This window comes from Methanobrevibacter smithii ATCC 35061 (assembly GCF_000016525.1).
GTDB lineage: Archaea > Methanobacteriota > Methanobacteria > Methanobacteriales > Methanobacteriaceae > Methanocatella > Methanocatella smithii.
Window position 1 is genome coordinate 1,445,244 of sequence record NC_009515.1, and the last position, 57,671, is coordinate 1,502,914.

A 57,671-nucleotide genomic window follows, 5' to 3' on the forward strand; every position below is an offset into this window, starting at 1 on the left:
ATAAGGATTATTTATATTTTTTAATATATAATCACAATGATTTTTATTTTTCAATGGTTAATTCAATAGCTTTTTTAAAAATTAATGGGAATATGTTCAAGTTTAAATAAATGAGTCTGTAAAATTTTATAGGCTTATTTGTTTTTTAATTTTTTACAGTTGAACTTTCATTTTGATGAAATTTCATTCTAATTTTTCTTTAATTTTAATATAAATGATTTAAAAATAGTAAAATACTTTAATAAGTGAGGACAAATAATATTTTATGACCAAACAAAACAAATCTGCCCTCAATAGTAATATAGACTTCATACAACTTAAACTTTATGATTTTTTTGATGAAAAAATTGATCAAGAAAAAATTATTTCAAAAAGATTGAATAAAACACCTAATTTTGAAAATACTAATCATAAACTATTTTTAGATGAAAATAATACTTTTAAATATGATAATCCCATTTGTCCAGTTTGTGGAAGCCACAAAATAATCAAAAAAGGCACAATAAAGAAAAACAAACAAAATACTAATGGAAAAACAACAGAATTCAAAGAACAGCAATATCAATGCAAAAAATGTGGAAAAAAATTCGGAATATACAATAATCCATTAATTGGTGAAAATAAACAATTTTTACAAGAAATAATGGATAAAATTCCAGGAATAATGAAAATAGGGTACCAATCACTTCGTAAAATAAGTAAATACTTTGAAATATTCCTTGGAATCAGAATATCTCATCAAACAATCAAGAACTGGTCTGACAAAAATCACGAAGAAAGCATCAGCAATGAAAAATTTGAATATTCTGGCTATTATTTATATGATGAGCAATTTTTAAGACTTAATGGAACTAGACACTACAGATTAACTTTATTTGATGCAATACTCAATATTCCAGTCACAGAACGAATAGTACGTCGCAGAATACCAAAAAACACGAAAAAATTTATCTTAGAATCAACAGAAAATAAACCATTCATTTGCCTAACAACCGATTTATTCCCAATGTATCGTAATGTAGCAGATGAAATAGAAGTAAAACATCAATTGTGCATATTTCATCTGTTTCAAACAATAAACCATAAATTAAAAGTATATTGTAGAAGAAACAAGATTAATGGAAAACAAAGAGACCATATTTACGAAAATGCACAAGAATTAAAAAACTGTTTCAGACAAAACTCAAAAAAAGAAGCAATAGAACAATTTAAACAATATTTACAAAAATATACGGCCATACCAGTTGTTTTAAAAGATTTCATAAGAAAACATATCATAAATCACTTCCACAGATACGTAGAATATCTTGATGATGAAAATATAGAAAAAACATCAAATAAAGTCGAAAATTACTACAGACAAACCAATCCTGAAAAAATAAAGAAAATATACAAAACCAAAAATGGAATCCTGACATTTTTAGACTATCAAATGCAAAATTGGACTGAAAAACACATTAAAATCAAATAAGCCTATAAAATTTTACAGACTCATAAATTTAAAGAATTTTTATTTTCTTTTAATGAAGAGATTCCTGATGAATTAAAAAATGACATTACTAAGGACTTGCTTAATTTAACAGATATCTTTGAAGAATATGAAATTAAAGATTATCTTCCTGATTTTTACTTAGATGATTATAATATCTATATAGAACATTTTGGATTAAACCGTAACTGTGAAAATCATTTAATTGGTGGAAAATCATCTGAGGAATATGTTAAAGAAATGGAATGGAAAAGGAAAGTACATAAAAAATATGGAACTACTTTAATTGAAACTTTTTCATATTATCAATCAGAAAACAGATTATTAACACGTTTGGCAGAAAAATTACAAGCTCAGGGTGTTGAATTTAATGAAATTGAATATAGGGAAGTTTATAGAATATTGTTGGAAAATAAAACTATAAAAGAATGGGAAGATTTCATTGTATTGTTAAAAACATTTATTGAGTTATTTAAAGGAAATAATTATGATGAAACTAAATTTAAAGAATTTTATGATTATGTTGGTGGATTAAAAGATAGTTTTTCAAAAGATAGGACAATAGCATTTTTAAAAATTGTTGAAGAGATTTACAATGACTATGAAGCATATTTATTAAAAATTAAAAAAATTGATTTTAATGATATGATTAATAAAGCCAGTGATTGTATTGTGAAAAATGGATTAGATTTGCCTTACAAATATATAATTGTTGATGAATATCAGGACACTTCATTTACCAGATATAACTTGTTAAGAAATATCTGTGATAGTATTGGTGCCAAGATAATGGTTGTAGGTGATGACTGGCAGTCTATTTACAGTTTCAGTGGATGTGATGTAAATATTTTTACCAAATTTGATAATTTCTTTGATGTTTGTGAAACCAGATATATTGAAAAAACATACAGGAATTCTCAACAGTTAATTGATGCTTCAAGTAATTTTGTAATGAAAAATCCCGATCAAACCAGAAAGGAATTAAAATCTTCTAAATCATTGAAATATCCAATTAAACTGGTTAATTTTGATAATGATTTTGATGAAATATTAAAATTTGAATTAATAATAAAAAATATCATAAACCAATCAACATTTAAAAACAAAAAGATTCTGATTTTAGGTAGAAATAATAAGGACATATTTAATTTACTAAAGAATTTCAATGTAGAAAATGAATATGGAAAAAGAAAATTTGAGATTTTAGGAGATGAAGATAAATTAAGAAGAAATAAATTTGTAAAAATTGTTTATAGGGAGAGTCCGGATGTTAACATTGAATATCGTACTGTTCATCAGTCTAAAGGTTTAGAATGTGATAATGTAATTTTAATAAATTTGAAAAATTGGAAGGCGGGTTTTCCAAATAAAATGGTTGATGATCCTGTTTTAAATTTTGTTAAAAGGAATGGAGATTCTTTTAGTTATGCTGAGGAAAGAAGATTGTTTTATGTTGCTTTAACTAGAACAAAAAATAATGTTTATTTATTAGCACCTTATTTTAAAAGTTCGGTGTTCGTTCAGGAGCTGAAAACTGATGCAAATGTTGAATTGCTTAACCTGGAACATAATAGGCTGGAAACTCTTAAAAATATTGAAAAAAATGGAGAACGTTATGTAATTCCAACTAAATTAAAATGTCCTGTTTGTAAAACAGGTGTGGTTTTGCTGGAATCTTTTTGGAATAAGGGTAAACTTAATAGGGTTCTTAAATGTTCTCATAATATGGCGCCTCCATTTAATCGCTGTAATTGGGAAGGAGGTTATTATGGAAGTGAACTTGAGGATTTGGATGATATAGAATATTGTCCAAGCTGCGATGGGATACTTATAAAACGTTACCGACATAGTGACGGGCATCCATTTTTAGGTTGTACGAATTTTAGAAAAACAGGATGTAGGGGAAAAGGTAAAAAATTGGAGTATATTGGTAAAACCTGTCCGAAGTGTGGTAAACCTCTTGTAAAAAGGGTTAATGGTGAGGATAATAGTTTATTTGTAGGATGCAGTGGTTTTCCTAAATGTAGACACACTGAACCATTTAAAAAAGAGATGGGAATCTAGAATGCTCCTCCACCTCCTCCGCCGGAACCTCCACCAACGCCACCAAAGCCGGAGCTGTCTGAATTTGCATTTGCTGTTTGTATTCCGGTATCTATTGCATTATGCATCATGTAATATCCTGTTCCATAATAGTAGTATGAATCAAGATAATCGTCATCAATGTTTCCTTCACCAACATGCAGTTTCATGGATTCGTAAACCTTATCAGCTACTCCAAGAGCTGTTGCATATACGAGATATTGATTCCATATAACTATTGATTCAGGAGGGTGTTCTTTCATTAAACTGTTGTCACTTAAAAACTTCTTAAAGTTTTTCCACTTTAGCATATATAGTCTGCCTTCTTTTGTCCATTGTCCGAAGATATCTTCGGGCAACATGTAAATCACAAATCCTGAAATAAATAAAAATACTGATCCTATAAGTCCAATTGTTCCTCCAGTTGTATTTAAACCATTTTCCAGATAGAATAATGAACCAAACAGAACTCCAATAATTATACAAGCTATTGAATAGTAAGTAGCTATTTTATTTCCTTCGTTATTAAAGAATTGTTTCAATCTGGATTTTGATAAATGTTCGTAGGCAACATCATTTTTCCATGATTTGATTCTGTTGTTGAACCATTCCGCATTATGTTCATCGGATAAATAATCTTTAACATTACTTAAATCCAAGAGATTGTCTTTAGCTATTGTTTTGAAGATATCGAAAACATCTTTTTCATCTAATGTTAAACTGTCGTAGTTTGTTTCATCTAATTCTATAATTAAATGTTTTTCTTCATTTGATTTAATTTTAAATATTTTACGATTAATCAAATCCATTATTGTAGCTTCAAATCCTTTTAAATCAGGAGTTCCAATATTGTATCTTTTTTGGATTAATGCATTAACTACAGCTGGGGGGTCGTTACTTGGAAGATCCCTTTCATAAATTCCTTCATAATTAACTTTAGGTTCTACACCATATTTGCGGTAAATAAAAAATGGAATTACTGGACTTATAATAAACAGTATTCCTATAAGTGATCCGATATTGTCCCACATTTTTTCATTTGCCTGATAATCATTGTAACGTTGTTCTATTTCTTTTTTAGCTGCTTTATCAATATGGATTGCATTTGGTGAGTTTGCAAAGTCACTTTCAGGCATTAAAACTTCAATCTCGTAAAAGTTTCCAGAATCTATGTAATTGCTGGTTGAAGTTATTGTATTTCCGTCTAATGAGCTGGTTTTGGTATATTTTGTAGGATTTAACCAGTATTCATTACCATTATCATTAGGTAAATGTATTGTTGTTATTAATTCATCAACTCCTACTGCCCACTGGTCTCCCCAAAGCTGATACTGTAGAGATGCAGTGTCCTGATAAACAGTCACTACATTTTTCATATCGTAGCTGATATGGACTTTAACATTTGTATCACTTATTGGTTGGGTTTTGGCAGCATCTGAATATAAATAAATTTTTATATGCTGAGTTCCATCTTCCTGATGTTGCTCTACTTTTGTATATGCACCTTCTGCTGATACATGAATATTTGAAATACTTTCTCCCTCTTTCAGGGGTATGTCTCTGTAAACTCCATTAAATGTTCCGTCAAATGAATAGTCAAAGGTTTCATTTATATGGAGCATTCCGTTTGTATCAACTATGATGTCTACAAGTGCCTGTGTAATGGAATAGCTTCTGTCATCGTCATCTGCATAAACACAAGAGATTGTTGATGTTATTAAAAAAAGTAGAAGGAAGATGGTTACTATCTTTTTATTAACCATATATTTAATCTCCCTTAAAATTGCACTTTAGGTGCTTCCCTTTCACCACTGGCTATTTCAAAAAAGTCAGCTTCTTTAAAATTAAACATTCCTGCAATAATATTGCTTGGGAATTGTTCGCATTTATTATTGTACATTAAAACAGCATCATTATAGAATTGTCTTGAGTAAGAAATTTTATCTTCGGTTTCTGTTAATTCGGATTGTAATTCTTTGAAATTTTGGTCTGCTTTCAGTTCAGGGTAATTTTCAGCAATAGCAAACAGTGATGTTAATGCACCAGTTAAAGCATTGTTGGCTTCACTAACTTCTTTAACGCTGCCTGCATTCATCAAACCGCTTCTTGCTTTGGTTACATTTTCAAATACATCTTTTTCATGACCTGCATAACCTTTAACAGTTTCAACAAGATTTGGTATTAAGTCATTTCTCCTTTTGAGCTGAACATCAATTTGAGAATAACTGTTTTTAACTCTGTTTCTTGCATTAACAAGGCCATTATATCCGCTAATGAGATATAATACAATAGCAAGTATGATTATTATAATTACTGCTAAAATAATCATGGTTGTATCCATATTTTTTACTCCTTTTTATTATTAATTTATATATTGATTGAAGTTTTATTAATATGTTGTTAATGGATTGTATTATTTTTTAAAAAATATTTGGAGTGGTTGGGAGATATTTAAAAATTGATAATTTTGAGTATTTATAGTAGTTTTTATATAAATATTAAGTAATAGATAGTGAAACTAAAATTGTGAGAAGGTATTAGTTTCAAATAAATAAATTAGAATGATAAAAATGTTATATGGAATTGTAGATATTGGTTCAAATACCATCAGATTAAAAATATATGAATATAAAAATAATAAAATCAAATCTGTTTTTTCTAAAAAGAAAACAGCAGGGCTTATTGCTTATCGTGATGACGGTAAATTAAACGATGAAGGAATAAATATTTTATCATCAATATTAAATAAATTTAATAAAATTATGAATTTATTGAATGTTGCCAGAAGATATTTCTTTGCAACAGCCAGTTTGAGAAATATTTCAAATACTTATGAGATAATTGCTTTTATAAAAGAAAAGATTGGTGTGGATATTCATATTCTTGATGATGAAACCGAAGCACAGCTAAGTTTCAATTCAGTTAAAAGCACAGGACTGAGCAGTGACGAGGGGATTCTTATTGATGTTGGTGGAGGCAGCTCTGAAATAATTGTTTTTGAAAATAAAACTCCTGTTGATAAAGGAAGTTTGCCTGTGGGATCTCTATCATGCTATGAAGATTATGTTGGAATCATGTTTCCAAATAAAAAGGAATCCGAAAATATTGAAAAAAGAGTAATTAAAGAAATTGAAGATTTGGGTTTGGTTAAAACTCATAAAAAATATTTGTTTGGTGTAGGTGGAACTGTAAGAAATCTTAAAAAATTATTGGTTCATCTCAATTTCATTAATGAAAAAAAAGATGCATTTCCAGTTTATTTGTTGGATGAAGTGTTGGATGAACTCAAATATAACAATAAAGAAGACTTTAATAAAATATTGAAAGTTAAGGCTGAAAGAATTCATACACTTGTGCCAGGAATTATAATTATTAAAACAATTGCAAAGTATTTTCATGTGGAGAAAATATGTGTTTGTAAAAATTCCATAAGGGAAGGAGTTTTATATTCACTTTTGGATGCTGAGGGATTATAATGAAAAAAAGGGATTATTCATACACTCAAAACAGGGAGCTGTCCTGGCTTAAATTTGATGACAGGGTTTTAAAAGAGGCAAAAGACAATACTGTTCCGCTGCTGGAAAGACTAAATTTCATATCTATTTTCACAAGCAATTTAGATGAGTTTTATATGGTCAGATGTGGAAGTCTTTTTGATTTAACTCTTATTGATGAAGATGACTGGGATAATAAGACTGGCTGGAGCCCTCAGGAGCAATTAGATGCCATATTTAAAGCTACTAAACCGTTATATGAAGAAAGAGATTTGATTTTTGATGAAATAGCTAAAGATTTAAGAAAATATGGTATTGTTAAACATAATTTCAATGAGTTAAATAGTAAGTTCAGACAGTATGCAACCCAGTATTTCTATGAAAATGTAGCTCCATTATTATCTCCTCAAATAATTGATTCTTATCATCCTTTCCCTCATATGGCAAATAAAAAGTTATATATTTATTGCATTTTGGAAAGGGGGGCCAGCAAGAAAAAAAATTCAAAAGAATACATTGGATTAATTCCAATTCCATATTCTCTGCCTGATTATGTTAAATTTCCGGATACAAATGAATTTATTTTAATGGAAGATTTGATTTATGCATTTGCTGAAGGTATTTTTACAAATTATAGGGTTAAATACCGGACTGTAGCTGCAGTAACAAGAAATGCAGATATAAACCTTCAAGATACTCCTATTGATGAGGATGAGGATTACAGACATTTCATGAAAAACATTCTTAAAAAAAGAAAAAGGTTGTCACCGATAAGATTGGAGTTTTACAAAAGCAATGATTCCACATACACCAAATATCTTAGAAAAGAATTGGGATTACATAAAAACCAGGTTTTCCTTACACAATCTCCAATAAATCTTGATTTTATTCATGATTTTATAAAAGAACTTCCTGGTGATGTAACTGATGATTTAACTTTTTTAGAGTTTACTCCTCAAAGGACAAGTCAAATTGACCCAAACAAATCATTGTTTAAGCAATTGGACAAGAAAGATATTTTGTTATTTTATCCATATCAAACAATGGACCATTTCCTTGATTTTTTAAAGGAGGCAGCGAATGATCCTGAAGTTTTATCAATTAAAATAACTTTATATCGTGTTGCAAGAACATCACGAGTTATTAAATATTTGATTGAAGCTTTAGATAATGATAAAGAAGTAACAGTTTTAATTGAGCTTCGTGCAAGATTTGATGAGAAAAACAATATTCATTATGCAGAATTGCTTGAAGAGGCAGGATGTCAAATATTGTATGGTTTTGTAGATTATAAAGTGCACTCTAAAATATGTACTGTAACTAAAAAACATAATGGAACTATAAAGCAGTACACACAAATTGGTACTGGTAATTATAATGAAAAAACAGCAAGGTTATATGTTGATTATTGTTATTTAACATCCAATCAGGAAATTGGAGATGATGCTACTGAATTCTTTAAAAATTTAGCATTGGCTAATTTACAGGGTCATTATAATAAGTTTCTTGTAGCTCCTACTTCTTTAAGGTCAGGAATCATGAATTTGATTGATAAGGAAATAGCTAAAGCTAAAAATAATCAGCCTGCTGAAATTTTGATGAAAATGAATTCATTTACAGACAGGAGAATCATTGATAAAATAGCTAAAGCTTCAAAAGCAGGTGTTACAGTAAAAATGATTATTCGTGGAATTTGCTGTATTATTCCGGGGCTTAAAGATAAAACAGACAATATTGAAATTCGTGGAATCGTTGGCAGGTATTTGGAACACTCCAGAGTCTATGCTTTTGGTGTTGGTGAAGACAGGATTTTATATATTTCAAGTGCAGATATGATGACAAGAAACACTGCAAAAAGAGTTGAAATTGCATGTCCTATTGAAGACAAAGCTATAAAAGCAAGAATTCTTGAAGATTTGGATATTATGTTAAAAGATGACATCAAAGGCCGTAGAATAAATTCCGACGGGGATTATGAATGCATACAGCAGGCACGTCATATCAATTCACAGGAATTTTTCCAGCAAAGAGCTATTGATGAAATGAAGGATGTTAAAGTTAAAAAAGATAATCCTAATTTTTTAAATTCTATTGTTGATAAAATTAAAAGTATTTTTAATTAAATAGTTTATAATGAAATTTTTATAAAAATTTCATTTTGATTCCATTTTCTAACAACTTTTAAATTTTAGAAGTTAGATATGCTATTATTAATCTTATTTTAACTTAAAAAAATCAATACCTTTATATAGGTAGAAAATTAAATATATTGTTATCATGTTAATTAGTGTTTAACATGATAGGCTAAGTATTTTTTATTATACTTGGAGCTATTTTAAGCAATAATGCCGAGATAGTCTAGCCTGGTAAGGCGCGAGACTGGAAATCTCGTGGGAGCTTTTCCCTCCTGGGTTCAAATCCCAGTCTCGGCGTTTATTAGTTTTTAACATACGATTTTTTAATTATTTTTTTCACGATTATTAAATTATTTGTTAAACTGATATTTTGCACTCTTAGTTGTAAATACTAAGTTTTAAATTGTTGAAAGAACTGTGTTTTGAAATCAAAACATTTGAATCTATTACTTTTGCGTCTCGTAGATTCGCTCTATAAATGGAGGTTATTTAATGGAAGACGACTTTAAGCACTTGGTGCGTATTTCTAGAAAGGATGTAGATGGTAATAAAACCATTGAACAAGCTTTAACCGAAATCAAAGGTGTTGGAATATCTTTATCCACAACTATGTGCCGTACTTTAGATTTAGATTCTGAAGCTCAAATCGGTTATATCGCTGATGAAGATGTTTTAAAAATTGAAGAAATTTTAGAAAACCCACAGAAATTTAATATTCCTAATTGGATGTTAAACCGTAGGGAAGACTATGAAACTGGTGAAAATATTCATTTAATTGAATCAGATCTTGACATGACTTTAAGAGATGATTTAAACAGAATGAAGAAAACCAGAAGTTACAAAGGTAGAAGACACGAAGCAGGTTTACCTGTTAGAGGTCAAAGAACTAAATCTACTTTCAGGAACAGTTCTTCAGTTGGTGTAAAACGTTCATAAGCATGAGAACTTTTTTTATAATTAATATTACTCAATAATTTTTTTACAATGATAGTATTAATTTAATTATTTTTATAAAGGAGATGTTTTAATGGGACAACCTAGAAAATCAAGGAAAAAGTATAATACACCGCCACATCCTTGGAATGCAGAAAGAATCAAAAATGAAAATAAATTGATGACTAAATACGGCTTAAAAAACAAAAAAGAAATTTGGAAAGCTGATACTTTAGTTAGAAGATACAGTAGGGAAGCAAGATACCTACTCGGGTTCGATATGGACCAAATGCAAGATGAAAAATTAGAATTATTAGGACACTTAGCTAGAACCGGTGTTTTGCCTGAAGGTGCAGCACTTGAAGAAGTCTTAAACTTAACTGTTGAAGATATCTTAAGAAGAAGATTACAAACTATTGTTTACAAAAAAGGTTTAGCTCGTACTCCTAAAGAAGCTAGAATGTTTGTTGTACATGGTCACATAACTTTAAACGGTAAAAAAATCAATTCACCAAGTTATGTTGTATTAAAAGGCCAAGAAGATGAAATTGGATTTTATCCATCATCACCTGTAGCTAAACAGATTGAAGAGTACAATAAAAACAAAAATGAAAAAGCTACTGAGGAATAAAGGGTGTAATTATGGCAAAAGATGAAAAATGGGGTATAGCTAATATTTACTCATCATACAATAACACTATTATTACTGTAACAGATATTACTGGTGCTGAAACCATTTCCCAATGGTCAGGTGGTAAAGTTGTTCGTGCAGATAGACAACAAGCTTCACCTTTCGCAGCTATGGCTGCAGCAACTAGAATAGCTGATGATGCTAAAGAAAAAGGATTTGTTGGCTTACATATTAGAGTAAGAGCTCCTGGTGGAAACGGACACAGAAGTCCAGGACCTGGTGCACAAGCTACTATTCGTGCTTTAGCAAGAGCTGGAATTAAAATTGGTAAAATAGAAGATATCACTCCTATTCCTCACGACGGTACTGGAAGACCTGGTGGTAAAAGAGGAAGAAGAGTCTAAGAAGGGTTTAATATGGAGATAGAAGTTAAAAGTCAAACAGATGATGAAATTGTTTTCATTGTCCGTGATGCAGAAGTACCTTTTATTAATGCTATTAGAAGGTGTGCAATGGTAAATGTACCTAAAATAGCTATTGAAGATGTAAATATCATGAGAAATGATTCAGCTATGTTTAATGAGGTACTTGCTCATAGGCTTGGTTTAACTCCTTTAGTTTCTAACATGGATGCAATTGAAGGTTTACCTTTACCTGGTGATGATGATTACGAGGAAAACAATAGTGTCATGTTTTCTTTAAAAGAAGAAGGACCTAAAGTTGTTTATTCTAAGGATTTAATATCTTCAGACTCAAAAATTAAACCAGTATATGATACCATTCCTTTAGTAAAACTTAAAGAAGGCGAAAAACTCAATATTGAAGCAGTTGCAAAAGTTGGATATGGAAAAGAACATGCTAAATGGATGCCAACTACTGTATGTGTTTATAAACAATATCCTGAAATCACTTTTAATGAGGATGTGGGAATTGATTATGAATGTGCTGATGCATGCCCAAGAGGTGTTTTAAAATCTGATAAAAGATCCAAAGAGATTAAGATTTTAGACATTGAAGACTGTGCTATGTGTAAAAGCTGTGTAAGAGCTTCAATTAGAAATGCACAATCTGAAGGAAAAGATGAAAGCTACATCAATGTAGGATATCATGAAAATGATTTTATATTTAGAATAGAAACTGATGGATCAATGCCTCCTAAAGAAGTTTTATTGCAAGCTTGCGATGAATTAGGTGAAAAAGCAGATAAGTTTATCAGATTTAGTGAAGGAGGAAGTAAATAATGGTTAAGAAAATTATCAAAACAAATCCTAACCTTATTGAACTTATTAATAAACTTAATAAAAAATCAAAAACAGAAAATGCAGCTATTTGGAAAGATGTTGCTAATAGACTTGGAAGGTCTAACAGAAGAACTGCAGAAGTTAATTTATCAGATATTGCAAGGTATGCAAATGCTGATGAAACTGTTTTAGTACCTGGAAAAGTATTATCTAACGGTGATTTAACAGAAAAAGTAAATGTTGCAGCATTTAAATTCTCACAAAAAGCACAAGAAAAAATTGAAAGTGCTGGTGGAGAATGTGTCTCAATTGATGATATAATGGAATCTAATCCAAAAGGAAGCAACATTAGAATCATGGAATAAGATGGATGTGTTGTTATTATGATTATTGACGGAGAAGGATGCGTTTTAGGAAGATTAGCTAGTGTAACTAGTAAAAATCTCTTAGAAGGCGAAGAAGTAGTAATTCTTAATGCTGAAAAGATTATGATTACTGGTAATAAGGATTGGGCTTATGCAAAATACAAACAAAGAGTAGACAGAGCAAGTATCTCTAACCCTCGTGATTTAGGTCCTAAATATCCTAGAAGACCAGACGATATATTCAGAAGAACTGTAAGAGGAATGTTACCTTATAAAAAATCTAAAGGTAGAGTTGCTTTCAAAGGTTTAAAAGCATATGTTGGTGTACCTGAAGAATATGCTGATGCTGATCTTGTTGCAGTTCCTGAAGCAGAGTACAACAACCTTAAAAAAGGTATTGAATTAGGTGAAGTTTCTAAACTTTTAGGAGCTACCTTTTAGATAAGTGGGTGTGTGATTATGGTTAAAGTTATTCATACAAGTGGAAAACGTAAAACAGCTATCGCAAGAGGTACTGTTCAAGAAGGTACTGGTAAAGTAAGAATAAACAGAGTTCCTTTAGAACTTTACTCCCCAGAACTCGCTAACTTAAAATTACAAGAACCATTAACCTTAGCTGGAGATTTAGCTAATGAAGTGGATATTAACATCCATGTTGTTGGTGGAGGAGTAATGGGTCAAGCTGAAGCTGCACGTATGGTAATTGCTAAAGGACTTGTACAATGGTCTCAAGATATGAATTTAAAAGATAAATTCATACACTACGACAGAACTATGTTAGTAGGTGACCCAAGACGTTCAGAACCTAAAAAATATGGTGGTCCTGGAGCAAGAGCACGTAAACAAAAAAGTTACAGATAATTTTTCTGTAATTTTATAATTTTTATTTAAAAAATTAAAAAGATGATATAAATGATTCCTATAAGATGCTTAAGTTGTGGAAAACCAGTATCAGCTTACTTTGATGAATATAATAAAAGATTAGCTGCCGGTGAAAAATCAAAAGATATCTTAGATGACTTAGGCTTAAACAGATATTGTTGTAGAAGAATGTTAATTTCTCATGTTGAAACATGGGAATAGGTTTTTACAAGTTGTAGGGATATATTTTTACTTATAAAATTAATCTTGGTAAACGGTAATACCTAAAAAATGGAAGTAATATTCATGACTACAGAAAATTTAACAAGGTTTGAAAGAGCTAGACTTCTTGGAGCTAGAGCAATTCAGATTTCAATGGGTGCTAAACCATTAGTGGAGATTGGTGACTCATTGGATCCTATTGATATAGCTTATGAAGAACTCAAAGCTGGAGTTTTACCATTAGATGTAATAAGATATGATGAATAAATAGTTTATTCTATTTATTTCATTATTAAATTATTTAAAAAAAATAAAAAATACCAACATAACTCTATAAAGAAATTTACTAATTTTTTATGAGTATAGGTTATATGGTAATAAATTAATTGACACTGAGGTGTTTTTTTTGGATAGTATAATAGAAGATGTCCAGGTTCGTAAGATTTTGGACAGCAGAGGAAACCCAACTGTTGAAGTAGATGTAATTACTTGGAACGGGTTTGGTAGAGCTGCTGCACCAAGTGGGGCAAGTACTGGTTCAAGAGAAGTAGTATCATTCCCTGAAGGTGGAGTGGACGTAATTGTAAGTGAAATTGAAGACATTATCGCTTCTGAACTTATTGGAATGGATGCTGAAGATATAGCTACTATTGATGAAGTTTTAAGAGAAGTCGATGGAACTGACAATCTTTCAGCTATTGGTGGTAACACTACTGTAGCTGTTTCCATGGCTGTAGCTAAAGCAGCTGCTGCATCATATAACATGCCGTTATACAAATTTTTAGGAGGAAACTTAGTAAATGAATTACCTTTCCCTCTCGGAAATATGATGAATGGTGGAGCACATGCAGGAGTTAATGCACCAGATATTCAGGAATTTTTAGTAGTTCCTGTCGGTGCAAAAAATATGGTTGAAGCAGTATTTGCAAATTCAAGTGTTCACAAAAGATTAAAAGAATTAATCCAAACCAAAGACTCCAATTTCACTGGTGGAAAAGGAGACGAAGGTGGATGGGTACCTAACATTACTAATGATGCTGCTTTGGAAATTCAAGCTCAGGCATGTGAAGAAGTTGGTGATGAACTTGGTATTGAAATCAGACCTTCCTTAGATATGGCTGCTTCTGAATTATGGAATGCAGATGAACAGAAATATATTTATGCTCAAGATGGTATCAAAAGAGATACTGGAGATCAAATTGACTTTGTAAAAGACATTATTGAAACTTACAACATGTTTTATGTAGAAGACCCATTTGACGAGTCTGATTTTGACGGATTTGCTCAATTAACTTCTAAAGTTGGAGACAAATGTCTTATTTGTGGTGACGATTTATTCGTAACTAACAAAGAAATTTTAGCTAAAGGTATTGAAATGAATGCGGCTAATGCAATCATTATTAAACCAAATCAAATAGGTTCTTTATCTGAAACTTATGCTACTGTAAAATTAGCTAAAGAAAATGATATTGTACCTGTTGTTTCCCACAGGTCTGGTGAAACTACTGATGCAACTATTGCTCATTTGGCTGTTGGTTTCGGTTCTCCTATGATTAAAACCGGAGCTATCGGTGGAGAAAGAATAGCTAAATTAAACGAGCTCATCCGTATTGAAGAAGAACTTCCTAATCCAAAAATGGGTGAATTTTAGACAAGCTTATTGGAGATTTGGATATGCCTATTGTAACTATTAATTATGATAAGTGTAAAGGTATTGATTGTGCAGAATGTGTTGACGTTTGCCCAATGGAAGTTTTAGTTCTTGAAGGGGACAAAGTTGAAATTGTAGATCCTGAAGACTGCAGTTTCTGTGAAGTTTGTATGGATGTCTGTCCTGAAGAATGTGTCAATGTTGAAGATGATGATTAAATTTATTTAAAAAAAATTATTAAAATATATTATTAAATTAAGGTGATTAATTATGTCCGAACTTTTAATTGAATTAGATAACTACTTAGCAGCAGGTTTACATATCGGAACCCAACAAAAAACCAGCGATATGGAAAAATACATATTCAGAGTAAGATCTGATGGTTTATATGTATTAGATATTCAAAAAACTGATGAAAGAATTAGACAAATTGCTAAACTCTTAGCAAGATACGACCCAGAAGATATTTTAGTAGTAGCTACCAGACAATACGGTCAAGCTCCTGTTAAAAAATTCGGTGAAGTTACCGGTGCAAAAACCATTCCTGGCAGATTCATTCCTGGAACCTTAACTAATCCAACTTATGCAAAATTCATTGAACCAAAAATTATTGTAGTAACTGACCCAAGGTCCGATGCACAAGCAGTTCTTGAATCTAAACAAAACGGAATTCCTGTAATTGCATTATGTGATACTGAAAACTTACTCAGTTTTGTTGATATTGCTATTCCTGTAAACAACAAAGGTAGAAAAGCTATTGCTTTAGTTTACTGGTTACTTGCTAGACAAATCTTAAGGGAAAGAGGTACCATTCCTGAAGATGGTGACTTAGATATTGAAGCTACTGACTTTGAACTTAAATTTTAAGTGAGTTTTATGTTAAGAAAACCTGCAGTTGCTGGAATGTTTTATCCGGATGATTCCGAAGAGCTTGTAAAAACTATTGAAGATTGTTTTTTACACTCTTTCGGCCCAGGTAAAATCCCAGACATTGAATCTTTTGAGGGTAATGATTATCCAGTTAATGTTATGGTTCCGCATGCAGGTTTTCAATATTCTGGAACAATAGCTGCTCATAGCTATTGTGAATTAGCTAAAAATGGTTTTCCTGAAGTTTTTATAATAATTGGTCCGAACCATACTGGTCTGGGCAGTGAAGTTTCAGTTTTCAACAAAGGAGAATGGATAACTCCTCTTGGAAACATTCAGGTTGATGAAGAATTTGCAGATACTTTAATTTCTTTTTCAGATTTTGCATCAGCTGATTTTGCAGCCCATATGAGAGAACATAGTATAGAGGTTCAGCTTCCGTTTTTACAGTATTTTTCCAATGATTTCAAAATAGTTCCTGTTGTACTGGGTTCACAAACAATTTCAGCAGCAAATGATTTGGCGGCAGCTATTTTAAAAGCTGGTGAAAAATTAGATAAATCCTACTGTGTTATAGCTAGCAGTGATTTATCCCATTTCAATACTCAGGAGAGAGCTAATAAAGTTGATGGGTTTGTTTTGGAAGATATTGAAAATATGGATGAATTTAAACTTTTAGAAGAAATTATTCAGTATAACATTACTATGTGCGGTTATGGTCCGGTTATGACTACAATGATACTTTCAAAGATGTGTGGGAAAAACACATCTGAAATACTGGCTTATAAAACCAGTGGAGATATATCTGGTGATTTAAGTTCCGTTGTAGGTTATGCTTCAGGTATTTTTAAATAAGGTGTGTTTATATGAGGGCTTTAGCTTCTGCTCCAGCAAAAACTATTTTGTTTGGTGAACATTCTGTTGTTTATGATGAACCTGCGATTGCAGGAGCAGTTAATAAAAGGGCATATGTTGAAATTACTGAATCAAAGACGGATAAATCTATTTTAAAGTCTTATGATTTGAATTTTGAAGCTGAGTTAGATACTAAACATAAAAAATATAATTTAAAAAGAGGAAAGCCAGGTATTATTCGATATATTTTAGAAGCTCTTAATAAAGTTCACGATCACAGTCCAATTGTGATGAAATTATCTTCAAATATTCCTATTGGCTCTGGGCTTGGTTCATCTGCTGCAGTTACAGTAGCTACACTTGCTGCACTGTACAGATTTCACAATATAAGATTCAACAAGAAATCTTTAGCTCATGATGCACATATGGTTGAACAGGCAGTTCAGGGAATAGCCAGTCCGTTGGATACATTGGTTTCCACTTATGGTGGGCTTGTTTATTTGTCCAGAAATAAGAAAGTGGAGCATTTCAAGGTTAACTTCAATGCGCCGTTTGTTGTAGGATATACAAATAAACATGGCAATACTGGCAAAATGGTTAAGGATGTCAGACTCTTAAAAAACAGAAATCCGAAAATTATCAATCCTGTTATTAGTGCAATGGGACAGTTAACTAACTATGCCAAACAAGCTATATTGAAACGTGATTTTGATAAAATAGGGGAGTTAATGAACCTGAATCATGGATTTTTGGATGTTTTAGGAGTAAATACTTTAGAATTGTCCCGTATGGTTTATACTGCTAGGGAATGTGGTGCTATTGGTTCTAAAATCACAGGAGCTGGTGGTGGAGGAAGTATTATAGCACTTTGTCCAAATAGTGTAGATGAAGTTGCCCGCGGAATTGCTGCAGAAGATAATGTTTTAAAAATAAGATTTACCAGAAAAGGTGTTTCTTCAAGGGTTTACAAGTGATTTATATGATTATTTTAAAAATTGGAGGAAGTATCTTAACAAATAAGGATGCTGCTGAAAGCGAAATTGATGAGAAAAACTTGTCAAGGATTGCAAAGGAAATTAAATCCTCACTTGATAATGATTCTAAGGAAATAATAATTGTTCATGGTGCAGGATCATTTGGCCACCCTCCAGCTAAAGAATATAAAATTGGAGAACCTTTTGACAAAGATGAATATCCTCAAAAAAGAATAGGATTTTCTAAAACACAAAATGCAGTTAAAAGATTAAACATGCTTATTTGTGATGAATTTATAAAAGAAGATTTGCCTGTTGTAGCTGTTCCGGCTTCAAGTTTTATGGTAGCTACTAATAAAAGAATAACTGAAGGCGATTTAGATAGCTTTAAAAGATATTTAAATAAAGGATTTATTCCAGTTATTTATGGGGATGTTGTTTTAGATAATGATTTGGAAATCTGTGTTATTTCTGGTGATCAGATTATTCAATATTTAGCTAAAAATCTTAATCCGGATAAGGTTATTTTAGGAACTGATGTTGACGGAGTTTATAATAAAAATCCTAAAACCCATGATGATGCGGTTTTCTTTGATAAATTTTCTTCACTTGAAGATTTGGATACCTTAGAAGGAACTACCAATATTGATGTTACTGGCGGAATGGTCGGTAAGATTAAAGAGCTTTTATATTTGGCAGATTTGGGAATAGAATCTAAAATAATAAATGCTGAAATTGAAAATAATATTTTCAAAGCTTTAAATAATGATCAAGTAAAGGGAACTGTTATTTCAAGGGGATAATAAAAACATGATTTCAGATAGAAAATTAGAGCATCTATTAATTTGTAAAAATTATGATGTTGAATTTAAAAATAAAAAAACTGGTTTCGAAGATGTTGAATTAATCCACAAAGCACTTCCGGAAATTGATAAAAACGAAATTGATTTATCAACTTCTGTTTTTGGTAAAAAATTAGATTCTCCTTTATTTATAACTGCTATTACTGGAGGACATCCTGCTGCAAAAGCCATTAACAAACAATTGGCTATTGCCGCAGAAAGTAAAAATATTGCTTTAGGTGTTGGCAGTCAGAGAGCTGCTATTGAACATCCTGAACTTGCAGATACATATACTGTTGTTAGAAAAAATGCTCCTGATTGTTTGCTTGTTGGTAATATTGGAGCACCTCAATTGGATTTGGCTGATAAAGCTGTTGAAATTTTAGATGCAGATATTTTAGCTATTCATTTAAATCCTCTTCAGGAATCAATACAGCCTGAAGGAGATTTGGATGCAAGAGGTTATCTTGATTCAATAAATCAGATAACTAAAAGAGTTGATATTCCTGTTATGGCTAAAGAAACCGGCTGCGGAATATCTGCTGAAATGGCAAAACAATTGGTTGATGCCGGCGTTAGTTATATTGATATTGAAGGTGCAGGAGGAACAAGCTGGGCTGCTGTTGAGACTTACAGAGCTGAAGACAGGTATTTAGGTGAAACATTTTGGGACTGGGGAATTCCAACAGCTATCAGTACAGTAGAAGTTGCTGATGCGGTAGATGTTCCGGTTGTTTCATCAGGAGGTATCAGATCAGGTCTTGAAGCTGCAAAAGCTATTGCTCTTGGAGCTGATAGTGTAGGTATGGCATTACCATTTTTAAAACACTCTGTTTCTGAAGAACAATTAACTACATTCATTGACAGATTCAATGATTCTCTAAGAATAGCTATGTTTTTAGTTGGCGCAAATAATATCGAAGAACTCAAAAATTCAAACTTGGTTATAAGTGGAAAAACAAGAGAATGGCTTAATGAAAGAGGAATTAACACAAAGAAATATTCAAGGAGATAAAAACATATGAGTGTTGAAGTAATCGCAATTGGCGGATATGAAGAAGTCGGGAAGAACATGACTGCTGTCAAGATTGGCGAAGATGTTATCATTTTTGATATGGGAATACACTTGGACAGGATCAATATTCACGAAGATACTGATATTGATAGGATGCACAGTCTAGATTTAATTGAAAGGGGAATTATTCCGGATGACACTTTAATGAAAGATGTTGACGGTAAAGTAAAAGGAATAATCTTCTCTCACGGTCACTTGGACCATATTGGTGCAGTAGCTAAATTGGCTCACAGATATGATGCTCCATTAATTGGAACTCCATATACAACTGCACTTGTTGAAAAACAAATTAAAGGGGAACGTAAATTTAAAGTAAATAATCCAATCAGACCTTTAAACCCCGGAAGTAAAATGAAGCTGTCTAAAAATATTACTTTGGAATTTGTTCAATCAACACACAGTATTCCGCAAGCAGTTTTTCCGGTTTTACATACTCCTGAAGGAATTATTGTTTATGCACTTGATTTTAAATTTGATAATCATCAAAAAGTATCTCCACCACCTGATTATAAAAGATTAAGGGAATTAGGTAGGAAAGGAGTTCTTACTCTTATTGTAGAAACTACTAATGCAAAAAATACAGAGGAAGTTAAAACTTATTCTGAAAGAATTGCAAGAAATATTTTGGAAGATGTAATGCACGGACCGTTATATGAGAAAAAAGGTATGATTGTTACTACTTTTGCTTCTCATATTGAAAGGGTTCAGGCTATTGCAGACATTGCTAAAAAAAGCCACAGGGAAATTTATTTCCTTGGAAGATCCATGGAAAGGTTCTGTGGCATTGCACAAAAACAGGGTATTTTAAAATTACCTAAAAATGCAAGTATTTATGGAAGCCCAAAAGCAGTTAATAAAGCTTTAATGAGAGCTGATGAAGACAGAGAAAAATATTTGCTTGTAACTACTGGACACCAAGGGGAACCAGATGCATTGCTTCCTAGAATAGCCAGTAACAGAACTCCATTCAATATTAAAGAGGGAGATAATGTTATTATTTCTGCACCGATTATTCCAAATCCAACAAATGCTGCTAACAGGCATATTATGGAAAGTAAATTAAGGTCAAAAGGTGCAAGAATTTATTCAAATGCCCATGTTTCAGGGCATGCTGGAAGAGAAGACCACAGGGAATTCTTACGTATGTTAAAACCACAGCATATTATTCCGGCTCACGGAGATTTATCAATGCTTGCTGCTTACGGAGAATTAGCTGAAGAGGAAGGTTACAGAATTGGTTATAATGTTCATATATTAAGAAATTCACAAGCACAAGTTTTTGAAAATGAACGTGCACATGGAGGAAATTAGCATGGATGTAATAGAAGAATTGGGAAATTATTCCGTTGATATTAGTAAAACAATAGAAGAAGAATTATCTTGCATAGTTCCAAACAATCTTCAAGAAGCTTCAATTTATTTAACTAAAGCTGGAGGTAAAATGCTTAGACCAGCTTTAACTTTAATTACTTCTGAAGCAGTTGGCGGATCTAGGGATAATTCATTGAAATCTGCTGCAGCTATTGAACTTATCCATACATTTTCACTTATTCATGATGATATCATGGATGACGATGATATGAGAAGAGGAAAACCTGCAGTACATAAAGTTTGGGATGAAAATGTAGCTATTTTAGCTGGAGATACTTTATTTTCAAAAGCTTTTGAAATAATTATGAATTCAGACCCTGAAAAAAATACACCGACTCAGTTAAGCCAGACATTAGCTACTGTAGCTGATGCTTGTGTTAAAATTTGTGAAGGTCAGGCTTCCGATATGAGTTTTGAAGATAGGTATGATGTATCTGAAGAAGAATATTTGGACATGATCTTTAAAAAGACCGGTGCATTAATAGCTGCTGCTTCCAAAGCTGGAGCCATTATGGGTGGAGCCAATCAGGAAGTAATCGATGCAATGTATGATTACGGAAGATTAATTGGTCTTGCTTTCCAAATTCAGGATGATTATTTAGATTTAGCTAGTGATGAAGAAACATTAGGTAAACCTATTGGAAGTGACATAGCTAAAGGTAAAATGACCATTATAGCTATTAAGGCTTTAGCTGCTTCTGAGGGTGAAGACAATAAAAAATTATTAGAAATCTTAAAAGATGATAATAATTCACAGGAAGATATAGATGTGGCTCTTGATTTATTCAATAAATATGGGGCTATTGAATATGCTAAAAATGTTGCATTAGAAAATGTAACTTCTGCTAAAAAACTACTCGAAATATTGCCTGATTCTGAAAGTAAACAGATGCTTTTTGACCTTGCAGATTTTGTACTTGAAAGGCATTCTTAAATTCATTTGGGATTTCAAATCCTATTTCTTTCTTTTTTTGATTAACTGATTTATTTTATATATTTAAATATTTTATGCTGTTTTTTTTTAAATAAAACAATTTTAAAATAGTTTTAATTCTTTTTATATTCAATAAACATTTAAACAGATATTCTTAAATCTCTGATGGGACTTGGGTGGTATTTCTCTTGACTTTTAGTAAAGTTTGATTAATTACCGTTAAACTAACAATATTTATACTACATCATATTAATATTAATATATGAACTTTAATTCTGCACGAGACATTATTTCAGAGTATAAACAAACCCTCACAACCAATAAAAAATTTATTTTAATTTATTTGGCGGGGATTTTGTTTTTTGTATTTTCAATGTTTTGCCGGGATAACTTCATTTACTTTAAAGGGGAGTTAATAGGTTTAGCTATTCTTTTGGTTTTTGGAAGTTTTGGCATATTGTATGGTATTAAACATAAAAAAGAACCTCATAAAGTTGCTTTTGTAATTATTATTCTTTTTGGGTTGCTGATGGTATTTTTTGCACCTCCAATGTCATTTCCAGATGAAGCTATTCATTTTGCACGTGCAGAATCTATAACTGAAGGTGTTTTATACCCTGTAAAAACCCCTAACGGTTATTATATTCAGGATTATTTTTTTGAAATGAATCAGGCAAAAGCAGGAACAACAGTTATTATGTATGATTTTAATAAGCCTATAAATGATTCATGGGGTTATTGGCCGGCATCTACAAACACTCCATTTTATTCTTATTTATTTTCGGCTTTGGGAATTTTAATAGCTAAATGTCTGGATTTGTCTGTTATATGGACATTATGGTTAGGAAGACTGGCTAATTTATTATTGTATGGAGGTTTTGTTTATTTTGCAATTAAAAAAGCTCCTGTTTATAAGATGCCATTGCTGTTTATGGCTTGTTTGCCGATTGCAGTTTCCCAAGCTTCATCATTTAGTTATGATGCATTTATATTTGGCTGTGCTATAGTGATGTTTGCTTATTTTGTCTACATGTATAAAAATAAGTTTGAAACTAAAGATTTGGCCATATTTTTCATAGCATGTTTGCTGATGAGTTTAATAAAGCCACCTTATGTCTTTTTAGCTTTGAGTATATTTGCTGTTCCTAAGGAGAATTTTCCATCTGCAAAACTTCAGAAATATTCTGCAATTGTCACATTTGCAGTTTTTGTAATTGTAATAATGTATTTTGGAAATTTTTTTAATCAGTTTATTGGTGCTAGTCAACACACTACAGATTATGTATTGAATAGCCGTAATGCATCATTTACCGCCCAGATGGAATATATTATGGGTAATCCTACAGCTATTGGTACTTTGATGTTGTTTGCAGTCAAATCTGTATTTGATGTATTTGTTGTCAATTCAACATTTTATCATTTTGCAGATTTTAAAGGGTTGATTTTATTTAATGCAATTTATCTGGTCTTTTTTGCTGTATTTTCTGTTGGATATCAGTATGAATTAAATCTGTCCAGAAAAAGAAGGCTAATATTAACTGCTATTGTTTTACTTGTGTACTTTTCAATATTCGGTATTTTATACTGTACATGGACTCCTGTTGGTGCAAGTTACATTGTCGGAATTCAAACAAGATATTTTGTTCCAATGCTTCCGTTAATTCCTTTAATAGTAAATATAAAACATGAGAAATTTGAAAATAGGGATGATTTATTTTTAACTTTAATAATAGTGTTTTTAGCAGGTTTATTTTTACTTACTGTTTCACATTATTATTAGCTATTTTTTTTAGCTGATTTTCAAATCTTTCATTATAGTTGTTTGCTATTTCTTCGTACTGGTTCCAGATTCCGATAGCAGTATTTGGAAGTATTTCACCATTTTCCTTTGAAAATTTTGAATATATATGCATCATTTCTTTTGAATCAGATATTAACAGTTTAACATAAGGAATATCCGTTGTATAGACATTTACATTTTTCTGATTAACTAATTTGGAAATATTAAATTCTTTGTAGGATATCCGGCAGTAAGGTGAAACCATAAGGTTTATTTTAACATTTTCAGATTTTAAAAGAAGTTCATAAACTAATTTGGATCCTTCGTCCTGAAGTAAAAATCCTATTCTCATATTTATTGTTTTTTTAGACTGTCTGATGATTTCCAGTTCTTTATCGATTATATTGTCCAGGCCACTTATTCTCCAAATTGGAGCTTCAACTTCAGATATTTTCTTTTCATATAATGTATTCAGATTTTCGCCGGTTTTATTAATTCTTCTGATAAATTTTTCTTTTTCCCTTTTCAATACATTAATCGGAGGATTTACATGATATGTTAAGGGCCGTCCACTTTCTATTTTGATGTAGTCTTTTGAATTTAATCTTTTTAAGACATCATATATTTTGGATCTTGGTATATCTGATTTGTCACTTATTTCATCAGCTGTGGCCTGAATTAGTGAACTTAATGTAATATATGCTTTAGCTTCGTATGTGGTTAGCCCCAATTGTTTTAATAAGTTGATGTCTTCCTGTTTCATAGTAATTATTTTGTTTTATCCATTAATATAACTTACTTTTCACCCTTAACAAGTTACAAAATCTTTATAATGGATTAAATCAACTGTTATTATAATAAATAATGAGGTGGTTATTATGGTAGATATGTTTTGTTATCAATGTTCACAAACTGCAAAAGGTACCGGATGCACTGTACGTGGAGTTTGTGGCAAAGAACCAACTGTAGCTAGATTACAGGATAATTTGATTTTTGCTTTAAAAGGAATGAGTGCATACAATTATAATGCAAACGTTTTGGGAGTTAAAGACTCTGATGTTGATGAATTCTTAACTAAAGGATTGTATTCCACATTAACTAATGTTAATTTTGATGCTGAAGACTTGATTAATTTGGGACTGGAAGCTGGTGAAGCCAATGTTAAAGTAATGAAAATGCTTAAACAAGCACATATTGACCATTATGGTGAGCCGGAACCTGCAGAAGTAAAAGTAGGTGCACAGGAAGGTCCAGCAATAATTGTTACAGGTCATGATTTGAAAGCATTAGATGAATTGTTAAAACAGACTGAAGGAACTGATGTAAAAGTTTATACTCACTCTGAAATGTTGCCTGCACATGGTTATCCTGAACTTAGAAAATATGAAAATTTAGCAGGTCAGCTTGGAGGAGCATGGTTTGACCAAAAAGACATATTCTCTAAATATAATGCAGCTATTGTAGCAACAAGCAACTGTGTACTGCTTCCAAAAGATGAATATGCAGACAGAATTTTCACTATGGATGTAGCTAAATTACCGGATACTCCAGTAGTAGAAAATTACGACTTCAAACCAGTTATTGACAAGGCTATTGAATTAGGTGGTTTAGATGCTGAAGAATTAACAACAATCACTACAGGATTTGGAGCATCTACAGTGCTTTCACTTGCTGATAAGATTAAAGAATTGGTTGAAGCAGGTAAAATCAAAAGATTCTTCTTAGTAGGAGGATGTGATGGACCATTCCCTAAATCTAACTACTACAGAGAATTTGTACAAAACTTACCTGAAGATGTTGTTGTACTGACATTAGCCTGTGGTAAATTCAAATTCAATGATTTGGATTTGGGAGATATTGAAGGAGTACCAAGACTTATAGATTTAGGTCAATGTAATGATGCAATTGTTGCAGTAGATATTGCACTTGCATTATGTGACTTATTTGGAGTTGGATTAAATGAATTACCACTTACTATTGTTTTAAGTTGGATGGAACAAAAAGCAGCAGCTATTTTATGGAGTTTATTATATCTGGGCAAAACAGATATGCTTATTGGACCTGTGTTACCTGCATGGGCAAATGAAGACATACTTAATTACCTAGTAAATACATATAATCTAACACCAATTGGTGATCCGATTGAAGATATTAAAAAAATAATGGGCGAATAAAATGAGCGAAGATATTAAAGCTAAATCTTTAAACATTGAAAATTTGGTTGATTATCAAAAAGATACGGTAGTTAGTAGGGAAGTAATCAAAAAAGAGCTTGGAACAGTAACATTTTTTGCATTTGACAAAGGTCAAGGCTTAAGTGAACACTCTGCACCATTTGATGCTATGGTTCAAGTAATTGATGGTGAAGCAGAAATAACTATTTCAGGTAATAAAAATATTGTAAAAAAAGGTGAAATGATTATTATGCCAGCTAATGAGCCTCATGCTCTTCAAGCTGTTAATATGCCATATAAAATGATTTTAACTATGATTAAATCTGATTAAAATCATTTATTTTACTTTTTTGATTGCTGAAAAGATTTGTGTAATTAGGGTTATTTATAATGTGAAAATTATAAATAACTACTTTTTCCACCAAATTAAAATCCAGTCAGCTTTATCTTTTTTATTGTATAATTTTCCTGTTTCAGAATCTTTTTTAAGAATTTCATTAAGGTATTTTCTCAATTGTGCTTTTTCATCATCATTAAGTAAATCCAGCCTAAATTTACCGTTGTCCATAGCTTCTTCAATGCTGCTGTATTCTCTATATGCTTTAATGTCCAGGCGTTCTATATTGGCATAAATCCCCATGTTGTAGAGTATATTAAACATATAATTATACTCTGGAAACGGCTTATTTTCTTTTCCGATGTATTCATTGAATTCTTTTTCTATTTTCCAATTTTCAGGACCAAATAAAGTGATAAAAACATATTTGTTAGCTATTTCATTTATTGTTTTAAGAGTTTCTTCAATTGGGATTATTCCATTTAATGACCTTGAAGCAAGTACGACATCATAATCTCCAATTTCTTCATAACTAATATCCTCTAAGGATTTTAAAATAGTGTCCACGTTTTTGATATTTTGTTCTTGAGCTCTTTGGTTTAATAGTTCCAACATTTTAGTTGATGAATCAACACCTGTTACTTTTCTAACTTGTTTAGCTATAGGTAGGGTAATTGACCCTTCACCACAGCCTAAATCTAAAAGACTGTCATTTTCATTTAAAATAAGCTTTGAGAATAATAAATCATGATAATCATCTTTTTTAGCTCTTTTATGAAAATGGGGAGCTGCTTTATCCCAGTCTTTGTTTTTGTCTGTCTTTTGTTTGAGTGCTTCTTGCCAATATTTAAGCCAGTCAACTTCGTTCGGATTGGTTATAGTCTGTTTCATTGCATTTACTTCCTTTTTTTAATTTACCTAAAAACGTGATTCATAAATCTGTTTAGCTAGTGAAGCTACAGCAGTAATTAAAAATATTATATTTGCAGCTAATTTAACTGTGCCATTAACAGGCAGAAAATTAACTAAAATAGCCAGAGCTAAAAAAATATAAACTAATTTGCTTAAATTAATTGTGTGTTTGCTATATTTAAGATCAGCTATGCCCATATTAAGTAGTTCCTGCTTTTCTTTTTCACAATCTTTCAATAATTTTATTCCCTCTTCATTTAAATCGGCACGAATTTCTATAGCAAGGATTATGTCCATTGTTTTATTTAAACATTTCATTGCCTCTTCGTATTTCTGCAATTGAATTAATGATAGAGCTTTTTTGTGATACCATTCAATACTTAGGTATTCTTTACTTCCACTTAATGATTTTATTCCAATATCGAAGCATTTAATAGCTTTTTCGTGTTGGTTTAAATTAATGTAAATGTCTCCTTTTATAAGAACCCCTTCAATAACCCTTTCTTTTTTCAGGCATTTGTTAACTAGTTTCAAAGCTTCCTGATTTTCATTATTTTTACATAATAATTTGGCTTTTATTAGCATGGCTAAAATGCTGTCGGGATATTCGCCAAGCAGTTTATTTGCATAATTCAGGCAATTTTCGTCTGATTCCTTTTCGAAAGTGTAAATTAGTTTAAGTTCGCAAAGCTTTTCTTTTGACTCACAGGTGATTAGTTCATCACTGTATGGACTTTCATGATAATTCTCAATAAGATTGTCAATAATTTGTTTGGATTCTTCTTCATTTCCTTTTGCAGATGATGCAATAGCTTTTTGAAAACGAATGGATGTTGAGTCTGGCCGTTCTTCCAAATATTTATTGAAGTATTTTTCACCATAATCATTGTTGTCATGATATGCGTCTTCAATTAGGTGGTAATAACCTCTTAGAGGAAGTGCAGGTATGTAATTTTTTTCCAGAAGCAAATTATTGATTTCTAAAAATTCTTTCATGTTCTTTTTTTGAAATAATATAAATGAAAGCTGGTTTGCCTTTTCATATTCTTCGTTGTTTATTAGTTTAATCGCTTTTTTATTTACCATATTTAATTTCACCTATCAATCTACGATGGTTTTTCCGTTTAAGATATTTTCATAATCCTGAATATTTTCTTTAAGTAATTGAGGGATATTTAAACTGTAGGGACATTTTTTAATACATTCTCTACATTCATCACATTTTTTGGCCTGTTTCATTTTAGATTGGAAATCTTCACTTAAACTAGGCTGTGTAGGCATTCTTCTAATCCATAAAGACATTCTGGCACATGTATTAATCTCAATATCATTTGGACAGGGCATACAATAGCCGCATCCTCGACAGAAGTCGTCTCCCAGTTCCTGTTTGTCTTTTTTTATAGCGGTTTTTAATTTATCATCTAAAACCGGAGGATTTTCCTGATAGGATATAAATTCATCCAATTCTGACTCTCTTTGAATTCCCCAGATAGGCAATACATTATCATAATTTGCCATAAATGAATATGCTGCTTTTGAGTTTGTGATTAATCCTCCGCCCATAGCTTTCATGGCCAAAAATCCGACATCTAATTTTTTACATTTTTCAACCAGATTTAGTTCCTGAGCATCGGTTAAATATGAAAACGGAAATTGCAGTGTTTCATAAAGTCCGCTTGAAAGAGCTTGTTTGGCTATTGTAAATTTATGTGAAGTAATTCCGATATGTTTTATTTTCCCTTCGTCTTTAGCTTCCAGCATTGCTTCATAAAGTCCTGATCCGTCATTAGGTTTTGGACAAAATGGAAGATTATGGAACTGGTAAATTTCCACATAATCTGTTTGAAGATTTTTAAGGGAAGTTTCTAAATCCTTCCAGAAATCCTCTGCATTTTCAGCTCCGGTTTTTGTTGCAATAATTACATTTTCCCGTACTTCATTAAGACTGGCACCTAATTTTTCCTCACTGTCTGTATAAAAACGGGCAGTATCATAGAAATTGATTCCATTATTATATGCCTTTTGTATGATTTCGATGGAATCCTTTTTATTTCTTCTTTGTATTGGAAGTGCTCCGAATCCATTTTTGTTAACTTTATAATTTGTTTTCCCAAGTCTAATCATTTTCATTTAGTATCACTAGTATCCAATAATTTTTAAGATAATATAAGCTATTATAATAATTATAAGGGCAATTATTGATGTTTTTGTAGATAGGAATTTAAAATTACTGAAGCGTTTGTCTTCCACATTATTTTTATACATTAATCTGTCTTTTTCAAAGGAACATTTTTGATAAATATCTTCAAGGTTTTTATCTAATCTGCCCTTTTCATTCAACATGTCAATGGTTTTGTTTAAATGCTTGACCGCTTCATCATAGTTTCCAAGTTCAACATTACAAAATGCAGCCTTATAATTGAAATTAGTAACTAACTCCAAGTCATCTTTAACATCTTTTTCATGAGTAATGCATGAATTATAGGAATCCAAAGCTTTTTTATATTCTCCCAATTCATATAATGCATTTCCTTTTGAATTTAAAGCTATTATTGTGTGGTCTTCATCTAAACTTTTATCCAGATATTCCAGTGCCTTTTCATATTCGCCGGTTTTTTCAAGAAGCTGGCCTTTGTAGAAAATTTCTTTTTTATTTTGACCGAATTTCTTTTCATATTTGTTTATTTCATTTAATGCTTTTTTATTTTGATTGTCCTGCATTAAAAGCTCAATTTTACCCATTCTAACTTCTTCATGGCTAATTCTAGGCTCTTCTTTTTGAGAATATGCATCATAATTTTTAAAAGCCTTATCCATATATCCAATAGCTTCTGTTAATTTATTTTTATTGGATAAAGACATTGCTTTATCACATAATCCGTTAATTGACTGGGGCTCTATTTCCAAGTACATATCAAAATATTTTTCACCGTAATCTCCATTGTCATGATTTGGGTCGTAATATTGGTGATAGTGACCCCTTTCTTCAATTGCAGGCAAATATTTTTCTTGAATTAATAAGTCTAAAATAATCAAGTATTCATTTATTTTATCGTTTCCATGTCTTTTTTTAGCTATATCGAGAGCTTTTTTATATTCTTCATTTTTTATTAACTCTTTTGCTTGTTCAAGCTTACTGCTCATTATATCATACCTAAGTTTTTATTCAACTCCGTAAAAATAAATAACTACTCTTAGTGAATATTTATATATTTTCAAGTAAATAAATTATATTATTAATTACTATTTTTATATAAATTGTGATGATGATTTTATGAATGATTTAGAAGAAATTGTCTATAAACATGCTTTATTAAATGCTGCTAAGCATAAAGGAAGTGCAAATCCGGGGGCAGTTATTGGTTCAATTATGAGTCAGGAACCGGATTTAAGAAGTAGAGCAAAAGAAATTGGTCCAATTGCAGGAAAAATTGTAGCTCAGGTTAACAAATTAAGTGAAGATGAACAGTCAGCTCAAATGGCTAAATATCATGTGGAAGTAAAAGAAAATAAACAGAAAAAAGAAGAAGGTCTTCAGGAGCTTCCAGGTTCTCATGATAATGTAGTAATGAGATTTGCTCCAAACCCAAGCGGACCTCTACACATTGGTCATGCCCGTGCAGCAGTTCCAAATGCAGAATATGTTAAAAGATATGGCGGTAAACTTATTTTAAGAATAGAAGATACTGACCCTAAAAGAGTTTTCGAACCTGCATATGATTTGATTCCTCAGGATTTGGAATGGCTGGGAATAAAAGCAGATGAAGTTTACTATCAAAGTGACAGATTTGAGATTTATTATGATTATGCTCGCCAATTGATAGAAAAAGGTGCTGCTTACATGTGTACATGTGACGGTGCTACATTTAAGGAGCTTAAAGATAACTGTAAACCTTGCCCATGTAGGGACAACAGTGTTGAGAAAAACCTTGAATTATGGGATAAATTTGATCAGATGCATGCTGGAGAAGCTGTTTTAAGAGTAAAAACAGATATCAATCATAAAAATCCGGCTATTCGTGACTGGGTAGCTATGCGTATTGTAGAAGAAACCCACCCACGTTTAGGGAATAAATACAGAGTTTACCCTATGATGAACTTTTCAGTAGCTGTGGACGATCATCTAATGGGTATGAGTCATGTACTTAGAGGAAAAGACCATTTGGCAAACAGTGAAAAACAGAAATACCTTTATGACCATATGGGATGGGATGTTCCTGAATTTATCCATTATGGTAGGTTAAAAATGGAAGACATTGCATTAAGTACTTCTAAAGCTCTGGAAGGAATCAGCTCAGGTAAATACTCAGGATGGGATGATCCGAGATTAGGTACCTTAAAAGCAATAGCCAGAAGGGGAATCCAGCCTCAGACAATATACAATTTAATTACTGAAATCGGAGTTAAAATGTCTGATTCAGCTATTAGCTGGAAAAAGATTTACGGATTGAATCGTAATTTCTTAGAACCAATAGCTAACCGTTATTTCTTTGTAGAAAATCCGGTTGAAATAACTGTTGACGGATATGAAGATGGAGCTGTTGATATCGAAAGGCCATTACATGCAGACCATGAAGACAGGGGAAACAGAATATTGCCCTTTGCAGGAAAAGCATATTTGGCTAGTGAAGACGTTAAAGATGGAATATCTCGGTTGATGGATGCAGTAAATGTTGATATTGACGGAGATAAAATTACTTATAATTCAACTTCTTTTGAACAGGCAAGAGATTTGAAAGCTAAAATCATTCAATGGGTTCCGGTTGAAGACAATGTTAATGTAAGTATTGTTATGGATGATGCATCTACAAAAACAGGTCTTGGTGAAGGAGCACTAAAAGATTTAAAAGTTGGGGATGTAGTGCAATTTGAAAGAGTTGGATTTGCCCGTTTGGATGAAATTAAAGATAATGAGTTAGTATTTTATTATGCTCATAAATAGGTAGAAATCATGACACTGTTTACTAACGGATATATCACTCTCCCAATTCCTAAAGGATTTCAAAGCATAAACAGCACAGAGGAATTTGTTGAGTTAGTTTTAGTTGATCCAACAAAACCTATGACTATTAAGGTATCAGTTACTCCTACACTGGCTGGATTGGTTGATATCAAAGAAAGTATTGAAAAAAACTTTGAAAATGGTAATGGAGAATTGATTTTCTCTGATTTTCTCCCTATTAATGAAGATATTTATTACTCAGCTATTTCTTCTATAGATGATGGTGAAGTATCTGCCCGTTGCAATGAATTCCTATTTGTTAAAGACAATAATCTGTATTCTTTTGAATTTGTATATCCTTATGCGGATGCAGAATTGGATGATTTTTATTTAAATATGATTCGTTCATTAAAAATAGGAAAAGCAAAATATATAGTAGAAAAAGAAAGTTACAGGTTAAATGAATAAAAAAATAAGAAAAATTTTTTCTTATTTTAATATATTTTTTTAATGTCTTTTGAATTGATGGTAATTTTTTTACCTCTGTATTTTACAGATATGTCATTACCTCTGATTCCATAGACTTTACTTGAATATGATTCACCGTCATGTTTAAAGATGATTTCAGCACCTTTACGAAGAATTACTTCATCATTGTTTATTTTTATTTTAAGATTATTTTTTTCCGGTTTTTCTTTTATTTTAATGTCGCTTGCACCTGAAGATTCATTCATTCTAAGTGTGTTTTCTGTTTCGGAATTTTTAGCCATGTTAAATACTTTACGGGTATTTTCCTGTCTTAGTAATTGTTCCGGACTTTGTTCCTGATAATCATAGTCACTAGGATAGTCTTCATGTCTTTCATTTACAATAGGTTCATATTCCGGAAATGCAGGTTCTTCATTGTATGCGCCAACATTTCTTAAATACATTTCATCTGCAATGTGTTTTTCTTCAGTTATTGGGGTTTCCGGAGCAAGTTTTTCTTTTACTTCATTAAATATTTTGGAATTTTTAATGGAGTTTGTTATTTTAGCCAAATCTTTTCTGTAATCTAAATCACCTAATTCATTTTCTTCTGTTTCTTCTTCATCTTTAAATAATTCAGATTCTTCTAATGGAGCTCCAAATTCATAATCTTCTTCAACAGCTGGAAGAACACTTAATTCGTTTTCTTTTGAATTGATTTTAGTTGGAGATTTTAAACTTGGTGTTTTTATTTCATCATTGTTAGCTAAAACGTCTGCAACATTTCCTTCATCAGGTGTTTTGTCTTCTTTATCTTCAGTTAAAAGATCTTTAACATTGTCTTCTTTTGAAACGTCAGCACTTTCTTCTTTTTTACCTTTGCCTAAAACTTCTGCAACACTTTCATCTTTTGGTGTTTTGTCCTCTTTTTCATCAGCTTTGATTGCATTAGTTATATCTTCAGCACTTGGTTTTTCTTCAGTCTTATCTTTAGATGCATCATTAATAACATCATAAAGATTAGTTTCTTTACTTTCAGCAGGTGTTTCAGTAATGGACTCACTTTTGATTTCAGTTATAGGATCGTCTTCTTTTTTGCCTGCTTTTCTTTGTTTGATACTTTCTTTAATTTCTGTAGTATCTTCTTTTTCTTTTTTAATGGTTTTAGATTCTTTTTCCCTTTTACTATCTTTTCTTTTTGATTCTTTAATCAATTCGTCGATACTGAATAAATCTTTTAATTCATGTTTTGGTTTTTCTTCCAATGAAATATTATTTTCATTTATTTCTTTTTTGGTGTTTTTGTTATTTTTACTCATAATATCCATCTGGGTTTCGTTTATTGGTTCTTGAAACTTTTGAACTTTGGTTTCATAATTAAAATTTATATGTTTCGCAGGATCTTCTTCATTTTCTGATTTATCGGAAAATAGATGTTCGTTGGTTTCAGGAACAATATAACTATTGAAGTTATCTTCCGGTATTTGGCCTTGTTTTCTTAAGGAAGTACCTTTAGGCTGGTCTTGTTTAGAGAAGTATGTTGAAACAAAAGATTTATTGGGTGCGGTTTTTGATAAATTATTTTCACTGGATTGACTTAATTTGTTTAAACTGTCCTTTGACAATAAAGGAGAGTCGTCTTTTTCTAATTCATCTTTTCTAAAATACAGTTTTACGATAATTATGGCAATTATACCGACTATCGCAATATTAATCCACACTAATATGGTAGTTTCATTCATTTTTTCTCCACTTCCTTATTAAAATTTTATAACTTATAATTATATATCAGTTATTTATAATTATATATCAGTTATTTATAATTATATAGTTTTATATTTTTTAAAATTTTTAAAAAACAGTTAGTTTATATATTCTGATAGCTAAAATATAAATTATATTAATAATTATATGAGGTTCAATCATGGTTGTTAAAATTAATGAAAACTATCTTAAATTAAAAAGTAGTTATCTTTTTGTTGAAGTAGCAAGAAGAGAAGCTGAATTCCAAAAAAATAATCCTGATGCGGATATTATTAAAATGGGTATTGGAGATGTTACCAAACCGTTAGCTCCTAGTGTTATTAAAGCATTCCAGGGTGCTGTAGATGAAATGGGTAATGCTGATACATTCAGAGGTTATGGTCCTGAACAGGGATATGATTTTTTAGCTGAAGAAATTATTAAAAATGATTTTGAACCGTTCGGAGTTTCTCTTGACACTGATGAAGTATTTATTAGTGACGGAGCTAAATGTGATACCGGTAATATTCAAGAAATTTTTGATTTAGGTAATAAAATAGCTGTTACTGATCCGGTTTATACTGTATATGTTGATACTAATGTAATGGCTGGAAGAACTGGTGAAATGAAAGATGACGGTATGTATGAAGGACTTACATACTTAAAATGCAATGCAGAAAACGGATTTGTTCCGGAACTTCCGGAAGAAGATGTGGATATTATTTACTTATGTTATCCAAATAATCCGACAGGTACTACTCTTACTTATGATCAATTAAAAGTCTTTGTTGATTATGCAATTGAACATAAAGCAATTATTTTATTTGATGCAGCATATGAATGTTTCATTCGTGAAGATGATGTGCCTCATACTATTTATGAAATTGAAGGTGCTAAAAATGTAGCTATTGAATTCAGAAGCTTTTCTAAAATGGCTGGTTTCACAGGTACCCGTTGTGCTTATACTGTTGTTCCTAAAGAAGTGGCAGGTTATGACAGTAAAGGCAATGAAGTTCAGTTAAACCAGTTATGGAACAGAAGACAAACTACAAAATTCAATGGTGTTTCATATCCTGTTCAGGTTGCAGCAGCTGCAGTTTATTCTGATGATGGTAAAAAAGAAATTAAAGAAATAATTGATTATTATATGGAAAATGCAAAAGTAATCAAATCTAGCTTGGAAAAATTAGGTCTTGAAGTTTATGGTGGAGTCAATTCACCTTATATATGGGTTAAAACTCCAAATAACATGGATTCCTGGGCTTTCTTTGATTTATTATTAAATGAAGCTAATGTAGTTGGAACTCCAGGTTCAGGATTCGGACCAAGTGGTGAAGGTTATTTGAGACTTACTGCATTCAATACTTTAGAAAATACTAAAGAAGCAATGGACAGAATTTCCAAATTAAATTTTTAGGTGTTTTTTGTGAGGAAAATTGAAAAACCAGTTGAAATTGAACAGGGTGACTCATTTAAAGTTATCTTATCTAAATACGGTGCTTTAGGTTTAGATAAACAGGAAAACTTATCAGAATTAATCGGAGATTTGGAAGGTCAGTTGGATATTGAAAAAGGTGTCTTAACATTTAGTGACGATATTTCATTTAATGTTCAGATTTTAGGTTTCTTCAATGAAGAAGCTAAAAAATGGTCCTGGGCATGGGATAATGAAAATATAGGATTTGATGAAAGTCTAATTGAAGCTGCAAAAGAAATTCATGAAATCGGTTTAAAATATGAAATCGGCCAATTTACAACTCCTGAATTTGAAACAACTTTTGATGATTGTCATATATGGGCAATGGTAGCTACTTCTATTTTAAAAATGGACGGATACTATGGAGTTAATATGGAAGGATTGGATATCTTTGTAGCTATTAAATCTGATTTGATAGTTGAAAACAATTCAGTTCTTAAATTCAGAGATACATTCTACACTTTCCAGAAGAATTTTGAAATTTTCCCAAAAATAGCTTTTGAATCATATACAAAACTTAAGGGTTATCCTTTCAAACAGAAAGAAGAGTTTGCTGTCGCTAAACTTGGTGAAAGTCGTATTATTACAAGTTTTACTGAAAGAGGTAATGTAACTCACATTCAAATGCTTTTAGAAGATGAGTGATTTTATGAATCAGGAATTAGTTGATGAAATAGAATATACAAAAGAATTATTAGCTAATTCTGGGTTTTTCAACAGGGAAGATATTATAGAAATATTGGAAGAGCAGTTCATTGAAGATGACATTGATTTTTCCAATATTGAAATATCTTTTAGTCAGAAGGATAACTCTAACTTTAAAGTATTGGAAAATGCCTTTATCAAATTATCCGGTGAAAACATTATAGCTATCCATAACTGCGGTTATGATATTGAAGAGGGAGTAACTGATGCCTTTGAGTTATTTGTTCATCTGAAAAACAATAAATATGACCCTGTGGGTTTTTGTTTTTACACATTTGAAGATGTTGAGGAAGCTATTGAAAACAATAAACTGAAAATCACTTTTGGAGATTTTGAGAATAGTCCTGATAAGGCTTTGGAAATCGGAAAAATTGTTTTCAGCACTTTAAAAGAATCTAATTTTGATGTTAATTGGGACGAAACAGTTAACAACCAGATTGAAATTTCCATTGAATGGGATAAAATTTTTGATGAAAATAAGGAATATGAAATGGAAGGCGCTTTTGAAGCATATATAAATAATAATTAGGTGTTTGAAAATGAATTCAAAATCATTAAATTTAATTGAGGAAGTTATAACTTCTTTTGGAATGTGGGATTCTTTAGAAATAGCTCAAGATTCAATATATCTGGAATTTAGTGATGTTGAGTTGGGAAACCCTAAATATAATGATAGTTTAAATTTATCCTTCAGATTTTCAGACAAGTCATTTATTGTCTTTTTTTATAATAACATCTGGGATGCTGAGTTTTTAGCTAATTTTGATTTTAAAAACCATTTCATTAATGAAGATTTTGTTTTAAAAGTGGAAAAAATTAAATTTTTGGATTTTGAATATCTGAATACCTTTTTTTATAATTATGCCAAAGATAAAGTCCTATCTTTAGATGGGGAGTTTGATATTCATAATATCAGAAATGATTTCTTTGTTTTACTTGAAACTGAGGAATTAGCTATTGCTGTTGGCGGAAATGAAATGGATTTCTTTTTCAATGATTTAAAATTAGATGACGATAGCTTAAAAGAATTATCTAATCAGTGGATTCTTTATTTTTTGAAATATCGTTTAAAAAGAAATATTATCATGAAAGATCCGATGTGTGAACATAACACATTAATTTAAAATAAAATTAATAGCTGTTTTGTTATAAACAGCTATCTTTTAAACTCTTTTTTCCAATTTAAAAATACAGTTTGTCCTTGGATTTGTAGCCTATATGGCAGACAATAAAACAAAGAGCACTGATTACGGTTATAATCAGTAATGTTATTTGGGAACAGGAAATAAGCTGAGGATAGTTAGATGGCTGAATTATTACATTTCCCATCATTATTGCAAAAATCACAGTTAATATTCCAGTACTTAATGTTTGACCAAGTATTCTCATTGTAGCTACTGCACTTGATGCCATTGGAGTATCTTTTGGAGGAACACTGCTCATTATAGTGTTGATGTTTGGACTTGCGAATAATCCGTAGCCTATACCCTGCAATGCAAGTGATACAAGTACAATTACAATTGATGTGTCTTTATCAAGAGGTACAAGCAGGATTAAACCGACAGTTACAATTATCATTCCGATTGTTGCAATTTTTTGAGGATCAATTCTATCAGATAATTTTCCGGCTGCTGGAGCTACAATAGCCATTAATAATGGGAATGTAATTAAAATCAGTCCTGAAAGCTGTGAATCAAAACCGCGAACATACTGGAAATTGTAATTGACAATTGTAGTTACTACAAAGGTAGCTATGTAACTTAATATACTGGCTATATTGCTTGATAAAAATTTCTTATTTTTATATAATTTTATGTCATATGCAGGATATTTGGAGTTTAACTCAATTTTACCAAATAAAATCAGTAAAAGCACTCCAGCAACAGTTATTATGAATCCTATTGTTGTATTAAATATTGAAAATCCGTAAATCAATAATAAGATTCCAATTGCAAAGACTATAGAACCTTTCAAGTCGAATTTTTCATTTTGGTATTTGAACCATTCCTCTTTTATTGTAAAAAGTAATATTAGGTTTAATAATATAAATGGAATCATTACCCAGAATATGGATTCCCAGCCGAAATTATAGGTTAGACTGCCTCCAAGTACTGGTGCCAGTGCAATTCCGATATATGTGCAGCTTACAGTTATTCCCAGTGCCTGACCTCTTTTTTCAGGACTTATTGCCTCAGCAATTATTAACATTGAATCTACACAAAGACCGGCACCTCCGATTCCCTGAATTACTCTGAATATTAATAATTCCGGAATTGTGTGTGATAGGGGAGTTCCAATACTTCCGATTAACATTAAAATTACAGAATAAATAAATGTTTTCTTAACTCCATATCTGCTGCAGAGCTTTCCTAAAGGAATAGCTAATACTCCCATTGTTAATAAAAATATATTTGTAACCCAATTTTGCATTATATTACTTAATCCAAAAATTTCAGCCATTTTAGGCAGTGCAACAGGCGTAACATTTCCCATGTATGCGCCGTAAAATGTGGCAAGAGAGGCTACAGTTATAACAATAAAATCTCTTTTTTTATTTGCATTCATAAAAAACAACTCTCTTTTTTATTTATTATAATGTAGTTTGTATTTTTTAAGTAATATGCAATTTTCTATTTGATTTATCTGTTATAATCATAAATTCATTAGATGTAAAATAGAATTATTAAATTTATATAAATTGGGAGAGATGTTTTTAATAAGAGTAATATAATAAAATTGAATAGGTTTAAAATAAAAAAAGAATAGGTGTTTAACACCTATTTGTAACTTAAAGCTTTTTCAGGACATGTTTCGATACATTGTCCACATAATGTACAGAATCCTGCTATTGGAAGTTTAGGATTATCTGTTGTTTTTAGCATATTATATGGGCAGCTGTTTACACAGTCTCCACATTGGTCACATTTTGATGGATTATATTGTATTCTTGGTCTTTTTATAAGTGTGCCATTTTTATTTATTTCAAATTCCGTATCCAGTGTTAATGCATTATTCGGACAAGATGATGCACATGCTCCGCAGCGTATACAACTTTTAAATAAAGGGTCTTCATCACTTTTTATCTGTTCCGGAACGGACATTCCTGTTTTTGTAACCACATGAATAGCTTGTGTAGGACATTTCATTGCACATGCTCCGATATGGTCACATTTTTCTGCATCACAAACTACTCCCTCTTCAGTACATGGTGTTGCGTCATGGAGTTTTACATTTAATGAAATTGCATTTACTGAACACATTTTTTCACATAAACCGCATGCTGCACACATTTTTGGAAGAGTTATTGTTAGATTGTTGGTATTGAATTTAATAAAGTCTCCGGGACATATTTCAACACATGTTTTACAACCTATACATGAGGATTCATTTAGTTTAAACTCAGTAATTTCTTTTGTTCTTTTTGTTGGAATTTTTTCAGAGATAAATACTGCATTCCATGGACAGGTTTGAGAACAAACACCGCATTTAATGCAAATTTCAGAATTAATTTCTATTGGTTCGCCAAGTTCATTTAAACTGATTGCCTGTACAGGACATTCTTCAATACAGGTTCCGCACCCAACACAGTTTTCAATATAAATCGGTCCTTCAATATTGAGTTCACGATGATTTGGATCTTTAATGCCTTCAATTCCTACATAATCCAAAGGACATATTTCAACACATTGCTGACACATGACACAAAATCCTTCAAGAGGAATTTTAGGATTGTTGGTTAGTGTTATAGTGTTTTGAGGGCATGTTTCTACACATTTTCCGCACTGATCACATTTTAGGCCATTAAAAATTAATCTTGCTTGCTGGGCGCCACCTTCTTCAAGTGTTAAAAAGTCTACTTTTAATGCATCATTGGGACATATTTCAGCACATTTGGGGGAATCGCCACAGGTATCGCAGTGAATTATGTTATTAGGTTGTACTTTTATAGCATTTGAAGGACATATTCCTTCGCAGGCTTCACATTTAATACAATCGTCAGTATTAAAAATAATCATTTCAAAACCTCTTTTTTATTCTAAATTCAAAGGACCTAATTTGCTGACTGTTTTTTCAAATTCTTCCATTGTTTTTTGGAATTTTTCACCTTCTGAAGCAGATACCCATTCAAATTTAAATCTTTCTTTTTCAATACCAAATTCTTCTACAATGTCTTGAACCATAAATGCTCTTCTGTTCCATTTATAATTTCCTGCATCATAGTGACAATCTCCAAGATGACATCCCCCTACAAATACTCCGTCAGCACCTTCTTTAAATGCTTTAAAAACTAAAGACGGGTTAATTCTGCCAGAACACATTACTCTTATAATTCTAATGTTTGGAGGATATTGCATTCTTGCAGTCCCGGCAGTATCTGCACCACCATAACAACACCAATTACATAATAATCCTACTATTTTAACATCACTCATATTATCACCTTTTATTTTATAAAATCTCTTTTTTTGGACTGTATAATGGAGGTTTCTCTTCGGATATTCCTGCAATATATCCAGTTCTATTTTTATATTTTCTTTGTATTTTGTCGAATAGTTTATCAACAGGTATTTCCATAGGACATACGTCTCCGCACTGTCCGCAGTTTACACAACTAAATGCCATGTGGGATAATCTTACACCCTGGAATGAAATAGCGCTTGGCGGACAGTTTTCGTTTTCATTTTCAAAGTATGATTTTTCTAATTCACATTCATTACACCAGCAGATTGGACATATGTCTCTACATGCATAACATTGAATACATCTGTTCCATTCATCAGAGCCAATGGAAATATCTTCGTCTAAAAGTGAGGTTTTTTCTTTTTCACCCATTTTTGTCATGAGATTTTCTATTTTGCTTCTTATTCCAATAGCTTTTTCACTAGGTGTTTTACCTTCGATGTAACCTTCAGCTTTTGCCTGGTTTACTATTTTTGCTCCTTTTTCTGAATTTATTTCAATGAATGTCCAGCCGTCTTCAGCACCCCAGTTTCCACAGGCTATATCTGCATTACGTGGAACTTTAAGGTCACATCTTTGGCAGTTATGTCTTCTACCATATCCGTTTTCTTCCAGTTCATCGATACTGACTGCTTTTTCGCTGCCGTCTTCTAATTCAACTATGAATTTACCTTTTGCAATTTCTTCTTTAACAACAGAACTTGGATCAATGTCATAGTATAATTTAAGCATTTCACGTGCTGTTATAGGACTTATTGTTCCTCCACAGTTCAGTCCTATAGTGTAAATATTGTCAGGATTGATTCTGTGTCTTTTAATTAATTCATTTACTGCTTTTGCATCACATGGTTTTACAGCTATTCCGATTTTTTTATCAGATAAATATTTGCTGATGAGGTCTGCAGTCATTGTTGGTGCACAATGAAGTGAACCGCTTGTTTTTAATAATTCTTCACTGGTTGTTGCAATAGTTGGAATTCCATCATAGATATCATCTTCAGGTTTTAATGTTAAAACACCGTCTATAATGTTGTTGTCTAATAAATATTGTAAAATTCCGGTTACAGCTCCTCCAACAGCAGCTTTTTTCAATATCTCTTCGTCTTTAGAACGAGCTAGAATATAATTTGAACTCATAAACATACCTTCTATAAATCAATATCTAATTTTTCGGAAATTTTCATTAAAATTTCAATTTCAGAAAGATTTTCATTTACAATGTCTGGAACAGCTATTTTAAAGTTTTGATTTGTATTTACACTGTTTGTGTAAGATCCTTCTTTAAAAGCCCAAGGTTTTCCAGGAATTACATAATCGCTTTTATTTACAATATCATTTTTAAAATAAGAAATGGTAACTATCTTTTTTATGCTGTTTAAATCGTCTTCAGTTATATAATCGAGAGGATTTTCATTGACAATTAATAAAACTTCAATATTTTTCAATTCTTCTTTTAATTCATTTAAATTAATAGGATCTATTTTATTTAATGCTCCTTTACTGTTACATTTTTTGTATATAGGTAAAATTTTAGCATTGGTTTTTAATCCTATTTCAGATATTTTTTGGCAGTTTTCTTCATTGTCTACCTTATTGAATATTATAATTGCATCTTCGTTTAATTCATCTAAAATTTCTTCATCTAAACTATCGAGGAATTCACTTACAGAGTCAAATTGAATATATTTATCGGAGTTTATGGAAGTGGTATTTTTATTTTCATTATCTGCACAAATAACTTTTGCACCATTTTCTTTAGCCATTATTACTCTTCTGGCAACTAAAGGGTTTTCATCATATAAGTCTCCGATAATCAAAATGGTTTTGGAATTGTTGATGTCATCGTAACTTGTAGCTGTTTTGTCAAGGTTTACAAATCCATTTTCATATAAGAATAATTTGTTTCCATAGTTTTCACTGAATTTTTTTATCAAATCCAATTCTTCATTTGTTGAATTTCCTGAACATAAAATCCCGAACTGTTCCGGTTCTACATTTTTTATATCTTCTATAAACTGTTCTATAATGCTTTTAAAATCAGATTCATTTAATTTTCCGTTATTTACTATGGAAGGTTCATCGATTTTATTAAATGAATATTTTGTAAAACAGTATCTGCCATTTTTACAGTTTTTTCCTTCATTAATTTCATGTCTTTTGTAGGGATAAGTTCCAAGTAATTCTTTATTATTTGAGATTAAAGTTATGCCACAGCCAGTACTACATGATGGGCATATTGTATGCTTTAAATTTAACATATATATCACTACTCTATCAATTTATCAATTGATTTTCAAAAAATGCTTTTGAAAATGTTGTTTCGTTTTCGTTTTTTATTTCATAAACATTCTGTCTTGTCAGATTAATCATTTCCATTAGAATATCACTGCTTTTTTTAACTAAAATTTGAGAAAATAATTCTTTTTGAAATTTTTCGTATTCCTCCAGAATTATTCTACCTTCAACTTTTAATTTTATATCAAAAGAGCCATAATTTTTTAAAATGCAATCATAATTTAATACTTTTTGATCAGTGTTTTCATAGTCTACAGACCAGTCTAAGTTTAATGTTAATTGCTTATTTTTAGGGTTAGGATTTAATCTTATTAATCCAACCTTTTCTATATGGATTTCCATTTAATCACCAAGCTCCAATTAATAAATTATTTTTTTAAATTATTCAATCAAATATTTTTAGAAAGAATAATCTATTTAAAGTTTTTAGTAATAATTATATAAATTTTATTAATTATTTTAAGCTTGTATGGGATTTATTTTTAATATTTAACAGTAATAAAAGTATTTTATAGAAAATTAGTTTTAATTAAATGGGTGTTGGTTAATTTAATGATTTAGAGCCCAGTTAATTTTTTGAGTATTATTTTAGCTTTATTTTATTTTCTTTAATTTCAGTTTAATTTTTGTTATAGTTTGTTAATATGATTTATTTTTTATTTTTTCAATCATGATTATTTTTTTGTAGTTTTTATAGTTTAATATGCTTTATAATCTGGTTTTTATTGGATTATATTTGTTTTTTAAAAGTATTACTTTTTACTAAATTCTTCCTATTTTTATTAACATTTTTTTATAAAAAAGTATTACTTAAAAATTTTTTATTTATATATGTTTTTGTTTTTTGTATTATCTGGCTAATTGATTTTTATTGTATTTTTTGTCTATATTCTGGGGGATTTTTAGGCTATAAATTGCTGATTATTATTTTTTTTCATTTTTTTTCAAAAAAAGTAATACTTTTTTATCAAAAAGTATTTATTATACTTAGTCACTATATATGATTGTTTGAAGATGATTCCGTAATTTCGTAAGAATCATAATTTTGCTCAGCTGTGTTATCTTGGGAGTGGTTTCTATTTTCAAACAAAGTCATCTCTTTTTAAAATAGATGAACATTACAATTTTTACAAAAAAATAAGAATTAGTTTTTTAACTAATTCTTATAGCCTTTATGTACTGATTTTTAAAAGATAATGTGGTGGTTATCTTTGTGTGGTGTTTAATTTATCATCAGAGTTCATTCCTACAAGTGATACTAAAACACTTATGACTCCAAGTACTGTTGAACATATTAAAGCTAAATGACAGCTTTCACTAAGTTGAGGATATACGCTAGGGGTTATGGCCACATTACCCATTACAAATGCAAAAATAACTGTTAAAATGCCTATACTTAATGTCTGACCGATAACTCTCATGGTAGCTACTGCAGCTGATGCCATGGTTGTTTCATTTGGCGGAACACTGCTCATAATTGTATTTGTATTTGGGCTGCTGAACAGTCCATATCCGACACCTCCAATCATCAATGCAATAATTATGATATATACTGATGTGGAGTCATCCATTGTTGTCAGTATTAATATGGCTATTGTTGCAAGTCCCATTCCAAGTGCTGAGAGCTTTTGAGGATTTATCAAATCAGACAATTTTCCGGACTGCGGAGTTACAATTGCCTGCATTATAGGCATGCTGATTAAAATCAGTCCGGTCATTTGTGCATTCCAGCCTAAAATATATTGGAAATGGTAATTGATAATTGTAGATACACTAAAAATGGAAATATAACTTATTACGCTGGCTATGTTGCTTGATAAGAATTTGTGGTTCTTATATAATCTTACATTAAATATAGGATATTTCTGTTTTAATTCATAGTAAATGAATATTATTAGAAATATTACTCCAACTGCTGTAATTGCCTGTCCGGTTAGTGTATGCAGTTCTGTAAATCCATACATAAATGCTGAAATTCCAATTCCATAAAAAACACTTCCTTTTATATCAATCGGATCATTTGCATCTAATTTCCATTCCTCTTTAATTTTTAAATAAGTAAGGACCACTACAATAAAACTTACAGGAAGTGTTATTGCAAAGATACTTTCCCAGCCAAAGTTATATGTTAAACTTCCTCCCAGTACTGGAGCCAGAGACAGTCCGATATAAACTGAAGCTATGTTTATTCCCAATGCACGTCCTCTTTGATTATTTGGAACAGCTTTTACAATCATACTTACTGAAGATACAAATATTGCAGCAGATCCTATTGCCTGAATAAATCTGAACAGTAATAGCATTTCAGTATTTGCTGCCATTATTATTCCAGCAGTTCCTATGAAAAATACAAGTGCACCATAGAAGAATGATTTTTTAAGTCCTTTTTGGGCACAAATTTTTCCGAAGGGGACACTTAATACAGCCATTGTTAATAAATAGAGGTTTATTGTCCAGTTTTGCAAAATATTGCTTAGGTGAAATACTCTTGCAAGTTCCGGCAGAGCCATTGTTACTGCATTTGATGTGTAGGCAGCCATAAAACTAGCCAGTGATCCTACAAGCACTACATAAAATGCTGTTGTTTTTTTAATCATTTGTTTTTATTTCTCCGTTTTATTGTTTTTTTAAAATAAGAATATTAATATATTTGTTAAGTATGTACAATAAAACTTTGCCAGCAACTATAAAAAAATTAGTTTGGGAATAAATAGTTATAAATTTTATTTATTCCAGAAAAAAATCCGTTATATTCTTTGTTATGTATATTACCTATCATATCTTCGATACGGTCATCTAACTCTTTAGTATAAGTTTTGTTGTTGTAATCATAGGTTGTGAAGTAATGAACTTCAATACTATAATTTGTATCCTCTTTTGGGAAAACATAGTTTACTCCGACATGATCCCATTGATAATCATTATCTCTTGAAGGATTTGAATAATACTGTTTGGAAACATTAATGCCTCCTAAATCAATATTTTCTTTTTTTAATACTTTAAAACCTCCAGATTCCATAGAAGCAAATTTGGCATTTGAAATGTCGGTTATACTTGATTCCGGCCAATCATCCCATACATCAATAATAGTGTAGTTGTTTGTAATTCCATTATCTGTTTTTGCTTGACTACTAAGGTTTACTTCATCTGTTGTGTTCCAGGCTTCTGGAACTACAATATTTGAATGTCCAAATTCAATGGTTTTGTCTGTATGGACACTTAAAAAATTATTTATGGCACCCATATTAGCCACAAAAAATATTATTATAATAGCAATAACAATGCTCATAAAAATATCTCTTTTTTGCATATTATTCCTCTATTCCTTTATGTTTGGTTTTATCCCATTTTCTTTCTTTTCTAATAATCATTTTAAACATTGTTTCGAAAAATAATGGTATTAAATGGAAACAATAAATCCAATAACCGATAATGTCTTTTATAAATTTGTTTTAATTTTCATATGATGTTGATTTTTTTGAAATTTGATTTTGTATTTATTATTATAAAAGAAAAATGCATTGAAAATATATTGATAATGGGGTATTTTGGAAAAGTTTTTAAAAGAGTACTAACAAAGTATTTTAGTGTTGTGAAAATTTTTATTTTTCATGTTTTAATATTATGAAAGGAGTTATTAAATGACTTGTAGTATTTTAGTCGGTGGAGCATGGGGTGACGAAGGTAAAGGTAAATGTATCACTTATCTTTGCGGTAATGATAAACCGGATATCATTGCTCGTGCAGGTGTAGGTCCAAATGCAGGCCATTCTGTAGAGTTTAATGGTGAAAAATATGGTTTAAGGCTCATCCCTTCTGGTTTTGTACATACTGATGCTAAACTCATGATTGGTGCTGGAGTATTAGTAGATAAAGATGTTTTATTTAAAGAATTTGAAGATTTAAAGAAATATAATGTAAAAGAAAGAACTTTTGTGGATCCTAGATGTGCTATTATTACTAAAGATCACAGAGAAAGGGACAAAAAATCAGAACATTTAGCTAAAAAAATAGGAAGTACTGGATCCGGCTGCGGACCAGCTAATTCTGATAGGGTATTAAGAACAGTTAAATTAGCTAATGATGTTCCTGAACTTGAGGATTATTTAGCTGATGTTTCTTTAGAAACTAATGATGTTTTGGATAATGGAGGGGATGTATTTATTGAAGGTTCTCAAGGATTTGCATTATCTCTTTACTATGGAACTTATCCATTTGTAACTAGTAAAGACACTACTGCAAGTACATTTGCTGCTGATGTAGGTGTAGGTCCAACTAAAGTCGATGAAGTAATCAATGTATTTAAAGCTTATATTACCCGTGTTGGTGAAGGACCTTTCCCAACTGAAATTTCACAAGAAGAAGCTGAAAGTAAAAATATTGAAGAATATGGTGTTGTAACTGGACGTAGGCGTCGTGTAGGTTTATTTGATATGGAACTTGCAAAAGAATCCTGCAGAATCAATGGTGCAACTCAAATAGCTTTAACCTGTGTAGACAGATTATATCCCGACTGTGCTAGAACACAAAGTTATGATGATTTATCTGCTGAGACCAAAAAATTCGTTGAAGAAATTCAATCTGAAACTGGTGTTCCAGTAACTATTATTTCAACAGGTCCGGATTTAAAGGACACTATTGATTTGAGAAAAGAATTATTATAATTAATTAATTCCTTTCACTTTTTTTTAATTTATTTTTGCTTATTTGTTGATATTTTTTAAAAAGGTTTTGTTCATGGCTTTAATTTTAAATTTTAAGAATGTTTCAGAAACTTTTATATATTGCTATTTTTAATACATATTACTGTAATTTAATTATGGTGATGATATGAATAAAAAATCAATTATAACTATTGTTATAATCGTTGCAGTTATCATTATTGCAGCTGGAGCATATATGTTTTACTCCAATCAAGATGATGGTACAGTAACTATCGGTTATCTTCCAAGTGATCATGATGCAGCTTTATTCATTGCTGATGCTCAAGACATGTATCAAAAAGAAGGTATTAATACTAAATTAGTTCAATTCAATAATGGTGGAGACTTAATGACTGCTATGGCTAGTGGTGAAGTGGATGTTGGATATGTAGGTATCACTCCAGTATTGTCTTCAATAGAAAAAGGCGTACCAGTAAAAGTTATTTCTGGTGTACAGACTGAAGGTAGTGGAATTGTTGTAAGTAACAGTTCAGGAATTACTTCTGTTCAGGATTTAGAAGGCAAATCCATTGCTACTCCTGGAGAAGCTTCCATTCAATATATGTTGCTTAAATATTATTTAAATCAGAATAATATTGATATTAAAGATTTAAAAGTTTCTGCAATGAAAGTTCCTTCAATGAATGATGCTTTAAAATCTAATCAGATTGACGGTATGTTAACTTATGAACCGTTTGTAACTACTGCAGTTGAAAACGGCAATACTGAATTGGTTGACTCATCTGAAATCATACCTGGACATCCATGCTGTGTAGTTGCCGCATCTGATGATTTCTTAAAAGAACATCCTGATGAAGCTAAAAAAATTGTAGAAATCCATGGTAATGCTACTAAATATGTTCAAGAAAATCCTGATGATTCAGTATCCCAATTACCAAAAGACATAGTATCTAATCCGGATATTGAGAAAAAATCTTTAAGCGGAATCAATTTTGTTTCAGGATTGGATGATGCATATAAACAAAAAGTATTGGACTTCATGAATATTGAAGTTGATTTAGGTGTCTTAAAAGAAAAAATTCCTGCAGAAAAAATCTTTTATGATGTAACTGCTTAATTTATCTTTTGAATGTAATTTTTTATAAGTTACATTCCCCTTATTTTTTTTTTTAAATTTTGATTCTGTTGCTGCTGAAAGATACAGCACTTTAGTTTGAAGAATTTTAACAATAGTTTATTGCAAAATAAAAAGAAGTAGCTATGGTTATATTTAAAAGTTTTATTTTTACTGTAATATAATCAAAGCAATTTTTAATTTAAAGTAGGAACTTTAATGTTTTTTTAAAATATCTTTTGTGCTATCTACATAATCAATAGCTATTTTTAACAAGTTTGTAAATGTATTTACGATTTCCATAATTGCATTATCCAGATCTGCAATAGCTTGATCCAATTCGGAATTGTCTATTCCGATATTTTTCAAATTGCCAATACTTTTTACAAGACTTTCTTGGTATTGTGGAAATATCTGATTTATATATTTAAAAAATGGTTCATATTCATTGTAATTAACTTCTTTTTGATTTAAGCTGTCTACAATATCCAAATACATTCTGTTAAAGTCTTTGGCACTATTTTTAAAAGATGGAGTTGTGTTTTTAATTTCTTCAATTAATATTTTTATAGCTTCAGGATTGTTATTTTGAAGTTCATCTGCATTTTTCTGAATTATTTCACCGATATTTTGAAATCCTGTATTTAATCTGGTTATAGCTATGGTATATAATTCCAAATCTATTTCATTAGTTATAGTATAACCTCCAACTAATGTTTAAAAGAAAAAAGAGTAATTTCTCAAATGAGAAATTATAATTTGATTTTTATATCAAGAGCACTTGATCCGTTTTCGTATACGAAAATTGGGTTAATATCCAATTCGGATATTTCAGGGAAGTCTAAGGTTAACCTAGCTACTCTTTTAATAGCTTCTTTTACAGCATCAATATCGCATGGTGCTTCTCCTCTGTAACCTTTAAGCAATTCGCTAACTTTAGTGTCATTGATTTGCTCATCAATTTCCTGACTGCTGATACCGTTAGCTAATTTAAAGGATACATCTTCAATAAGGTTAACGTAAATTCCACCCATACCAAATGCAATCATCGGTCCGAATTGTTTGTCTTTAATCATACCGACAATTACTTCCTGACCGGTTTCCATCATTTTTTGCACTTCTACACCATCCGGCACAATGTCAGGATGTGCTTTTTTAGCATTAGCTATGATTTCATCGAAAGTTGCTTTAGCTTCTTCTTCACTTTCAATTCCTACTTTTACTCCGCCGATATCTGATTTGTGAAGTATTTTGTCAGAAGCTATTTTAAGTACAACAGGGAATTCCATATCTGCTGCTAATTGGCTTGCTTCATCTGCATTGGTAGCTAATTTAATTGGTGCAGCTTCAATTCCATAAGCTTCAGCTACTGCATATGCTTCACTACCAAGTAAGGTGTCTCTGCCGTCAGCTTTAACTTTAGCAAATATTTCTTCTACAGCTTTTTTATCGATGTTGTCTAAATCATCAATACATGAATCAGCTTCTCTGCGTTCCAATTCAGCATAGGTTGTCATAGCTGCAAGTGCATCTACTGCATTTTCAGGGAAAACATAAGTAGGCACATTGTGGGACCTTAGTGCATGGTTTGCTGCTTCAAAGGTTGGTCCACCCATGTTTACAACTAAAATAGGTTTTCCGAATTTTTCTCTTTCTTCTAAGATTGCAGCTGCAATTCCGTCTGGGTCTGCAGATGCTGTAGGACAAACCATAATGATTAAACTGTCTACTTGATCATCTTTTAAAACAATATCTAATGTTTCTTTGTACCTTTGTACTGGAGCGTCTCCTAAAACATCAATAGGGTTGTTTACACTACCTTCTTCAGGAATACCTTTCCTTAATTTTTCTTTGGTTTCTTCATCAAATTGAACAAGTTTCAATCCCTGTCTTTCCATTTCATCTACAGTAAGTACTCCTCCACCACCAGCATTGGTAATGATAGCTACATTGTTTCCTTCTGGAAGTGGTGCTTTGGAAAATGCCAATCCGATATCAAATAATTCTGCCATGCTGCTTACACGAAGAATTCCGGATTGTTCAAAAGCAGTATCAAATGCCAAGTCACTACCGGCTAAAGCACCAGTGTGGGAAGATGCAGCTTCTGCACCGGCATTACTTGAACCGGATTTAAGTACAACAATTGGTTTTTTAGCAGTGGTTTGTCTCATTGCTTTAACAAAATTATCATCGTCAGATATTGATTCTAAATAACATATAATAACTGCAGTTTCAGGGTCTTCAGCTAAGTAATTCATTAATTCGGTTTCACTTACACCTGCTTTGTTTCCAAGACTGATTACTTTACTGAATCCGATTCCTGAAGTAAGACTCCAATCAAGAAGTGCTACCATCATAGCTCCACTTTGGGAAATAAATGCAATATTTCCTTTTGGCGGCATCATTTGTGCAAATGAAGAGTTTAATGGAGTATGGGAATCTGTAATTCCTAAACTGTTTGGTCCAATAATATTTATCCCATATTCTTTACTAAGTGCAACTAATTCTTCTTCTAATTTTGCACCTTCTTCTCCAATTTCTTTGAAACCAGCACTAATAACTACCATGTTTTCTACGCCAGCTTCACCACAGTCTTTTATTGATTCATTTACAAAAGCTGCAGGAATGGACATGATTACTAAGTCCACCTTTTCAGGAACATCTTTAATATTTTCATATGCTTTTAACCCTTGGATTTCTCCGCTTTTTGGGTTAATTGGGTATACTTTTCCTTTATATCCTCCAGAGATGATATTATCTATGATAATATAACCTACTTTACCTGGGGTGTTTGAAGCTCCGATTACAGCAACTGAATCAGGTTTAAACATTTTATTGAGATCTTTCATAGGTTTTTTCTCCTAGTTCTTTAATTTTTACCATTATTTAAATTATAATTTTTATGACGTTATAATTTGTAATGATAAATAATTAAAAATTATTATACTACTATTTTATGCTCTATTGTTATATAAAGATTGTTATTATGAACACTTCTATAATCTTTTTAATTAATTTTAATGCTATGTTTTAATACTTTAGAAGGAGTTATAACGAATTTCTTTGCTTGGTTATATATGATACGATTTTTTAATGGAAATTTTTTAGGGTCATATCAAAATTTGATGAAAATATATAACTTATAATAAATATAATATATTATTAACTTAAATTATTAAATTAATTTTTATTCATTGTTAATTTTAGAGGTTAGGAAATGAGTTTGATTATTGCTTATATTGGAAAAAAAGGATGTGTAATGGCTAGTGATAAAAGAAGAATTGGTTATTTTGGGAATAAAGAGCAATTAAATGCATTGGAATCTGAATTATACAGTGGTAAAATAAAAACCGATGAGGAATTTAAAAAGAAAGCTGATGAATACGGCATCTCAATTAAGTTAACTGAAGATGCTACTAAAATAACCACTGTGGGAAATTGCGTAAGGGGAGAAGTCACAACCAAAAAAGTTTTTGAAACATACAGGAAAAGAATTTACGGAACTACAATGGGTTACCAGATAGTGGAATTGTCAGGTTCTGAAACTGTTTCAAGGGAAGCCGGTGAAAAGGCAATTATTGTATTTGGTAATAAATTTGCCAAACAGGAAGCAGAAAAGCTAATAAACAAAAAATGGAAACCTTCATTAAGTTTAAAATATATGGGTGATATCTTTGAAGAGATACTTACCGAAATTTCTAGAAAAACACCAACAATTGGAAATACTTTTGATGTTTTAATCAAACAGCCTAAATTCAACAAATCAGAAGCTCAAAGACATCTTAATGTAAGTATTGATAAGGATATTAAGGTTTTATCTAAATTTAGACAAAAGCTTCAGGAAGATTTAATCCAAAAAAATAAGGAAATAGCTTTGGCTGATAAAATTATTAATAAAGGAGATGTTGGTGAAGTTGTTTCAGTAGATGGGAAAATGCTTCATGTCAAATTAAATAGTAAAACACAGGCTTTTGATGGAAATTGGAAACAGATAGCTAAGCCAAATGAAACTGTTTTCATGTTCAGTGACCATAACCATGTGGAACTTGGAGATAAGGTAGTTATCCAGGATGAAAAGTTATGTCTTAAAAAGGACAAATCTAATCTTAAATGTGATATAATTTTATGCAGTTTATAAAGGAGATTTTTTAAAATGAAAATAACATTTTTAGGTACTGGAGGTGGAAGATTCTCAGCCATTAGTCAAAGAAGAATGACTGGCGGTTTCAGAATTGATAATTTAAACGGGAAAAATTATCATGTTGATCCAGGTCCTGGTGCACTTGTTAGAACTTACCAGTTTGGATTTGACCCAAGAAACTTAGACGGTGTTTTTGTTTCTCATGCACATACTGACCATTACAATGATGCAGAAATTCTTATTGAAGCTATGACCAGAGGAATGACCAAAGAATATGGTGTTGTTTTAGGAAATAAAAGTGTTCTTGACGGTTATGAAAAATGGGGTCCGGGAATTTCAAAATATCATCAAAGCCACTCTAAAAAATATGTTTTGGAGCCAAATCAGGTTGAAAACATTAACGGATGTTCTGTTAAAGGTACAAAAACAGTGCATGGTGATCCTGAAGGTGTAGGATTTCAGATTGATTATAGGGGTTTTAAAATATCCTATACTTCTGATACTGGATATTTTGAGGATTTGCATAAATATCATGAAGGGGCGGATATTTTAATAGCCAGTGTGCTTAGGCCTGGAAATAAATCTATTAGGGGTCATTTATGTTCACGTAACTTCATTGAGTTGTTAAAAGAAGTAAAACCAAAACTGGCTATTATGACTCATTTCGGTCTTAAAATGTTAAGTATAGATCCGATTGATGAAGCAAAAAGAATAACTAAGGAAACCGGTGTAAAAACACTGGCAGCTTTTGACGGAATGTCTTTTGAAGTAAACACTCAAAATCCTGCAAGGATTAGAATTAAAACCTTAAAGGATGTTAATTCTCAAATCCACAGTTCAAACATTGATTTAAATAGAATGGAGAGAAAAAACACTTATCAATCTTCATTAAAAAATGGAGAAAATGATGAGCTTACTATTGGAAAAAACTGATTAGATTTCCAGATTGGAAGGATGGATGTATCCTGATCTAATCATATGGTCTGCAAGAACAATAGCTACACTGGATTGGGCTACAACAGTAGCTCTTGGACAGATGCAGGGGTCATGTCTTCCCTGAATAGTTATGTCTTCTGCTTCCATTTTTTCTAAATTAACTGATTTTTGACATTTTGAAATTGAAGGGGTTGGTTTAACTGCAATCCTTGAAATTATTGGCATGCCATTGCTTATTCCACCAATAATTCCTCCTGAACTGTTGGTTGAAGTGTAAATTTTATTATCTTCAATATAATATTCATCATTAATCTCTGATGCGCAGCTGGTAGCTACATCAAAACCAAAACCGATTTCCACTCCTTTTACAGCATTTATATTCATTAAAATTCTAGCTAAATCACCATCAAGTCTTTCAAATACAGGTTCGCCAAGTCCTGCAGGAACTCCTACAGCGACTGTTTCAACGATTCCTCCAATTGAATCACCTTCCTGTTTTTTAGATAAAATTAATTCTTCCATAGCTTTAGCAGCTTCCAGATCACCGCATCTTACAGAATTTTTCTCAACATTTTCTTTTACAGTATCAAAATCATTGCTGTGAGCCATTATGTCTCCGATTTGAATAACTTGTGAAACAATTTCAATATTTTTTGTTTTTAAAAGCTTTTTAGCTATTGCTCCTGCAATTACATGGCCGATAGTGATTCTTCCGCTTCCTCGACCTCCTCCATTGTAGTCATAATTGCCGTATTTGCTCATCCAGCCATAATCTCCATGAGATGGGCGGGGAGTATTTTTAAACATGGAATAATCTTTGGAATGCTGGTTGTTGTTATAGACAACTCCTGTAATTGGTGTTCCGTCAGTTTTACCCTCAAAAATTCCTGATAAAATCTGAACTTTATCTTCTTCTTTACGTGGTGTTGTTACTCCGCTGGTTCCAGGTTTTCGTTTATCCAGTTCTTTTTGAATATCTTCAGTGTTTAATTCAAGATTGGCAGGACATCCATCAATAACTGCTCCTACAGCTTTTCCGTGGCTGGATCCAAAACTGGTTACTGAAAACATTTTTCCGATAGTATTTGCCATAGTTGTTTCTCCAATAAAAATCTTATATTCATAGTAATATAATATAAATCTAATAAATGTTTTGTTGAGTGGTATGACTGAAAATAATATTAATCTGATTTATGACAAATTACTTAAGACATATTCTTATCAGGGGTGGTGGCCTATTATAGGTTATGACGGCTCAAATCCCACTAAGACAGGGGCTGTTAAAGGTTATCATCCAAAAGATTATAGCTTTCCAAGAAATTCAAAAGAACAGTTTGAAATTATAATGGGGTCTGTTTTGACTCAGAACACTTCATGGCCTTCAGTAGAAAAAGCATTAAATAATCTAAGTCTTTTATGTGATTTTTCAGCTGAAAATATTCTTGAACTGGCTGATTCGTGTGAAGATGAGTTTAAACAGGCTATTCGCCCTGCAGGTTATTTTAATCAAAAATTCAATTATCTTAAAAATATAGCTGAATTTTATATTTCTTTAGATGGTGAAATTCCCTCCAGAAAAGAAGTTTTGGCTGTTAAGGGAATAGGCAATGAAACAGCAGATTCCATTTTGCTTTTTGCATATAAACAAAAGCAATTCAAAGTCGATGCTTATACTAAAAGGATATTTTCCTATTTGGGCTATTTTGACGAAAAAGAAAAGTATATGGATATTAAAAAATTATTTGAAGATAATTTTAGCGGTGATGTTAATGCATATCAGGAGTATCATGCATTAATTGTTGAGCATGGGAAGAACTGCTATTTGAAAAAGCCTTATGGTGCTGAAGATAGGATTTTAGATGAATTTAAAATATGATAAATATTAAGTGTAATATTTTACTAATAATTATGTAGGTGAAAACATGGTATTTCCAGTTACAAGAATGAGAAGATATAGAAAAAACTCTAAAATTAGAGATATTGTTCGTGAAACTAAATTAGACAAAGAAGATTTGATTTATCCTATTTTTTTCAAAGAAGAACTTCAGGGTGATGAAAAAGAACCGATTGAATCTATGCCTGGTGAATACAGATATTCATTAAATGCAGGTATTGAATTTGCAAAACAACTGGAAGAAAAAGGTTTAAAATCAATCATTGTCTTTGGGGTTCCATTGCCTGAAAGTAAAGATGAGGTGGCCAGTCCGGATTACTCATCTACCGGAATAGTTCAAAGAGCAATTCGTGAACTTAAAAAACAGACTGATCTGGTTGTTATTGGTGATGTATGTTTGTGCCAATACACTTCTCATGGACACTGCGGATTAATCAAAGAAAATGATGATACTGACGATGGAGTGGAAATATTAAATGATGAATCATTGGAATATCTTGCTAAAGTAGCTGTTTCTTATGCTAAAGCAGGTGTAGATATTGTAGCTCCTTCTGACATGATGGATGGCAGGGTAGACGCTATTAGGACAGCTCTGGATGAAAATGGATTTTATAATGTTATGATTATGTCATATTCAGCAAAATATGCATCTGCATTTTATGAACCATTCAGGGCAGCTGCTGATTCATCACCAACTCACGGAAACCGTAAAAGTTATCAGATGGATCCCGCCAATGCTTTAGAAGCAATCAGAGAATGTGAACTTGATGTGATTGAAGGTGCTGACTTTTTAATGGTTAAACCGGCTTTGCCTTATCTGGATATTATTAAAACAATCAGGGAAGAATTTACCTTACCTTTAGTTAGCTATAATGTAAGTGGAGAATACTCAATGATTATGGCGGCTATTGAAAAAGGATTTTTAACTGAAAATGCAATTTTGGAAAGTTTAATTTCTATTAAAAGAGCAGGATCAGACTTGATAATTACTAACTTTGCATCATATGTGCTTTTAAACGATTTGCTTTAAGTTGATATTATGGATTCAAAAACAATAGCTAAAATAGCTCAGATAGCTTCAGCATTGGAAGTAAGCGGATATCCGAAGCCGGGAAATGTTCATAGAACTCGCGATTTTGAAGATATGGAATTTGAAGACTTTGTAATAAGCGGAATTGTAATTGGAGATACTATTGAAAAAGCAACTTCAAAAGTCGATAAAAACAGCCTTCAAAATGCAGGATTAGGTAAATATATATTGGAGGCTGTAAAAGAAACAGACAAATGGATAGCCAACAATACAAATCTTGGAATTGTAATGATGATTACTCCAATAGCCTGCGGTGCAGCTATCAGTGATGATTTTTCTCAACTTAGGAAAAACACAGCTGAATTAATGAAAGCAACTACTGTGGAAGATGCAGTGGACTTGTATGATGCAATTAACATTGCAGATGCCGGGGGAATGGGAGATCAGGATGAGTATGATGTAGCTAGTGAAAATGCAAAAGAAGAATTAAGGACAAATAAACAAACCATGTTTGATGTTTTAGAGATTTCTGCACCATGGGACAGATTAGCTAATGAAATGACTACTGGAATG

57 protein-coding genes and 1 tRNA gene (1 of these 58 only partly in view) are annotated in these 57,671 nt (G+C 31.3%); 39 read left to right on the plus strand and 19 right to left on the minus strand.

Features of this window, described 5'->3' with window-relative positions; translation table 11 throughout:
- Positions 1 to 265: 265 nt before the first annotated feature.
- Together MSM_RS07140 and MSM_RS07145 are read left to right on the plus strand one after the other, a co-directional pair.
- Positions 266 to 1,471, plus strand: coding sequence for an ISNCY-like element ISM1 family transposase (locus MSM_RS07140; protein WP_011953615.1), 1,206 nt, complete (start codon positions 266 to 268; stop codon positions 1,469 to 1,471).
- A gap of 96 nt (positions 1,472 to 1,567) precedes the next feature.
- Positions 1,568 to 3,553, plus strand: a complete 1,986-nt coding sequence (locus tag MSM_RS07145) for a 3'-5' exonuclease (RefSeq protein ID WP_011954501.1) — start codon at positions 1,568 to 1,570, stop codon at positions 3,551 to 3,553.
- On the opposite strand, the gene MSM_RS07150 is transcribed toward MSM_RS07145, so the two are convergent.
- Both MSM_RS07150 and MSM_RS07155 read right to left on the minus strand, forming a co-directional pair.
- Positions 3,550 to 5,334: a DUF2207 domain-containing protein gene (locus MSM_RS07150; protein ID WP_011954502.1), complete on the minus strand. Its 1,785-nt coding sequence runs from the start codon at positions 5,332 to 5,334 to the stop codon at positions 3,550 to 3,552. The two genes, MSM_RS07145 and MSM_RS07150, sit on opposite strands and share 4 nt — an antisense overlap.
- 14 nt (positions 5,335 to 5,348) lie before the next feature.
- Positions 5,349 to 5,912 carry a LemA family protein gene (locus MSM_RS07155; protein WP_004033254.1) on the minus strand — a complete coding sequence of 188 codons (564 nt, stop codon included), beginning with the start codon at positions 5,910 to 5,912 and terminating at the stop codon, positions 5,349 to 5,351.
- A 220-nt stretch (positions 5,913 to 6,132) separates the two neighbouring features.
- On the opposite strand from MSM_RS07155, the gene MSM_RS07160 reads away from it, so the two are divergent.
- The 22 genes from MSM_RS07160 to MSM_RS07265 all read left to right on the plus strand — a co-directional run bounded on the left by MSM_RS07160 (position 6,133) and on the right by MSM_RS07265 (position 23,805).
- Positions 6,133 to 7,047 (plus strand): Ppx/GppA phosphatase family protein, encoded by a 915-nt coding sequence (locus MSM_RS07160; RefSeq protein WP_011954503.1) that lies wholly within the window; start codon positions 6,133 to 6,135, stop codon positions 7,045 to 7,047.
- Positions 7,047 to 9,188, plus strand: coding sequence for an RNA degradosome polyphosphate kinase (locus MSM_RS07165; RefSeq protein ID WP_011954504.1), 2,142 nt, complete (start codon positions 7,047 to 7,049; stop codon positions 9,186 to 9,188). The genes MSM_RS07160 and MSM_RS07165 overlap by 1 nt, the downstream gene beginning before the upstream one ends.
- Positions 9,189 to 9,412: 224 nt before the next feature.
- A tRNA-Ser gene (locus MSM_RS07170) sits at positions 9,413 to 9,497 on the plus strand.
- A 195-nt stretch (positions 9,498 to 9,692) separates the two neighbouring features.
- On the plus strand, positions 9,693 to 10,136 hold the full coding sequence (locus tag MSM_RS07175; protein ID WP_004033260.1) for a 30S ribosomal protein S13: 444 nt from the start codon (positions 9,693 to 9,695) through the stop codon (positions 10,134 to 10,136).
- A gap of 91 nt (positions 10,137 to 10,227) precedes the next feature.
- Positions 10,228 to 10,764, plus strand: coding sequence for a 30S ribosomal protein S4 (locus MSM_RS07180; RefSeq protein WP_004033262.1), 537 nt, complete (start codon positions 10,228 to 10,230; stop codon positions 10,762 to 10,764).
- A gap of 11 nt (positions 10,765 to 10,775) precedes the next feature.
- Positions 10,776 to 11,168, plus strand: coding sequence for a 30S ribosomal protein S11 (locus MSM_RS07185; RefSeq protein ID WP_004033264.1), 393 nt, complete (start codon positions 10,776 to 10,778; stop codon positions 11,166 to 11,168).
- Positions 11,169 to 11,180: 12 nt separating this feature from the next.
- Positions 11,181 to 12,005: a DNA-directed RNA polymerase subunit D gene (locus MSM_RS07190; protein ID WP_004033266.1), complete on the plus strand. Its 825-nt coding sequence runs from the start codon at positions 11,181 to 11,183 to the stop codon at positions 12,003 to 12,005.
- Positions 12,005 to 12,370 carry a 50S ribosomal protein L18e gene (locus MSM_RS07195; RefSeq protein WP_004033268.1) on the plus strand — a complete coding sequence of 122 codons (366 nt, stop codon included), beginning with the start codon at positions 12,005 to 12,007 and terminating at the stop codon, positions 12,368 to 12,370. The genes MSM_RS07190 and MSM_RS07195 overlap by 1 nt, the downstream gene beginning before the upstream one ends.
- Positions 12,371 to 12,388: 18 nt before the next feature.
- Positions 12,389 to 12,811, plus strand: a complete 423-nt coding sequence (locus MSM_RS07200) for a 50S ribosomal protein L13 (RefSeq protein ID WP_004033270.1) — start codon at positions 12,389 to 12,391, stop codon at positions 12,809 to 12,811.
- 18 nt (positions 12,812 to 12,829) lie between these two features.
- A complete protein-coding gene (locus MSM_RS07205) occupies positions 12,830 to 13,231 on the plus strand; it encodes a 30S ribosomal protein S9 (protein WP_004033272.1) in 402 nt (133 codons plus the stop codon).
- A gap of 51 nt (positions 13,232 to 13,282) precedes the next feature.
- Positions 13,283 to 13,453 (plus strand): DNA-directed RNA polymerase subunit N, encoded by a 171-nt coding sequence (locus tag MSM_RS07210; RefSeq protein ID WP_004033275.1) that lies wholly within the window; start codon positions 13,283 to 13,285, stop codon positions 13,451 to 13,453.
- A 69-nt stretch (positions 13,454 to 13,522) separates the two neighbouring features.
- Positions 13,523 to 13,720 (plus strand): DNA-directed RNA polymerase subunit K, encoded by a 198-nt coding sequence (locus MSM_RS07215; RefSeq protein WP_004033277.1) that lies wholly within the window; start codon positions 13,523 to 13,525, stop codon positions 13,718 to 13,720.
- A gap of 139 nt (positions 13,721 to 13,859) precedes the next feature.
- Positions 13,860 to 15,104, plus strand: a complete 1,245-nt coding sequence (gene eno, locus MSM_RS07220; RefSeq protein ID WP_019262796.1) for a phosphopyruvate hydratase — start codon at positions 13,860 to 13,862, stop codon at positions 15,102 to 15,104.
- A 23-nt stretch (positions 15,105 to 15,127) separates the two neighbouring features.
- On the plus strand, positions 15,128 to 15,322 hold the full coding sequence (locus tag MSM_RS07225; protein ID WP_004033287.1) for a 4Fe-4S dicluster domain-containing protein: 195 nt from the start codon (positions 15,128 to 15,130) through the stop codon (positions 15,320 to 15,322).
- Positions 15,323 to 15,374: 52 nt separating this feature from the next.
- Positions 15,375 to 15,971, plus strand: coding sequence for a 30S ribosomal protein S2 (gene rpsB / locus MSM_RS07230; protein WP_004033290.1), 597 nt, complete (start codon positions 15,375 to 15,377; stop codon positions 15,969 to 15,971).
- A gap of 9 nt (positions 15,972 to 15,980) precedes the next feature.
- Complete coding sequence (amrB, locus tag MSM_RS07235; RefSeq protein WP_011954507.1) at positions 15,981 to 16,829, plus strand: AmmeMemoRadiSam system protein B; 849 nt, start codon at positions 15,981 to 15,983, stop codon at positions 16,827 to 16,829.
- A gap of 11 nt (positions 16,830 to 16,840) precedes the next feature.
- On the plus strand, positions 16,841 to 17,803 hold the full coding sequence (mvk, locus tag MSM_RS07240) for a mevalonate kinase (protein WP_004033293.1): 963 nt from the start codon (positions 16,841 to 16,843) through the stop codon (positions 17,801 to 17,803).
- A gap of 5 nt (positions 17,804 to 17,808) precedes the next feature.
- Positions 17,809 to 18,606 carry an isopentenyl phosphate kinase gene (locus tag MSM_RS07245; protein WP_004033295.1) on the plus strand — a complete coding sequence of 266 codons (798 nt, stop codon included), beginning with the start codon at positions 17,809 to 17,811 and terminating at the stop codon, positions 18,604 to 18,606.
- A gap of 7 nt (positions 18,607 to 18,613) precedes the next feature.
- A complete protein-coding gene (gene fni, locus MSM_RS07250; RefSeq protein WP_011954508.1) occupies positions 18,614 to 19,660 on the plus strand; it encodes a type 2 isopentenyl-diphosphate Delta-isomerase in 1,047 nt (348 codons plus the stop codon).
- 6 nt (positions 19,661 to 19,666) lie between these two features.
- Positions 19,667 to 21,031, plus strand: a complete 1,365-nt coding sequence (locus MSM_RS07255; protein ID WP_004033300.1) for an RNase J family beta-CASP ribonuclease — start codon at positions 19,667 to 19,669, stop codon at positions 21,029 to 21,031.
- A gap of 1 nt (position 21,032) precedes the next feature.
- Positions 21,033 to 22,025, plus strand: a complete 993-nt coding sequence (gene idsA, locus MSM_RS07260; protein WP_011954509.1) for a short chain isoprenyl diphosphate synthase IdsA — start codon at positions 21,033 to 21,035, stop codon at positions 22,023 to 22,025.
- 373 nt (positions 22,026 to 22,398) lie between these two features.
- Complete coding sequence (locus MSM_RS07265; protein WP_048058641.1) at positions 22,399 to 23,805, plus strand: DUF2142 domain-containing protein; 1,407 nt, start codon at positions 22,399 to 22,401, stop codon at positions 23,803 to 23,805.
- On the opposite strand, the gene MSM_RS07270 is transcribed toward MSM_RS07265, so the two are convergent.
- Positions 23,783 to 24,568 carry a TrmB family transcriptional regulator gene (locus MSM_RS07270; RefSeq protein WP_011954511.1) on the minus strand — a complete coding sequence of 262 codons (786 nt, stop codon included), beginning with the start codon at positions 24,566 to 24,568 and terminating at the stop codon, positions 23,783 to 23,785. The two genes, MSM_RS07265 and MSM_RS07270, sit on opposite strands and share 23 nt — an antisense overlap.
- A gap of 115 nt (positions 24,569 to 24,683) precedes the next feature.
- Here MSM_RS07270 and hcp point away from each other — a divergent pair, with 115 nt between their 5' ends.
- Complete coding sequence (gene hcp, locus MSM_RS07275) at positions 24,684 to 25,979, plus strand: hydroxylamine reductase (RefSeq protein WP_011954512.1); 1,296 nt, start codon at positions 24,684 to 24,686, stop codon at positions 25,977 to 25,979.
- Position 25,980: 1 nt separating this feature from the next.
- On the plus strand, positions 25,981 to 26,310 hold the full coding sequence (locus tag MSM_RS07280) for a cupin domain-containing protein (protein WP_004033310.1): 330 nt from the start codon (positions 25,981 to 25,983) through the stop codon (positions 26,308 to 26,310).
- 78 nt (positions 26,311 to 26,388) lie between these two features.
- Here the strand turns inward: MSM_RS07280 and MSM_RS07285 are convergent, their stop codons facing one another.
- From MSM_RS07285 to MSM_RS07300, 4 genes are read right to left on the minus strand one after another with little or no spacing between them, the layout of a single operon-like run.
- Complete coding sequence (locus tag MSM_RS07285; RefSeq protein WP_011954513.1) at positions 26,389 to 27,207, minus strand: class I SAM-dependent methyltransferase; 819 nt, start codon at positions 27,205 to 27,207, stop codon at positions 26,389 to 26,391.
- 27 nt (positions 27,208 to 27,234) lie between these two features.
- Positions 27,235 to 28,314: a tetratricopeptide repeat protein gene (locus MSM_RS07290; RefSeq protein WP_011954514.1), complete on the minus strand. Its 1,080-nt coding sequence runs from the start codon at positions 28,312 to 28,314 to the stop codon at positions 27,235 to 27,237.
- Positions 28,315 to 28,329: 15 nt separating this feature from the next.
- Positions 28,330 to 29,358: an aldo/keto reductase gene (locus MSM_RS07295; RefSeq protein ID WP_011954515.1), complete on the minus strand. Its 1,029-nt coding sequence runs from the start codon at positions 29,356 to 29,358 to the stop codon at positions 28,330 to 28,332.
- Positions 29,359 to 29,367: 9 nt separating this feature from the next.
- Positions 29,368 to 30,372, minus strand: coding sequence for a tetratricopeptide repeat protein (locus MSM_RS07300; RefSeq protein ID WP_011954516.1), 1,005 nt, complete (start codon positions 30,370 to 30,372; stop codon positions 29,368 to 29,370).
- A 130-nt stretch (positions 30,373 to 30,502) separates the two neighbouring features.
- Between MSM_RS07300 and MSM_RS07305 the strand changes: the two genes are divergently transcribed.
- Both MSM_RS07305 and MSM_RS07310 read left to right on the plus strand, forming a co-directional pair.
- Positions 30,503 to 32,170 carry a glutamate--tRNA ligase gene (locus MSM_RS07305; protein WP_004035429.1) on the plus strand — a complete coding sequence of 556 codons (1,668 nt, stop codon included), beginning with the start codon at positions 30,503 to 30,505 and terminating at the stop codon, positions 32,168 to 32,170.
- Positions 32,171 to 32,179: 9 nt separating this feature from the next.
- Positions 32,180 to 32,638 (plus strand): hypothetical protein, encoded by a 459-nt coding sequence (locus tag MSM_RS07310; RefSeq protein WP_004033322.1) that lies wholly within the window; start codon positions 32,180 to 32,182, stop codon positions 32,636 to 32,638.
- A gap of 26 nt (positions 32,639 to 32,664) precedes the next feature.
- Here the strand turns inward: MSM_RS07310 and MSM_RS07315 are convergent, their stop codons facing one another.
- Positions 32,665 to 34,380: a hypothetical protein gene (locus MSM_RS07315; protein WP_011954517.1), complete on the minus strand. Its 1,716-nt coding sequence runs from the start codon at positions 34,378 to 34,380 to the stop codon at positions 32,665 to 32,667.
- 182 nt (positions 34,381 to 34,562) lie between these two features.
- Between MSM_RS07315 and MSM_RS07320 the strand changes: the two genes are divergently transcribed.
- The 4 genes from MSM_RS07320 to MSM_RS07335 are packed head-to-tail and all read left to right on the plus strand — an operon-like array spanning position 34,563 to position 37,687.
- Complete coding sequence (locus MSM_RS07320; protein WP_004033324.1) at positions 34,563 to 35,798, plus strand: LL-diaminopimelate aminotransferase; 1,236 nt, start codon at positions 34,563 to 34,565, stop codon at positions 35,796 to 35,798.
- A 9-nt stretch (positions 35,799 to 35,807) separates the two neighbouring features.
- On the plus strand, positions 35,808 to 36,503 hold the full coding sequence (locus tag MSM_RS07325) for a DUF6882 domain-containing protein (RefSeq protein WP_011954518.1): 696 nt from the start codon (positions 35,808 to 35,810) through the stop codon (positions 36,501 to 36,503).
- Between the two features lie 4 nt (positions 36,504 to 36,507).
- Positions 36,508 to 37,092, plus strand: a complete 585-nt coding sequence (locus MSM_RS07330) for a DUF6891 domain-containing protein (protein ID WP_011954519.1) — start codon at positions 36,508 to 36,510, stop codon at positions 37,090 to 37,092.
- A gap of 10 nt (positions 37,093 to 37,102) precedes the next feature.
- Positions 37,103 to 37,687 (plus strand): hypothetical protein, encoded by a 585-nt coding sequence (locus tag MSM_RS07335; protein ID WP_011954520.1) that lies wholly within the window; start codon positions 37,103 to 37,105, stop codon positions 37,685 to 37,687.
- A gap of 58 nt (positions 37,688 to 37,745) precedes the next feature.
- Here MSM_RS07335 and MSM_RS07340 read toward each other — a convergent pair whose 3' ends face one another.
- From MSM_RS07340 to MSM_RS07375, 8 genes are all read right to left on the minus strand, one after another.
- Positions 37,746 to 39,128: an MFS transporter gene (locus MSM_RS07340; protein WP_011954521.1), complete on the minus strand. Its 1,383-nt coding sequence runs from the start codon at positions 39,126 to 39,128 to the stop codon at positions 37,746 to 37,748.
- A gap of 212 nt (positions 39,129 to 39,340) precedes the next feature.
- Positions 39,341 to 40,579 carry a 4Fe-4S binding protein gene (locus MSM_RS07345; RefSeq protein WP_011954522.1) on the minus strand — a complete coding sequence of 413 codons (1,239 nt, stop codon included), beginning with the start codon at positions 40,577 to 40,579 and terminating at the stop codon, positions 39,341 to 39,343.
- Positions 40,580 to 40,594: 15 nt separating this feature from the next.
- Positions 40,595 to 40,996 (minus strand): hydrogenase iron-sulfur subunit, encoded by a 402-nt coding sequence (locus MSM_RS07350; protein ID WP_011954523.1) that lies wholly within the window; start codon positions 40,994 to 40,996, stop codon positions 40,595 to 40,597.
- 16 nt (positions 40,997 to 41,012) lie between these two features.
- Positions 41,013 to 42,161 carry a Coenzyme F420 hydrogenase/dehydrogenase, beta subunit C-terminal domain gene (locus MSM_RS07355; RefSeq protein WP_011954524.1) on the minus strand — a complete coding sequence of 383 codons (1,149 nt, stop codon included), beginning with the start codon at positions 42,159 to 42,161 and terminating at the stop codon, positions 41,013 to 41,015.
- An 11-nt stretch (positions 42,162 to 42,172) separates the two neighbouring features.
- Positions 42,173 to 43,282 (minus strand): molybdopterin-dependent oxidoreductase, encoded by a 1,110-nt coding sequence (locus MSM_RS07360; RefSeq protein WP_011954525.1) that lies wholly within the window; start codon positions 43,280 to 43,282, stop codon positions 42,173 to 42,175.
- A 16-nt stretch (positions 43,283 to 43,298) separates the two neighbouring features.
- Positions 43,299 to 43,661 (minus strand): hypothetical protein, encoded by a 363-nt coding sequence (locus MSM_RS07365; protein WP_011954526.1) that lies wholly within the window; start codon positions 43,659 to 43,661, stop codon positions 43,299 to 43,301.
- A gap of 863 nt (positions 43,662 to 44,524) precedes the next feature.
- Positions 44,525 to 45,916 carry an MFS transporter gene (locus MSM_RS07370; protein WP_011954527.1) on the minus strand — a complete coding sequence of 464 codons (1,392 nt, stop codon included), beginning with the start codon at positions 45,914 to 45,916 and terminating at the stop codon, positions 44,525 to 44,527.
- A 98-nt stretch (positions 45,917 to 46,014) separates the two neighbouring features.
- Positions 46,015 to 46,629, minus strand: a complete 615-nt coding sequence (locus tag MSM_RS07375; protein ID WP_011954528.1) for a hypothetical protein — start codon at positions 46,627 to 46,629, stop codon at positions 46,015 to 46,017.
- 331 nt (positions 46,630 to 46,960) lie between these two features.
- Here MSM_RS07375 and MSM_RS07380 point away from each other — a divergent pair, with 331 nt between their 5' ends.
- Together MSM_RS07380 and MSM_RS07385 are read left to right on the plus strand one after the other, a co-directional pair.
- The gene (locus tag MSM_RS07380) at positions 46,961 to 47,983 is read left to right on the plus strand and encodes an adenylosuccinate synthetase (protein WP_011954530.1); all 1,023 of its coding nucleotides are present in this window, start codon (positions 46,961 to 46,963) and stop codon (positions 47,981 to 47,983) included.
- Positions 47,984 to 48,149: 166 nt separating this feature from the next.
- Positions 48,150 to 49,100 carry an ABC transporter substrate-binding protein gene (locus MSM_RS07385; protein WP_011954531.1) on the plus strand — a complete coding sequence of 317 codons (951 nt, stop codon included), beginning with the start codon at positions 48,150 to 48,152 and terminating at the stop codon, positions 49,098 to 49,100.
- A 213-nt stretch (positions 49,101 to 49,313) separates the two neighbouring features.
- Here MSM_RS07385 and MSM_RS07390 read toward each other — a convergent pair whose 3' ends face one another.
- Both MSM_RS07390 and acs read right to left on the minus strand, forming a co-directional pair.
- Positions 49,314 to 49,775 carry a hypothetical protein gene (locus tag MSM_RS07390; protein WP_011954532.1) on the minus strand — a complete coding sequence of 154 codons (462 nt, stop codon included), beginning with the start codon at positions 49,773 to 49,775 and terminating at the stop codon, positions 49,314 to 49,316.
- A 74-nt stretch (positions 49,776 to 49,849) separates the two neighbouring features.
- Positions 49,850 to 51,946, minus strand: a complete 2,097-nt coding sequence (acs, locus tag MSM_RS07395; protein WP_011954533.1) for an acetate--CoA ligase alpha subunit — start codon at positions 51,944 to 51,946, stop codon at positions 49,850 to 49,852.
- 368 nt (positions 51,947 to 52,314) lie between these two features.
- On the opposite strand from acs, the gene MSM_RS07400 reads away from it, so the two are divergent.
- Positions 52,315 to 53,235, plus strand: a complete 921-nt coding sequence (locus MSM_RS07400; RefSeq protein ID WP_004035387.1) for an MJ0548 connectase family domain-containing protein — start codon at positions 52,315 to 52,317, stop codon at positions 53,233 to 53,235.
- Between the two features lie 15 nt (positions 53,236 to 53,250).
- Positions 53,251 to 54,171, plus strand: coding sequence for an MBL fold metallo-hydrolase (locus tag MSM_RS07405; RefSeq protein ID WP_011954534.1), 921 nt, complete (start codon positions 53,251 to 53,253; stop codon positions 54,169 to 54,171).
- On the opposite strand, the gene aroC is transcribed toward MSM_RS07405, so the two are convergent.
- Positions 54,172 to 55,266, minus strand: a complete 1,095-nt coding sequence (aroC, locus tag MSM_RS07410) for a chorismate synthase (protein ID WP_011954535.1) — start codon at positions 55,264 to 55,266, stop codon at positions 54,172 to 54,174.
- A gap of 73 nt (positions 55,267 to 55,339) precedes the next feature.
- Between aroC and MSM_RS07415 the strand changes: the two genes are divergently transcribed.
- The 3 genes in view from MSM_RS07415 to MSM_RS07425 are tightly spaced (at most 46 nt apart) and all read left to right on the plus strand, a layout consistent with a single transcriptional unit that may run on beyond the window.
- Positions 55,340 to 56,050: an endonuclease III domain-containing protein gene (locus tag MSM_RS07415; RefSeq protein ID WP_004033352.1), complete on the plus strand. Its 711-nt coding sequence runs from the start codon at positions 55,340 to 55,342 to the stop codon at positions 56,048 to 56,050.
- Positions 56,051 to 56,096: 46 nt separating this feature from the next.
- Positions 56,097 to 57,098 (plus strand): porphobilinogen synthase, encoded by a 1,002-nt coding sequence (gene hemB / locus MSM_RS07420; RefSeq protein ID WP_004033354.1) that lies wholly within the window; start codon positions 56,097 to 56,099, stop codon positions 57,096 to 57,098.
- Positions 57,099 to 57,107: 9 nt separating this feature from the next.
- On the plus strand, positions 57,108 to 57,671 hold the 5' portion of the coding sequence (locus tag MSM_RS07425) for a triphosphoribosyl-dephospho-CoA synthase (protein WP_011954536.1). Its footprint extends 321 nt past the window's final position; the window shows 564 of its 885 coding nt (coding positions 1-564); the start codon lies at positions 57,108 to 57,110; its stop codon lies off the right edge, out of view.

Coding starts and splice junctions, on each gene's coding strand:
- MSM_RS07140 (WP_011953615.1), top strand. CDS start 266: ATGACCAAACAAAACAAATCTGCCCTCAATAGTAATATAGACTTCATA.
- MSM_RS07150 (WP_011954502.1), bottom strand. CDS start 5,334: ATGGTTAATAAAAAGATAGTAACCATCTTCCTTCTACTTTTTTTAATA.
- MSM_RS07155 (WP_004033254.1), bottom strand. CDS start 5,912: ATGGATACAACCATGATTATTTTAGCAGTAATTATAATAATCATACTT.
- MSM_RS07160 (WP_011954503.1), top strand. CDS start 6,133: ATGATAAAAATGTTATATGGAATTGTAGATATTGGTTCAAATACCATC.
- MSM_RS07165 (WP_011954504.1), top strand. CDS start 7,047: ATGAAAAAAAGGGATTATTCATACACTCAAAACAGGGAGCTGTCCTGG.
- MSM_RS07175 (WP_004033260.1), top strand. CDS start 9,693: ATGGAAGACGACTTTAAGCACTTGGTGCGTATTTCTAGAAAGGATGTA.
- MSM_RS07180 (WP_004033262.1), top strand. CDS start 10,228: ATGGGACAACCTAGAAAATCAAGGAAAAAGTATAATACACCGCCACAT.
- MSM_RS07185 (WP_004033264.1), top strand. CDS start 10,776: ATGGCAAAAGATGAAAAATGGGGTATAGCTAATATTTACTCATCATAC.
- MSM_RS07190 (WP_004033266.1), top strand. CDS start 11,181: ATGGAGATAGAAGTTAAAAGTCAAACAGATGATGAAATTGTTTTCATT.
- MSM_RS07195 (WP_004033268.1), top strand. CDS start 12,005: ATGGTTAAGAAAATTATCAAAACAAATCCTAACCTTATTGAACTTATT.
- MSM_RS07200 (WP_004033270.1), top strand. CDS start 12,389: ATGATTATTGACGGAGAAGGATGCGTTTTAGGAAGATTAGCTAGTGTA.
- MSM_RS07205 (WP_004033272.1), top strand. CDS start 12,830: ATGGTTAAAGTTATTCATACAAGTGGAAAACGTAAAACAGCTATCGCA.
- MSM_RS07210 (WP_004033275.1), top strand. CDS start 13,283: ATGATTCCTATAAGATGCTTAAGTTGTGGAAAACCAGTATCAGCTTAC.
- MSM_RS07215 (WP_004033277.1), top strand. CDS start 13,523: ATGGAAGTAATATTCATGACTACAGAAAATTTAACAAGGTTTGAAAGA.
- MSM_RS07225 (WP_004033287.1), top strand. CDS start 15,128: ATGCCTATTGTAACTATTAATTATGATAAGTGTAAAGGTATTGATTGT.
- rpsB (WP_004033290.1), top strand. CDS start 15,375: ATGTCCGAACTTTTAATTGAATTAGATAACTACTTAGCAGCAGGTTTA.
- amrB (WP_011954507.1), top strand. CDS start 15,981: ATGTTAAGAAAACCTGCAGTTGCTGGAATGTTTTATCCGGATGATTCC.
- mvk (WP_004033293.1), top strand. CDS start 16,841: ATGAGGGCTTTAGCTTCTGCTCCAGCAAAAACTATTTTGTTTGGTGAA.
- MSM_RS07245 (WP_004033295.1), top strand. CDS start 17,809: ATGATTATTTTAAAAATTGGAGGAAGTATCTTAACAAATAAGGATGCT.
- fni (WP_011954508.1), top strand. CDS start 18,614: ATGATTTCAGATAGAAAATTAGAGCATCTATTAATTTGTAAAAATTAT.
- MSM_RS07255 (WP_004033300.1), top strand. CDS start 19,667: ATGAGTGTTGAAGTAATCGCAATTGGCGGATATGAAGAAGTCGGGAAG.
- idsA (WP_011954509.1), top strand. CDS start 21,033: ATGGATGTAATAGAAGAATTGGGAAATTATTCCGTTGATATTAGTAAA.
- MSM_RS07265 (WP_048058641.1), top strand. CDS start 22,399: ATGTTTTGCCGGGATAACTTCATTTACTTTAAAGGGGAGTTAATAGGT.
- MSM_RS07270 (WP_011954511.1), bottom strand. CDS start 24,568: ATGAAACAGGAAGACATCAACTTATTAAAACAATTGGGGCTAACCACA.
- hcp (WP_011954512.1), top strand. CDS start 24,684: ATGGTAGATATGTTTTGTTATCAATGTTCACAAACTGCAAAAGGTACC.
- MSM_RS07280 (WP_004033310.1), top strand. CDS start 25,981: ATGAGCGAAGATATTAAAGCTAAATCTTTAAACATTGAAAATTTGGTT.
- MSM_RS07285 (WP_011954513.1), bottom strand. CDS start 27,207: ATGAAACAGACTATAACCAATCCGAACGAAGTTGACTGGCTTAAATAT.
- MSM_RS07290 (WP_011954514.1), bottom strand. CDS start 28,314: ATGGTAAATAAAAAAGCGATTAAACTAATAAACAACGAAGAATATGAA.
- MSM_RS07295 (WP_011954515.1), bottom strand. CDS start 29,358: ATGAAAATGATTAGACTTGGGAAAACAAATTATAAAGTTAACAAAAAT.
- MSM_RS07300 (WP_011954516.1), bottom strand. CDS start 30,372: ATGAGCAGTAAGCTTGAACAAGCAAAAGAGTTAATAAAAAATGAAGAA.
- MSM_RS07305 (WP_004035429.1), top strand. CDS start 30,503: ATGAATGATTTAGAAGAAATTGTCTATAAACATGCTTTATTAAATGCT.
- MSM_RS07310 (WP_004033322.1), top strand. CDS start 32,180: ATGACACTGTTTACTAACGGATATATCACTCTCCCAATTCCTAAAGGA.
- MSM_RS07315 (WP_011954517.1), bottom strand. CDS start 34,380: ATGAATGAAACTACCATATTAGTGTGGATTAATATTGCGATAGTCGGT.
- MSM_RS07320 (WP_004033324.1), top strand. CDS start 34,563: ATGGTTGTTAAAATTAATGAAAACTATCTTAAATTAAAAAGTAGTTAT.
- MSM_RS07330 (WP_011954519.1), top strand. CDS start 36,508: ATGAATCAGGAATTAGTTGATGAAATAGAATATACAAAAGAATTATTA.
- MSM_RS07335 (WP_011954520.1), top strand. CDS start 37,103: ATGAATTCAAAATCATTAAATTTAATTGAGGAAGTTATAACTTCTTTT.
- MSM_RS07340 (WP_011954521.1), bottom strand. CDS start 39,128: ATGAATGCAAATAAAAAAAGAGATTTTATTGTTATAACTGTAGCCTCT.
- MSM_RS07345 (WP_011954522.1), bottom strand. CDS start 40,579: ATGATTATTTTTAATACTGACGATTGTATTAAATGTGAAGCCTGCGAA.
- MSM_RS07350 (WP_011954523.1), bottom strand. CDS start 40,996: ATGAGTGATGTTAAAATAGTAGGATTATTATGTAATTGGTGTTGTTAT.
- MSM_RS07355 (WP_011954524.1), bottom strand. CDS start 42,161: ATGAGTTCAAATTATATTCTAGCTCGTTCTAAAGACGAAGAGATATTG.
- MSM_RS07360 (WP_011954525.1), bottom strand. CDS start 43,282: ATGTTAAATTTAAAGCATACAATATGCCCATCATGTAGTACTGGCTGT.
- MSM_RS07365 (WP_011954526.1), bottom strand. CDS start 43,661: ATGGAAATCCATATAGAAAAGGTTGGATTAATAAGATTAAATCCTAAC.
- MSM_RS07370 (WP_011954527.1), bottom strand. CDS start 45,916: ATGATTAAAAAAACAACAGCATTTTATGTAGTGCTTGTAGGATCACTG.
- MSM_RS07375 (WP_011954528.1), bottom strand. CDS start 46,629: ATGCAAAAAAGAGATATTTTTATGAGCATTGTTATTGCTATTATAATA.
- MSM_RS07380 (WP_011954530.1), top strand. CDS start 46,961: ATGACTTGTAGTATTTTAGTCGGTGGAGCATGGGGTGACGAAGGTAAA.
- MSM_RS07385 (WP_011954531.1), top strand. CDS start 48,150: ATGAATAAAAAATCAATTATAACTATTGTTATAATCGTTGCAGTTATC.
- acs (WP_011954533.1), bottom strand. CDS start 51,946: ATGAAAGATCTCAATAAAATGTTTAAACCTGATTCAGTTGCTGTAATC.
- MSM_RS07400 (WP_004035387.1), top strand. CDS start 52,315: ATGAGTTTGATTATTGCTTATATTGGAAAAAAAGGATGTGTAATGGCT.
- MSM_RS07405 (WP_011954534.1), top strand. CDS start 53,251: ATGAAAATAACATTTTTAGGTACTGGAGGTGGAAGATTCTCAGCCATT.
- aroC (WP_011954535.1), bottom strand. CDS start 55,266: ATGGCAAATACTATCGGAAAAATGTTTTCAGTAACCAGTTTTGGATCC.
- MSM_RS07415 (WP_004033352.1), top strand. CDS start 55,340: ATGACTGAAAATAATATTAATCTGATTTATGACAAATTACTTAAGACA.
- hemB (WP_004033354.1), top strand. CDS start 56,097: ATGGTATTTCCAGTTACAAGAATGAGAAGATATAGAAAAAACTCTAAA.